The 55,431-nt window shown below is 71.8% G+C and carries 52 protein-coding genes and 1 pseudogene (2 of these 53 running past the window's edge); 24 read left to right on the top strand and 29 right to left on the bottom strand.

Features of this window, described 5'->3' with window-relative positions:
- Positions 1-225: the 3' portion of a hemerythrin domain-containing protein gene (locus tag ACHBTE_RS26820; RefSeq protein ID WP_394726670.1), read on the top strand. It extends 342 nt beyond the left edge of the window; the window shows 225 of its 567 coding nt (coding positions 343-567); its start codon lies beyond the left edge, outside the window; it ends in the stop codon at positions 223-225.
- Positions 226-321: 96 nt separating this feature from the next.
- Here ACHBTE_RS26820 and ACHBTE_RS26815 read toward each other — a convergent pair whose 3' ends face one another.
- From ACHBTE_RS26815 to ACHBTE_RS26790, 6 genes are all read right to left on the bottom strand, one after another.
- The gene (locus ACHBTE_RS26815) at positions 322-852 is read right to left on the bottom strand and encodes a hypothetical protein (RefSeq protein ID WP_394726669.1); all 531 of its coding nucleotides are present in this window, start codon (positions 850-852) and stop codon (positions 322-324) included.
- 208 nt (positions 853-1,060) lie between these two features.
- Positions 1,061-1,828 (bottom strand): metallophosphoesterase, encoded by a 768-nt coding sequence (locus ACHBTE_RS26810; protein ID WP_394726668.1) that lies wholly within the window; start codon positions 1,826-1,828, stop codon positions 1,061-1,063.
- Positions 1,825-2,112: a BON domain-containing protein gene (locus ACHBTE_RS26805; RefSeq protein WP_394726667.1), complete on the bottom strand. Its 288-nt coding sequence runs from the start codon at positions 2,110-2,112 to the stop codon at positions 1,825-1,827. The genes ACHBTE_RS26810 and ACHBTE_RS26805 overlap by 4 nt, the downstream gene beginning before the upstream one ends.
- A complete protein-coding gene (locus ACHBTE_RS26800) occupies positions 2,109-2,804 on the bottom strand; it encodes a hypothetical protein (protein ID WP_394726666.1) in 696 nt (231 codons plus the stop codon). The genes ACHBTE_RS26805 and ACHBTE_RS26800 overlap by 4 nt, the downstream gene beginning before the upstream one ends.
- A 267-nt stretch (positions 2,805-3,071) precedes the next feature.
- Positions 3,072-5,285, bottom strand: a complete 2,214-nt coding sequence (gene katG / locus ACHBTE_RS26795) for a catalase/peroxidase HPI (protein ID WP_394726665.1) — start codon at positions 5,283-5,285, stop codon at positions 3,072-3,074.
- Positions 5,286-5,336: 51 nt separating this feature from the next.
- Entirely contained in the window at positions 5,337-5,774 is a 438-nt protein-coding gene (locus ACHBTE_RS26790) for a Fur family transcriptional regulator (RefSeq protein WP_394726664.1), read from the bottom strand.
- A 245-nt stretch (positions 5,775-6,019) separates the two neighbouring features.
- Between ACHBTE_RS26790 and ACHBTE_RS26785 the strand changes: the two genes are divergently transcribed.
- Positions 6,020-7,393: an alpha-lytic protease prodomain-containing protein gene (locus ACHBTE_RS26785; RefSeq protein ID WP_394726663.1), complete on the top strand. Its 1,374-nt coding sequence runs from the start codon at positions 6,020-6,022 to the stop codon at positions 7,391-7,393.
- A gap of 99 nt (positions 7,394-7,492) precedes the next feature.
- On the opposite strand, the gene ACHBTE_RS26780 is transcribed toward ACHBTE_RS26785, so the two are convergent.
- The 5 genes from ACHBTE_RS26780 to ACHBTE_RS26760 all read right to left on the bottom strand — a co-directional run bounded on the left by ACHBTE_RS26780 (position 7,493) and on the right by ACHBTE_RS26760 (position 11,683).
- On the bottom strand, positions 7,493-8,485 hold the full coding sequence (locus ACHBTE_RS26780; protein WP_394726681.1) for a serine hydrolase domain-containing protein: 993 nt from the start codon (positions 8,483-8,485) through the stop codon (positions 7,493-7,495).
- A gap of 341 nt (positions 8,486-8,826) precedes the next feature.
- Positions 8,827-9,750: a DUF6895 family protein gene (locus ACHBTE_RS26775; protein WP_394726662.1), complete on the bottom strand. Its 924-nt coding sequence runs from the start codon at positions 9,748-9,750 to the stop codon at positions 8,827-8,829.
- Positions 9,747-10,766: a DUF6895 family protein gene (locus ACHBTE_RS26770; RefSeq protein ID WP_394726661.1), complete on the bottom strand. Its 1,020-nt coding sequence runs from the start codon at positions 10,764-10,766 to the stop codon at positions 9,747-9,749. Before ACHBTE_RS26770 ends, ACHBTE_RS26775 begins: the two co-directional genes overlap by 4 nt.
- On the bottom strand, positions 10,763-11,476 hold the full coding sequence (locus ACHBTE_RS26765; protein ID WP_394726660.1) for a hypothetical protein: 714 nt from the start codon (positions 11,474-11,476) through the stop codon (positions 10,763-10,765). Before ACHBTE_RS26765 ends, ACHBTE_RS26770 begins: the two co-directional genes overlap by 4 nt.
- Before the next feature lie 21 nt (positions 11,477-11,497).
- Positions 11,498-11,683: a hypothetical protein gene (locus tag ACHBTE_RS26760; protein ID WP_394726659.1), complete on the bottom strand. Its 186-nt coding sequence runs from the start codon at positions 11,681-11,683 to the stop codon at positions 11,498-11,500.
- Positions 11,684-12,090: 407 nt separating this feature from the next.
- On the opposite strand from ACHBTE_RS26760, the gene ACHBTE_RS26755 reads away from it, so the two are divergent.
- Positions 12,091-13,515 (top strand): amidase, encoded by a 1,425-nt coding sequence (locus ACHBTE_RS26755; protein WP_394726658.1) that lies wholly within the window; start codon positions 12,091-12,093, stop codon positions 13,513-13,515.
- An 82-nt stretch (positions 13,516-13,597) separates the two neighbouring features.
- Positions 13,598-14,044: a type II toxin-antitoxin system PemK/MazF family toxin gene (locus tag ACHBTE_RS26750; protein WP_394726657.1), complete on the top strand. Its 447-nt coding sequence runs from the start codon at positions 13,598-13,600 to the stop codon at positions 14,042-14,044.
- A gap of 21 nt (positions 14,045-14,065) precedes the next feature.
- Here ACHBTE_RS26750 and ACHBTE_RS26745 read toward each other — a convergent pair whose 3' ends face one another.
- Positions 14,066-14,896 (bottom strand): TIGR02452 family protein, encoded by an 831-nt coding sequence (locus ACHBTE_RS26745; RefSeq protein WP_394726656.1) that lies wholly within the window; start codon positions 14,894-14,896, stop codon positions 14,066-14,068.
- Between the two features lie 307 nt (positions 14,897-15,203).
- Between ACHBTE_RS26745 and egtA the strand changes: the two genes are divergently transcribed.
- The 5 genes from egtA (at position 15,204) to ACHBTE_RS26720 (ending at position 19,850) form a co-directional block, all read left to right on the top strand.
- A complete protein-coding gene (egtA, locus tag ACHBTE_RS26740) occupies positions 15,204-16,508 on the top strand; it encodes an ergothioneine biosynthesis glutamate--cysteine ligase EgtA (RefSeq protein ID WP_394726655.1) in 1,305 nt (434 codons plus the stop codon).
- Entirely contained in the window at positions 16,505-17,821 is a 1,317-nt protein-coding gene (egtB, locus tag ACHBTE_RS26735) for an ergothioneine biosynthesis protein EgtB (RefSeq protein WP_394726654.1), read from the top strand. Before egtA ends, egtB begins: the two co-directional genes overlap by 4 nt.
- Positions 17,821-18,609, top strand: coding sequence for an ergothioneine biosynthesis protein EgtC (egtC, locus tag ACHBTE_RS26730; protein WP_394726653.1), 789 nt, complete (start codon positions 17,821-17,823; stop codon positions 18,607-18,609). The genes egtB and egtC overlap by 1 nt, the downstream gene beginning before the upstream one ends.
- Positions 18,606-19,568 (top strand): L-histidine N(alpha)-methyltransferase, encoded by a 963-nt coding sequence (gene egtD, locus ACHBTE_RS26725; RefSeq protein ID WP_394726652.1) that lies wholly within the window; start codon positions 18,606-18,608, stop codon positions 19,566-19,568. Before egtC ends, egtD begins: the two co-directional genes overlap by 4 nt.
- A 66-nt stretch (positions 19,569-19,634) precedes the next feature.
- A complete protein-coding gene (locus ACHBTE_RS26720; RefSeq protein ID WP_394726651.1) occupies positions 19,635-19,850 on the top strand; it encodes a dodecin in 216 nt (71 codons plus the stop codon).
- 34 nt (positions 19,851-19,884) lie between these two features.
- On the opposite strand, the gene ACHBTE_RS26715 is transcribed toward ACHBTE_RS26720, so the two are convergent.
- Positions 19,885-20,376: a hypothetical protein gene (locus tag ACHBTE_RS26715; protein WP_394726650.1), complete on the bottom strand. Its 492-nt coding sequence runs from the start codon at positions 20,374-20,376 to the stop codon at positions 19,885-19,887.
- Positions 20,377-20,532: 156 nt separating this feature from the next.
- Between ACHBTE_RS26715 and ACHBTE_RS26710 the strand changes: the two genes are divergently transcribed.
- Positions 20,533-21,534: an LLM class flavin-dependent oxidoreductase gene (locus ACHBTE_RS26710; RefSeq protein ID WP_394726649.1), complete on the top strand. Its 1,002-nt coding sequence runs from the start codon at positions 20,533-20,535 to the stop codon at positions 21,532-21,534.
- Positions 21,535-21,573: 39 nt separating this feature from the next.
- Here the strand turns inward: ACHBTE_RS26710 and ACHBTE_RS26705 are convergent, their stop codons facing one another.
- The gene (locus ACHBTE_RS26705) at positions 21,574-22,890 is read right to left on the bottom strand and encodes a phytase (RefSeq protein ID WP_394726648.1); all 1,317 of its coding nucleotides are present in this window, start codon (positions 22,888-22,890) and stop codon (positions 21,574-21,576) included.
- A 243-nt stretch (positions 22,891-23,133) separates the two neighbouring features.
- Here ACHBTE_RS26705 and ACHBTE_RS26700 point away from each other — a divergent pair, with 243 nt between their 5' ends.
- Both ACHBTE_RS26700 and ACHBTE_RS26695 read left to right on the top strand, forming a co-directional pair.
- Positions 23,134-25,467 carry an ABC transporter gene (locus ACHBTE_RS26700; protein WP_394726647.1) on the top strand — a complete coding sequence of 778 codons (2,334 nt, stop codon included), beginning with the start codon at positions 23,134-23,136 and terminating at the stop codon, positions 25,465-25,467.
- Positions 25,468-25,646: 179 nt separating this feature from the next.
- Positions 25,647-26,384, top strand: coding sequence for a hypothetical protein (locus ACHBTE_RS26695; protein ID WP_394726680.1), 738 nt, complete (start codon positions 25,647-25,649; stop codon positions 26,382-26,384).
- Here ACHBTE_RS26695 and ACHBTE_RS26690 read toward each other — a convergent pair.
- From ACHBTE_RS26690 to ACHBTE_RS26670, 5 genes and pseudogenes are all read right to left on the bottom strand, one after another.
- Positions 26,385-27,221, bottom strand: a pseudogene (locus tag ACHBTE_RS26690) (lysophospholipid acyltransferase family protein); the annotation flags it as partial. It abuts the gene before it with no gap.
- A 53-nt stretch (positions 27,222-27,274) separates the two neighbouring features.
- Positions 27,275-28,045 (bottom strand): GNAT family N-acetyltransferase, encoded by a 771-nt coding sequence (locus tag ACHBTE_RS26685; protein WP_394726646.1) that lies wholly within the window; start codon positions 28,043-28,045, stop codon positions 27,275-27,277.
- Positions 28,046-28,417: 372 nt separating this feature from the next.
- Positions 28,418-29,164, bottom strand: coding sequence for a succinate dehydrogenase/fumarate reductase iron-sulfur subunit (locus ACHBTE_RS26680; protein WP_394726645.1), 747 nt, complete (start codon positions 29,162-29,164; stop codon positions 28,418-28,420).
- Positions 29,161-31,110 (bottom strand): fumarate reductase/succinate dehydrogenase flavoprotein subunit, encoded by a 1,950-nt coding sequence (locus ACHBTE_RS26675; protein WP_394726644.1) that lies wholly within the window; start codon positions 31,108-31,110, stop codon positions 29,161-29,163. The genes ACHBTE_RS26680 and ACHBTE_RS26675 overlap by 4 nt, the downstream gene beginning before the upstream one ends.
- Before the next feature lies 1 nt (position 31,111).
- Positions 31,112-31,783 (bottom strand): succinate dehydrogenase, encoded by a 672-nt coding sequence (locus ACHBTE_RS26670; RefSeq protein WP_394726679.1) that lies wholly within the window; start codon positions 31,781-31,783, stop codon positions 31,112-31,114.
- Between the two features lie 119 nt (positions 31,784-31,902).
- On the opposite strand from ACHBTE_RS26670, the gene ACHBTE_RS26665 reads away from it, so the two are divergent.
- Positions 31,903-32,787 (top strand): LysR family transcriptional regulator, encoded by an 885-nt coding sequence (locus tag ACHBTE_RS26665; protein WP_394726643.1) that lies wholly within the window; start codon positions 31,903-31,905, stop codon positions 32,785-32,787.
- Between the two features lie 315 nt (positions 32,788-33,102).
- On the opposite strand, the gene ACHBTE_RS26660 is transcribed toward ACHBTE_RS26665, so the two are convergent.
- From ACHBTE_RS26660 to ACHBTE_RS26650, 3 genes are all read right to left on the bottom strand, one after another.
- Positions 33,103-35,238 carry a putative bifunctional diguanylate cyclase/phosphodiesterase gene (locus ACHBTE_RS26660; RefSeq protein ID WP_394726642.1) on the bottom strand — a complete coding sequence of 712 codons (2,136 nt, stop codon included), beginning with the start codon at positions 35,236-35,238 and terminating at the stop codon, positions 33,103-33,105.
- Positions 35,235-36,047 carry an SAM-dependent methyltransferase gene (locus tag ACHBTE_RS26655; protein ID WP_394726641.1) on the bottom strand — a complete coding sequence of 271 codons (813 nt, stop codon included), beginning with the start codon at positions 36,045-36,047 and terminating at the stop codon, positions 35,235-35,237. Before ACHBTE_RS26655 ends, ACHBTE_RS26660 begins: the two co-directional genes overlap by 4 nt.
- A 371-nt stretch (positions 36,048-36,418) precedes the next feature.
- On the bottom strand, positions 36,419-37,402 hold the full coding sequence (locus ACHBTE_RS26650; protein WP_394726640.1) for an SCO0930 family lipoprotein: 984 nt from the start codon (positions 37,400-37,402) through the stop codon (positions 36,419-36,421).
- Between the two features lie 336 nt (positions 37,403-37,738).
- On the opposite strand from ACHBTE_RS26650, the gene ACHBTE_RS26645 reads away from it, so the two are divergent.
- The 3 genes from ACHBTE_RS26645 (at position 37,739) to ACHBTE_RS26635 (ending at position 39,840) form a co-directional block, all read left to right on the top strand.
- A complete protein-coding gene (locus tag ACHBTE_RS26645) occupies positions 37,739-38,302 on the top strand; it encodes a hypothetical protein (RefSeq protein WP_394726639.1) in 564 nt (187 codons plus the stop codon).
- 15 nt (positions 38,303-38,317) lie between these two features.
- Positions 38,318-39,082 carry a hypothetical protein gene (locus ACHBTE_RS26640; RefSeq protein ID WP_394726638.1) on the top strand — a complete coding sequence of 255 codons (765 nt, stop codon included), beginning with the start codon at positions 38,318-38,320 and terminating at the stop codon, positions 39,080-39,082.
- Between the two features lie 248 nt (positions 39,083-39,330).
- Positions 39,331-39,840, top strand: coding sequence for a hypothetical protein (locus ACHBTE_RS26635; protein WP_394726637.1), 510 nt, complete (start codon positions 39,331-39,333; stop codon positions 39,838-39,840).
- A 124-nt stretch (positions 39,841-39,964) separates the two neighbouring features.
- Here the strand turns inward: ACHBTE_RS26635 and ACHBTE_RS26630 are convergent, their stop codons facing one another.
- A complete protein-coding gene (locus tag ACHBTE_RS26630) occupies positions 39,965-40,462 on the bottom strand; it encodes a hypothetical protein (protein ID WP_394726636.1) in 498 nt (165 codons plus the stop codon).
- 332 nt (positions 40,463-40,794) lie between these two features.
- On the opposite strand from ACHBTE_RS26630, the gene ACHBTE_RS26625 reads away from it, so the two are divergent.
- Positions 40,795-41,454, top strand: coding sequence for a class F sortase (locus ACHBTE_RS26625; RefSeq protein ID WP_394726635.1), 660 nt, complete (start codon positions 40,795-40,797; stop codon positions 41,452-41,454).
- A gap of 48 nt (positions 41,455-41,502) precedes the next feature.
- On the opposite strand, the gene ACHBTE_RS26620 is transcribed toward ACHBTE_RS26625, so the two are convergent.
- Complete coding sequence (locus ACHBTE_RS26620; protein WP_394726634.1) at positions 41,503-42,354, bottom strand: polysaccharide deacetylase family protein; 852 nt, start codon at positions 42,352-42,354, stop codon at positions 41,503-41,505.
- Positions 42,355-42,462: 108 nt separating this feature from the next.
- Positions 42,463-45,744 (bottom strand): bifunctional lysylphosphatidylglycerol synthetase/lysine--tRNA ligase LysX, encoded by a 3,282-nt coding sequence (gene lysX, locus ACHBTE_RS26615; RefSeq protein WP_394726633.1) that lies wholly within the window; start codon positions 45,742-45,744, stop codon positions 42,463-42,465.
- Positions 45,745-45,832: 88 nt separating this feature from the next.
- On the opposite strand from lysX, the gene ACHBTE_RS26610 reads away from it, so the two are divergent.
- Positions 45,833-46,294, top strand: a complete 462-nt coding sequence (locus tag ACHBTE_RS26610; protein WP_394726632.1) for a universal stress protein — start codon at positions 45,833-45,835, stop codon at positions 46,292-46,294.
- A 138-nt stretch (positions 46,295-46,432) separates the two neighbouring features.
- Here the strand turns inward: ACHBTE_RS26610 and ACHBTE_RS26605 are convergent, their stop codons facing one another.
- Positions 46,433-47,245: an alpha/beta fold hydrolase gene (locus tag ACHBTE_RS26605; RefSeq protein WP_394726631.1), complete on the bottom strand. Its 813-nt coding sequence runs from the start codon at positions 47,243-47,245 to the stop codon at positions 46,433-46,435.
- Between the two features lie 58 nt (positions 47,246-47,303).
- On the opposite strand from ACHBTE_RS26605, the gene ACHBTE_RS26600 reads away from it, so the two are divergent.
- Entirely contained in the window at positions 47,304-47,777 is a 474-nt protein-coding gene (locus ACHBTE_RS26600; RefSeq protein WP_394726630.1) for a MarR family winged helix-turn-helix transcriptional regulator, read from the top strand.
- 14 nt (positions 47,778-47,791) lie between these two features.
- Here the strand turns inward: ACHBTE_RS26600 and ACHBTE_RS26595 are convergent, their stop codons facing one another.
- Complete coding sequence (locus ACHBTE_RS26595; RefSeq protein ID WP_394726629.1) at positions 47,792-48,934, bottom strand: CapA family protein; 1,143 nt, start codon at positions 48,932-48,934, stop codon at positions 47,792-47,794.
- A 244-nt stretch (positions 48,935-49,178) separates the two neighbouring features.
- Here ACHBTE_RS26595 and ACHBTE_RS26590 point away from each other — a divergent pair, with 244 nt between their 5' ends.
- The 3 genes from ACHBTE_RS26590 (at position 49,179) to ACHBTE_RS26580 (ending at position 51,195) form a co-directional block, all read left to right on the top strand.
- Positions 49,179-49,727 carry a sigma-70 family RNA polymerase sigma factor gene (locus tag ACHBTE_RS26590; RefSeq protein ID WP_394726628.1) on the top strand — a complete coding sequence of 183 codons (549 nt, stop codon included), beginning with the start codon at positions 49,179-49,181 and terminating at the stop codon, positions 49,725-49,727.
- Positions 49,728-49,874: 147 nt separating this feature from the next.
- Positions 49,875-50,390: a hypothetical protein gene (locus ACHBTE_RS26585; protein ID WP_394726627.1), complete on the top strand. Its 516-nt coding sequence runs from the start codon at positions 49,875-49,877 to the stop codon at positions 50,388-50,390.
- Positions 50,391-50,541: 151 nt separating this feature from the next.
- Positions 50,542-51,195: a zf-HC2 domain-containing protein gene (locus ACHBTE_RS26580; protein ID WP_394726626.1), complete on the top strand. Its 654-nt coding sequence runs from the start codon at positions 50,542-50,544 to the stop codon at positions 51,193-51,195.
- 64 nt (positions 51,196-51,259) lie between these two features.
- Here ACHBTE_RS26580 and ACHBTE_RS26575 read toward each other — a convergent pair whose 3' ends face one another.
- On the bottom strand, positions 51,260-52,318 hold the full coding sequence (locus ACHBTE_RS26575; protein ID WP_394726625.1) for a M12 family metallopeptidase: 1,059 nt from the start codon (positions 52,316-52,318) through the stop codon (positions 51,260-51,262).
- 268 nt (positions 52,319-52,586) lie between these two features.
- Between ACHBTE_RS26575 and ACHBTE_RS26570 the strand changes: the two genes are divergently transcribed.
- On the top strand, positions 52,587-52,979 hold the full coding sequence (locus ACHBTE_RS26570; protein ID WP_394726624.1) for a hypothetical protein: 393 nt from the start codon (positions 52,587-52,589) through the stop codon (positions 52,977-52,979).
- The gene (locus tag ACHBTE_RS26565; RefSeq protein WP_394726623.1) at positions 52,976-54,961 is read left to right on the top strand and encodes a caspase family protein; all 1,986 of its coding nucleotides are present in this window, start codon (positions 52,976-52,978) and stop codon (positions 54,959-54,961) included. The genes ACHBTE_RS26570 and ACHBTE_RS26565 overlap by 4 nt, the downstream gene beginning before the upstream one ends.
- A gap of 30 nt (positions 54,962-54,991) precedes the next feature.
- Here the strand turns inward: ACHBTE_RS26565 and ACHBTE_RS26560 are convergent, their stop codons facing one another.
- Positions 54,992-55,431, bottom strand: the 3' portion of a protein-coding gene (locus ACHBTE_RS26560; RefSeq protein WP_394726621.1) for an Fpg/Nei family DNA glycosylase. It continues 424 nt past the right edge of the window; 440 of the gene's 864 nt are visible here — the last part of the coding sequence; its start codon lies off the right edge, out of view; its stop codon occupies positions 54,992-54,994.

The raw sequence follows: 55,431 nt of genomic DNA, 5'->3' as shown, positions 1-55,431 counted from the left end.
GCCGACGAGGAGCAGAACCTCTTCCCCAAGCTGCGCGCGGCGTGTCCGCCTCAAGCGCTGGACGACCTGGGCGACAAGGTGCGGATGGCCAAGAAGATGGCCCCGACCCGCCCGCATCCGTCCGCCCCGGACAAGCCGCCGGCCAACAAGCTGCTGGCCCCGGGAGCGGGCCTGGTGGACCGTATGCGTGATGCGCTGAGCGGTCGCGGCAAGAAGAAGGACTGACGGGACGGGCCCATTCGGGTCACCGCCCACGGTTTGATCACCGGCTCGGCTCGACTCAGCTTGGCTCGGCTCGGCCCGGTCCAGGTGCTCGGACGCTCAGGCGACCAGCGCCCGGCCCGGGCCGAGGCGTTCCTGGAGGCCGGCGCGGTGGAGGGCGGCCACCGGGGCGACGAGGTCGGGGTGGCGCAGCAGGGCGGCTGCTGCGCGGTCGTGGGCGTCGGGTGAGATCAGACGCCGGAACTCGGGAGGCACGCCGGTCGCGTGCTCGCCGACGGCGATCGCGGCGACCGCCTGCCGGGCCAGGTCGTCGTCGGTGAGCAGACAGGCCGCCCAGCTGGCGACGACCTCGTCGACCCAGGTGCGCCAGGCGAAGTCGTCCGCCTCGTCGTCGTACGCGGCGGCGTCCGCGCCGGTGAGCCAGTCCAGGGCACCCGAGCCGCCCGGGCCCGCCATCCCGACGAGGGCGGCGTCCGTCGGCGTCGGGTACCGCAGCCACGCCGCGACCGTCACGGCCTGGCGGGCCTGCACCTCGCCGAGGGCAGCGGCCAGTGCGCCGCCGCACGCGGGGTAGGAACGTGTCAGCCATTGGGTGGTCGCCGCGATGAGCGGGGAGAGATCTGCGAGCACTGCCGGGCCGTCCGAGGGGTCCGAGGGTACGGGCGATCGACGGGGAATCCATCTGATCAACGGGAGCCCCGCAACGGTAGCCCGGCGCTCCGGCCGCTGGACATGCCTGAACACCGATCAGCGACGTGGCTTCCCCCACACCGCGGGCCCACAACGCGGGCGCACACCGGCGGCCCGCTCCGCTCACCGGCCCTGACCAGCCCCCGCGTCAGCCCCGTATCCGGCCGGCCGAGGCTCCCGCCGTCGCGTGGTCGTGGCGGGACAGGTGGTAGACGTGGAAGGCGCGGCCGATCACCGGCTGGGCCACGTTGCGCACCTTCACCCCGCCGCTCGTCATGCCGTGCTCGCTGCCGAGGTGTGCGTGGCCGTGCACCGCGAGATCCGCGCCCGCCGTGTCGATCGCCTCGGCCAGCAGATAGCTGCCCAGGAACGGGTAGATCTCGGGCGGTTCCCCGGCGAGTGTGTCCGGCACGGGGGAGAAGTGGGTGAGTGCGATGCGTACGTCGCAGTCCTGCCCTGCCAGCTCCTGGAGGGACTCCCGCAGGGTGTCGGCGCGGTGGCGCGAGTATCTGACGAACTCCTTCATGATCGGCTCACCGAACTCACCGGCGCAGCGCCCCACGAACCCGCCGCCGAACCCCTTGGTGCCGGCCACGCCGATGCGTGCGTCCCCGTTGCCCACCACGGTCGACTCTCCTTCCAGGACCCGCGCGCCCGCGTCCTCCAGCACGGCGGCGACCTCCTCGGGACAGTCGGAGTGGTGGTCGTGGTTGCCCAGCACGGCGACGACCGGGACCGCCAGGCCCTCGATCTCGTGTGCCACCACCCGGGCCTCCTCCGGGGTGCCGTGGCGGGTGAGGTCGCCGGCGAGCAGCAGCACGTCGGCGCATTCGGGCAGCGTCTCGAAGGAGGGGCGGAGCCGGCCCTTGCTGTCGGGCCCCATGTGGATGTCCCCGACGGCCGCTATCCGGATCATTCGACCTCCTCGGCGTGGTCGGGCGCGGAGGAGTCCGCGACCACGATGTCGCTGTGGACGGCGATGCCCGACAGCTCCTCGCGCGCCATGCGCAGTACGTCGTCGCGGCACTGCGCGGAAGGCACGGTGCCGGTCAGCGAAACCGCCTCGCCGCGGAGCTCGATCCGCACCCCGAGCTCGCCGAGGTCCCCTGCGGCCAGGTGGTCGGCGAGATGGGCCACGCGGTAGTCCAGACCCTGGGTCGCTCCGGCGCCGGAAGCGGTGGGGGCGCCGTATCCGCTCATCGGGGCTCCTCTTGTGGGGCGATGACGTTCAGACGTTCGAGAAGAAAGAAGAACGCGGCGGGCATCGGTTCGTCACCGGAGGAGGCGCGAACGTCCTCCCAGTCGACCTTCTCGCGCAGGGCGCGGGCCGCGGCGAGCACCGGGCCGAAGTCGCAGTAGTGCTCCGAGAACGCCTCGACGAGCCCTCGCATGAGGTCGGTCGGCGCGAGGACGGGCATGCGCACGGAGTCGACCGGGAGCTCCTGCGCGCGGGCCAGCAGCTCCGTGGAGACCGGCCGGTGGGCCAGCTCGAAGAGGAGGTCGACCTCCTGGCCGAAGCAGGAGGTCTTGATCAGCCAGTCCTCCGGGGGCGTACGCACCGTGAGCCCGGCCTCGGTCAGCGTCTGCGTGACGTCCTGGGCGTCGAAACGGCGTATGCAGAAGTCGGCGTCGTGCTGGAGGTGACGGCTGCCCCCGTGGGCGTAGACAGCCACGCTGCCGGCCAGGGCGAATCCATGGCCCTTGGCTTTGAGCAGCGCGCCGATCTGCTTGGCCGCCTCCAGGATCGCCTGACTGCGGTCGAGGGGCGGTTCCTGCTCGTCGAGCGCGCCTGGTTCCCGCGACGACGGCTGCGCCGGGCCCTCCTCGACCGGGAGCAGTTCCGGAAATCCTGGTCGCCGGGCGGGCGTCGTGCTCTCCCGGTTCTGCGTCATGACGTCTCCGTTCGAAGCACGCCGGTCCTGTACGGGCCCGCTGCCCGGAGGCGGGGCGGGCCCGGTCCGGTCCCGGGTACCCGGCACGCCCGGTTCGATACGGGCTCCCGGCGCCCGTCGGTCCGTGCGGTGCCCGCGTCGCGCGCAGCCGCCGCCGACCACGACTTCGCCGAAGGCAGGACAGGGGCGCACACGAAGACGTCCAGGCCGGCCCCGGAGGGCCGGCCTGGACGTCTTATGTGGGACGGAGCAGGCGGAGCCGACAGGTCAGACCAGGTCGAACCGGTCAAGGTCCATGACCTTGGCCCAGGCCGCGACGAAGTCCTTCACGAACTTCTCCTTGGCGTCGTCGCTCGCGTACACCTCGGCGAGCGCGCGGAGCTCGGAGTTCGACCCGAAGACCAGGTCGGCACGGGTGCCGGTCCACTTGACCGAGCCCGAGGCGTCACGGCCCTCGAAGGTGGTCTGGTCCGAGGACGTCGACTTCCACGTGGTGCCCAGGTCGAGCAGGTTGACGAAGAAGTCGTTCGTCAGCTTGCCGGGGGTGTCGGTGAAGACGCCGTGCGACGAGCCGCCCTGGTTGGCGCCGAGGACGCGCAGGCCGCCGACGAGGACGGTCAGCTCGGGGGCGCTCAGGGTGAGCAGGTTGGCGCGGTCGAGCAGCAGGTACTCGGCCGGCAGCCGGTTGCCCTTGCCCAGGTAGTTGCGGAAGCCGTCCGAGGTCGGCTCCAGCGCGGCGAAGGACTCCGCGTCGGTGTGCTCCTCGGTCGCGTCGACACGGCCCGGAGTGAAGGGGACCGTCACGTCGACGCCGGCGTCCTTGGCGGCCTTCTCCACCGCGGCGGAACCGCCGAGGACGATCAGGTCGGCCAGGGAGACCTTCTTGGCGCCGGAGTTGAACTCGGCCTGGACGCCCTCGAGGACGCGCAGGACCTGGGCCAGCTCGTCCGGGTCGTTGACCTCCCAGCCGCGCTGCGGCTCCAGACGGATGCGGGCGCCGTTGGCACCGCCGCGCTTGTCGCTGCCGCGGAACGTCGAGGCCGACGCCCACGCGGTGGAGACCAGCTGGGAGACGGTCAGGCCCGAGTCGAGGAGCTTGGCCTTCAGGGCCGCGGCGTCGGCGGCGTCGATGGCCTCGCCCTCGGCCTGCGGCAGCGGGTCCTGCCACAGCAGCGTCTCCGCTGGGACCTCCGGGCCGAGGTACAGGGACTTCGGGCCCAGGTCACGGTGGGTCAGCTTGTACCAGGCGCGGGCGAAGGCGTCGGCGAACTCGGCCGGGTTCTCGTGGAAGCGCTTGGAGATCGGCCCGTAGATCGGGTCGAAGCGCAGCGAGAGGTCGGTGGTGAGCATCGTCGGCAGCTTCTTCGAGCCGCCGTGGGCGTCGGGGATGATCGCCTCGGCGTCCTTGGCCACCCACTGGTTGGCGCCGGCGGGGCTCTGGGTCAGCTCCCACTCGTAGCCGAAGAGGATGTCGAAGAAGTCGTTGCTCCACTGGGTGGGCTTGGTGGTCCAGGTGACCTCGAGACCGGAGGTGATGGCGTCGCCGGCCTTGCCGGAGCCGTAGGTGGACTTCCAGCCCAGGCCCTGCTCCTCCATGGAGGCGGCCTCGGGGTCGTCGCCCACGTGGTCGGCCGGGCCGGCGCCGTGGGTCTTGCCGAAGGTGTGGCCACCGGCGATGAGGGCGACGGTCTCCTCGTCGTTCATCGCCATGCGGCGGAACGTCTCGCGGATGTCGCGGGCCGCGGCGATCGGGTCCGGGTTGCCGTTCGGGCCCTCGGGGTTGACGTAGATGAGGCCCATCTGGACGGCGCCGAGCGGGTTCTCCAGCTCACGGTCGCCCGTGTAGCGCTGGTCGTCGAGCCAGGTGGTCTCGGGACCCCAGTACACGTCCTCGTCGGCCTCCCAGACGTCGGCGCGGCCACCGCCGAAGCCGAAGGTCTCGAAGCCCATCTGCTCCAGGGCGACGTTACCGGTGAGGATCATGAGGTCGGCCCAGGAGATGGACTGGCCGTACTTCTTCTTGACCGGCCACAGCAGACGGCGGGCCTTGTCCAGGTTGCCGTTGTCCGGCCAGCTGTTGAGCGGCGCGAAGCGCTGCTGGCCGCGACCGCCACCGCCGCGGCCGTCGCTGATGCGGTAGGTGCCGGCGCTGTGCCACGCCATACGGACCATCAGCGGGCCGTAGTTGCCGAAGTCGGCCGGCCACCAGTCCTGCGAGGTGGTCAGCACCTCGGCGATGTCCCGTTTCACGGCCGCCAGGTCGAGGGCCTGGAACGCCTCGGCGTAGTCGAACTCCGCACCGAGCGGGTTCGCCACGACGGGGTCCTTGGCGAGGATCTTCAGGTTGAGGCGCTCGGGCCACCACTGACGGTTGCCGCCGCCCTGCGTCGGGTGCGCGGCGCGGCCGTGCGCGACGGGGCAGCCACCGCCCGTCTCCTCCGGCTTGGGGTCGGTGACGATCGCGTCGTGGTTCTCAGTCATGGAAATCCTTCCGGACGGGGTGGATCACGGTGCGCGGGTGGATCGACGTGTTCAGGAACTGCGGGCGGCTGAGCAGTCGGGGCACAGGCCCCAGTAGATGACCTCGGCCTCGTCGACGGCGAAGCCACGGTCGTCGGACGCGGTCAGGCACGGCGCGTGACCGACCGCGCAGTCGACGTCGGCGACGGTGCCGCAGGACCGGCAGACGAGGTGGTGGTGGTTGTCGCCGACCCGTCCCTCGTAGAGGGCCGGGCTGCCCGGTGGTTCGAGGCGGCGAATGAGCCCTGCCGCGGCGAGTGCGTGCAAGCCCTCGTACACGGCTTGCAGGGAGACATGTCCCACTCGATCACGCACCCCGGAGGCGATGGCCTCGACACCGAGGTGGTCACCGGCACGGACGGCCTCGAGCAGGGCGACACGCGCGGCGGTCACCCGCAGGCCGACAACGCGCAGCTCCTCGGCGGGGGTCGGGGTCTGGGATGCGGTCATGGGGCCACGCTACCCCGCTAAACACGAATGATTCAAGAAAACGAACGATGAAACTTTGACGCCCCGCCGACGACCCGCCGACGACCGCGCCCCCGCCCCGCCCCCATTGCGTCCGCTGGCGCACATGGCACCCCGCAACGCCCCCCAAAGCGCGAAAAAACATCACTTTCTGCATCGGCGCGTCGCTTTCCGTAAAGGTCTTCAGCTGTTCCACATCACCTCGGACCCCCATGGAGGTACATCGCATGCTCGGCAGACATGGCGCCGCTCGGCGCCGCGCCGCCCTCACCGCTCTCGCCACCCTCGTCCTCACCGGCGTCACCACCGCCGCCTCGGCCGAGCCGCCGCCCGCGCCCGCGTCCGGCGCGGCCAAGACCCTCGGTGCCGACCGCGCGCCCGCGGCGGTGCTGCGCGCGCTGGAGCGGGACCTCAAGCTGAAGCCGGGGCAGGCCGCCGAGCGGCTGGTCAACGAGGCCGAGGCGGGCGCCCGCGCCGGCCGCCTGCGCAACGCCCTGGGCACGCACTTCGCGGGCGCCTGGGTGCGGGGCACGACATCCGCCGAGCTCACCGTCGCCACCACGCACGCCGCCGATGTGTCGGCCATCGAGGCCCAGGGCGCCAAGGCCGCCGTCGTCAAGCGGCCGTTGACCGAGCTCCGGGACGTCAAGAAGCGGCTGGACTCGGCCGCCGACCGCATCAAGACGCGCGACACACCGGTCTGGTACGTCGACGTACCGACCAACCGCGTGATGGTCCAGGCGACCAAGCGCTCGGCCGCCCGCGCCTTCATCAAGGCGGCCGACGTCCGGGGCAAGGGCGTCGGCATCCGCGTGTCGAAGGAACGGCCGCGGCTGCTGGCGGACCTCGTGGGCGGTCAGGCCTACTACATCGAGAGCACCGCTCGCTGTTCCATCGGGTTCTCCGTGACCAAGGACCAGCAGCAGGGCTTCGCCTCGGCGGGCCACTGCGGTGAGCCGGGCGACTCGACCGCCGGCGCCAACCGGGCCGCGCAGGGCACGTTCCAGTCGTCCACGTTCCCCGGCAAGGACATGTCCTGGGTCGGCGTCAACAGCGACTGGACCGCCACGCCCGACGTGCAGGGAGAGGGCGGCCAGCGCACCCAGGTCACCGGCTCCGTCCAGGCGCTCGTCGGGGCGTCGATCTGCCGCTCCGGCTCCACCACCGGATGGCACTGCGGCACCATCCAGCAGCACGACACGAGCGTCAGCTACTCCGAGGGCACCGTCGACGGAGTCACCCAGACCACCGTGTGCGCCGAGCCGGGAGACTCCGGCGGCCCGTACGTCTCCGGCTCCCAGGCACAGGGTGTGACCTCCGGCGGCTCGGGTGACTGCACGAACGGCGGGACCACCTTCTACCAGCCGATCAACCCGATCCTGAGCGACTTCGGCCTGGTCCTGACGACCGCTCCCGCCGGGTCGGGGGCGTCCGCGCCGCAGGACAACGGGACGGTGGGCACCTGGGCCTCGGGCCGGGTCTACGAGGCCGGCACGACCGTCACCCACGCCGGGGTGCGCTACCAGTGCCTGCAGTCCCACCAGGCCCAGGGCGCATGGTCGCCGGTCGCCACGCCGGCGCTGTGGCAGCGGGTGCAGTAGCCGTACGAAGCAGCCGGTGCGGAGCTCCGCTCCGCACCGGCTGCTTCCTTCGCCTGTTCCCTGCCCCCGCCCTCCTGTTCCCCGCCCCCGCCGTGGCCCCTACTCCTCCGCGAGGATCCCGTAAGCCGTGCTGACAAAGGGGTCGTGGGCGCGGAAGCGGCGGGTGCACAGGGCGACCAGGGCCGTGCCCGTGTCGGGCCTGAAGCCGAGGAACGCCTGCTGGCCGAGGGTCGCCCCGCTGTGGAAGTACATCGGGCCGCCGTCGGTGGGGTGCCGGAACCAGGCCATCGTGTGGACGTGCCGGTGCCCGAGACCTCGGCGGAGCACGGGCGTGCGTACGGCCAGCAGCGCGTCGCTCAACGGGGCACCGGCCGGGTCGAGATGGGCTTCGAGAAACGTCAGCAGGTCGTGCGGGGTGGCGCGCAGGGCGCCCGCCGCCTGGAAGCCGCCGGCGTCGAAGGCGAGGGCGGGCGTGTGGCCGTCCTTGCCGTGGCCGACGGCGTCGGTCTGGGGGCCCTGTGCTGCCAGGGCGGTGCCGCGCAGGCCGAGGGGACGCAGGACGTGGGCGGCGAGCAGCTCCTCCCATGCCGTGCCGGTGGCCGCGGCGACGGCGTGGCCGAGTACGGCGACGCCGAAGTTGGAGTACTGCCACCGGGTCCCGGGCCGGTGCCGGGGCCGGCGGCGCAGGAAGGCGTCGACGACCCGCTCGGCCGGGTAGCGGCCGTAGGGGTTGGTGCGCCAGGCGGGCAGCGCCCGTGGGTAGAAGTCGGCGGGCAGGGCGGGCAGTCCGGCCGTGTGGGTGATGAGGTGGGCGAGCGTCACCGGGTCCGCGTCCGTCCGCCGGGCGGGATCCAGACAGGCCGCGGCCGGCTCGCCCCCGGTCAAAGCGCCGTGCTGGATGAGCCGGGCCAGCAGCAGCCCGGTGAACGTCTTCGTGGCCGAACCGATCTCGTAACGCAGCTCCCGCCGGCCGCCGGACGGGGAGGCGGCGGTGCCGCCGCAGCACAGGACCCGGCGACCGCCCCGGGACGCGGCGAACACCACGTCCGGCGCCTCCACGGCCTCGACGGCCCGCTCCAGGCGCGCCGACAGCCCCTCGTCACTCGCGAGACCGCCACCGACGCGGTGCCGCTCCGCGGCAACGCCCCCCGGTTCACTGCCGTCGGCGGCGCCGTGCGCCAGGAGACGGGCGTCGACACCGTCCTGGAGAACCTCGCCACCCCGCAGCCCCCGACCGTCACCGCCACCCCGCACCGCCGATCCCGCACCCCCCGCCGGAAATTCAGCCGCGCCCGAAGCACCCCCCGAGCCCCTGCCCTCCGGGCCGCCCCCCGTCCCCGCGGTCTCGGGGTCTCCTCGCAACCCGCCGACGAGCACCCCACCCGCCGACTCCCCCGCGTCGGCCACCCCGGGCCACGGCACGCCCCGTTCGCTCATGACGTCGCGGCGTGGGTCAGTTCCGTCAGGGACCGGGACGTGGCCAGTACCGAGGCGAACGCGGCGACCAGGGTGGGGTGGTAGACGACGTCGAAGACCTCGTCGTGGGCGCCCTCGGGCATGTCGCGGACGGCCGGCATCGCGCCGTCGGCTTGCTGTGCGGCGGCGAAGCCCTCCCAGGCCCGCTCGTCCAGGGTGGGGCGGGGCAGACAGGCGTCGACGACGAGGAGTTCGCCGAGCAGGTCCCAGCGCTTGAGGTCCAGCCAGTCGTCGATCCAGACCGGCAGCCACATGGCGAGGTAGTCGGCGATGTCCGGCGGCAGGGCCTCGGGGTGCTCTCCCCAGTCGGTGAGATGGAACACCGTGTGGGTGACGTCGTAGGCGATGTGCCCGCTGACCGTCCAGGGTTCGGGCGTCCGGGCCAGCCAGGTGGAGCCGACGAGGTCCGCCTCGGGGGTGCGGGGCGTGAGGCCGAAACGGCGCTGGAACGCGGCGAGTCCGAGGCGTCGGGTCGGGTCCAGTTCTAGGGCGTCCCAGCTGTCGAGCCGGTGATAGAGGACGGTTGCCCGCTCCACCTCGGGTTCGCTGTAGCCGAGTTCCTTGTACGGGAGGTACACCTCGAACGGGATGGGCGAGAGCGGTTCGATGCGCTGTCCGCGCACCAGCATGCGACCGCCGTCCAGGCTCTCCCGCCAGGTGTGGTCCAGGAGCCGGCGTGCCAGCTCCGCCTGGCGCGAGCCGGCGACCCCTTCGCGGAACAACACCCGGCAGATCAGGGCCAGTTCACCGACCGGCTTGAAGCGCTCCAGGAAGCCGATCTCCGGATCGACGTCGGGTTCCAGGCGGAATCCGTCACGGTGGGCCCACAGCCACTCCAGGGCGCGCACGCCGACGGTGTGCATCAGACGGGTGTCGGTCATCCTGGCACTCCTTGTCCCCCGTAGCGGTTGTGCACGCCGCCCGCCCGCGCCGCGAATGCGTCCTCAGGTCCGCCGCCGTCGTCCCCGCTGCCGTCGCCGGTCAGGCATGTGGCGGTCTGCACCGCCGCGAACGCGGCCATCAGCGTGGAGTGGTAGCAGCGCAGGAAGTCCGGCTCCCGGTCCGGTCCGGCGTCGGCGGCGGGACGTTGCTCGGGGAGCGCGCCGGAGTCGAGCTGTTCGCGTGCGATGCGGGTCCAGGCGTCCTGGAGGGTCGCGGGGTCGGGCGGGCCGGGGAGGCTCGCGGCCACGACCAGCAACTCGCAGCTCAGGTCCCACATCCCGGCGTCCAGACAGGTGTCGAGCCAGGACGGCAGCCAGTGTGACAGGTAGTCGGCCAGGTCCTCGGGCACGCCCGCGGGGACGCGGCCCCAGTCGGTCAGGTGGAAGACGACGTGGGTGAGCGCGTATCCGCTGGAGCGCTCGAAGGTCCAGGGTTCCGGCAGTGCGCCCAGCCAGGTCTGCCGCAGCACCTGGGAGACCTGCTCCGGCCGGTGGATGCCGCTGCGCCGTTCGGCCTTCAACACGCCGAGCCGCCGCGTCGGTTCCTGTTCGGTGAGCCGCCAGCCGCGGGTGCGGGCGGTGATCGCGGCGGCGGCCTCGTACCCGGGATGGCGGAGCCCGGCCGAGGCGAACACGGAGTAGATCTCCAGGGGATAGGTCGCGAAGGGCTCCATCCGCTGCAGGCGCAGGAAGAGTTCGCCTCGGCCGGTCTGCTGCCAGGCGAACCGCAGCAGATCCGCCGCGCACAGATGCAGCGGATCGGACGGCGGGGTGTGCGAACGGATGCTCGCACACGTCTGGGCCAGCTCGCCGAGCGGCTTCCAGGTGGCGTCCACGTGGCCGTCCTCGGTGAGCGCGTCCTCGCCCAGCGCGAACTCGCCCCGGTGCGCGGACAGCCACGCCAGAGCGGCGGCGCCCACCTCCCGGATCTCCGGGACGCCCATGGTGGCCGTCATACGAGTGCTCCGGCCACCCGCATGACCCGTGCCGCCTGCACCTGGAGGGCGACGCGGGGATCGCCGCCGCCCATCAGCTCCACGAAATCCAGCCCGGCCTCGAGGCCGAGCGTGTCGGGAACCCCGTCGAGCAGGGTCAGCCAGCGCCCGGCGCCCGCCGCCTGCTGCCAGTCCCTGCGGCGCACGGCGCGTACGAAGCCGCGGGCCACGTCCACCGGCCGGCGCCGGGCCGCCAGGGTCACGGCGCAGTCCTCACCGGGCACCGCGAGCGGGGCCAGGACCGCGAGTTGATGGGTGAGCACCTGCCAGCTCGCCGCGTCGAGCCAGCCGGCGTCGGGTTGCGGGACGGTGTCGTCCCCGTCGGCCGCGCCGTCCGGGTGCGGGTCGAGGCGTCGCAGGGTGCGGGTCATGGCCCAGTGGCTCCACCTGACGGTGGGCGCCGCGTCCGGGCGCGGCGGGAACGCCTCCACCGTCCTCGAAAAGACGGTGAGTGCCTCTGGTGCCGGGGGTGTGGGGAAGAGGACGTGCGGCAGCAGCAGGTCTGCTCCCAACACGCGTACGGCCGCGAGGGTGAGGCTTCCCTCGGGGTCGTCGACCGTTTCCGTGCCGGACATGCGCACGTGGTCTCCACCCCGCAGGGCGGAGACCACGTCGGACGCAAGGTCCTGCACCGCGCCCTGCAAGAGGGCCGAAGTGCCTGACTGCTCCATTCAGCGGCTCCCGTCGTCCACTCAGCCCTTCTTGGGGCGAGGGGTCGGCGGGGACAGCAGCAGCTTGGTGTCTGCCGAGAGCAGCGCCAGGGCGGCGCATTCCCGGCTGTCGCGGAAGACTCCGTCGGGCTCGGTGGGGTCGAGCGCCGCTTCGAGGTCGGTCCGGACGCCGGTCGTTTCCTTGATCGCCTTGTCAACGGAAGGCATAACACCATCTCCTCTGGGGTCAGCCATAGCCTCCACAACCAAGGTCACCACACCGCCACAAAGCGCGCATCTTTTCCCAGAAGGCTTATTACGTCACTCTTTCAACATCCCGGGCTCCCACCCCGGCCGACTGCCGTACGGCGGGAACAGGCCCTCGCGGTCGGCCCGTTCAGCCGGCGGGCGACGGCCGAGCCACCCGGACTCCGCGAGTCATCCGAACTCCGTTATTCCGGCGCGGAGTTGACAGTCCGCGAGGACACGACGGGGCGCGGCCGGCGCATGTGTGAGGATGCGGGCCGTACGGGGAACCTTGGAGGAACCCGCGAGCCGCGCGCCGCCGAAGCGTTCCGCCACCGCCCGCGGGACGTTACCGTTCAGTAGACAACGTCGTCCCGGAGGTGCCCCGTATGACACCCGACCGTGCCGTAGGCCTCGCCGAGTCCGCCCGTGCGCTGGCCGACGGGGAGGTGACGTCGGCGGCGCTGGTCGCCCGGGCGCTGGCGCGGATCGAGGCGACCCAGGGGACGCTGAACGCCTTCCGGGTGGTCCGGGCCGAGGCCGCTCTCGCCGAGGCCGAGGCCGCGGATGCCGAACTGGCCGCCGGGGGACGCCGGCCGCTGCTCGGGGTGCCGGTCGCGGTAAAGGACGACATGGACGTGGCGGGCGAGCCGACCGCCTTCGGATGCGGCGGGGAGTTCCCGCCGGTCGCCGAGGACGGCGAGGCGGTACGGCGGTTGCGCGCGGCCGGGGCCGTCATCGTCGGCAAGACCAACACCTGTGAGCTGGGGCAGTGGCCGTTCACCGAGGGGCCCGCCTTCGGCGCCACCCGCAATCCGTGGAGCCCGGAGCACACCCCCGGTGGCTCCTCCGGCGGTTCGGCCGCGGCCGTGGCCGCCGGGCTCGTGCCCGCCGCGCTCGGTTCGGACGGCGCCGGCTCGGTGCGCATCCCCGCCTCCTGGACCCATCTGATCGGCATCAAGCCGCAGCGGGGCCGTATCTCCACCTGGCCGAAGGGCGAGTCGTTCCAGGGCATCACCGTCAACGGCACCCTCGCCCGTACGGTGGCCGACGCGGCCCTGCTGCTGGACGCGGCGGCCGGCAACCACGACCTCGACCCGCACCGCCCGCCGGCGGTCGACGCCCGGGAGGCGGTGGGCCGGGAGCCGGGCCGGCTGCGCATCGCGCTCTCCCTCAAGCCGCCGTTCACCGCTCTGCCGGCCCGGCTGCACCCCGAGGTGCGGGCCAGGGTCGTCGAACTCGCCGAAAAATTGAGCGCGTTGGGGCACTTCGTCGAGGAGGCCGATCCGCCGTACGGCCAGATCGGGCTGACCTTCGTCCCGCGCGCCACGGCCGGGATCGCCGAGTGGGCCAGCGAGGTGCCCTTCCCCGCGCTGCTCGACCCGCGCACCCGCAGCGCCGTCCGGCTGGGCCGGCTGCTCGGCGGCGCCCCGCTGCGCGCGGCCCGGCGCGCGGAGGCGGTCCTGCACCGCCGTATCGGCAGGTTCTACGAGTCGTACGACGTCGTCCTCGCGCCCACAACCGCCGCTCCCCCGCCCCGGATCGGCGCGATGCTTCAGCTCGGCGGGTTCGCCACCGACCGGGCGATGATCGCCGCCTGCCCCTACGCCTGGCCGTGGAACGTGCTGGGCTGGCCCGGTGTCAACGTCCCCGCGGGATTCGTGGGCGGTCTGCCCGTCGGCGCCCAGTTGCTCGGGCCCGCGAACAGCGAACCCCTGCTGGTCTCGCTGGCCGCGCAGTTGGAGGCGGACCTGCGCTGGCACGAGCTGTGGCCGCCGCAGCAGGACGAGACGGCACCGACCGCCGTCGTCTGAGCGGCGGCGGCGCCGAGGGTGCCCACGGAGGGGACGTGATCCCGTCGGCCGTACGCGCGAAGGCACCCCCTAAGGTGCCCCCGTGAGCACCTCCACCGAAGAGAACGTCCCGGGCCGCCGCGGCCGCACCGCGACCACCGAAGCCGACCCGCGCGCCATCGGGCCGGTACGCACCGAGTACTCCCCCGCCCATGACGGCGACCCCGATCCCGGGGAGATCGTCTGGACCTGGGTCCCGTTCGAGGAGAACGACGGTCGGGGCAAGGACCGCCCGGTGCTGGTGGTGGCCCGGGAGGCCGCCGGCACCTTTCTGGCCGTGCAGCTCTCCAGCAAGCGGCACGACGGGGACCGTGAGTGGGTGGCGATCGGCAGCGGGCCGTGGGACCGGTCCGGGCGCGATTCGTGGGTGGACGTGGACCGGGTTCTGCGCCTGCACGAGGAGGGGATGCGCCGGGAGGCGTGCGCCTTGGACCGGGGCCGGTTCAATCGGGTCCGTCACCGGCTGCACGAGCGCTACGGCTGGACCTGAGGGCGCCGGCGCGAAGGCGCGCTACGGCTGGAGGCGAGGGGCCGGGAAGGCCCGGTCGAACGCGGCTCGGACCGGGCTGTCCGACGCGCGGTCCAGGATCCCGAACACCACGTGCCCGAAGGCCCCGGCGAACCGTCCGCCGGGCCGGAGCAGCTTCTGGAAGGCGCCCGCGACCTGCGCCGGGTCGTTCCGGAACACGCCGCAGCCCCATGCGCCCAGCACCAGCCGCCGGTAGCCGTGGGCCGCGGCCGTCTCCAGCACCCGTTCGGCCCGTGCCGCGAGCGCGTGCGGCAGTTCGGCCTCGCGCTGTGGTGCCGTGCGCCGGACGACTCCCGCGTTCGGTGCGGCGGCGGTGAGGAAGCCGGCGGTGTACGGCTCGTCGAGGAGTCGGCCGCGGTCGTCCCGGAAGACGGGGACCCCGGGTGAGTGGACGACCCTGTCCGTATAGAACGGGTCGCGGTGGGCGCGGTGGTGGTCGTAGAACTCGCGGGCCATGAGCAGGCAGGTGTACAGCGCCGAGGCACGGCACAGGGCCTCTTCCTGGGCCTGCGCGCCGTTCAGATAGCCGCCGCCGGGGTTGCGGGCGGAGGCGAAGTTCAGCACGGCCGTCCCGTCGCCGAGCCGGCGGGCCGCCTCCAGGCTGCTCTCGCCTGTGACCTCGAAGAACGTCTCGGCCAGGCGGACTTCCGGCACCGGCACCGGCACCGGGTCCGGACCATACATCCGTGTGCCGTCGCGTGCGGCCCTCAGTGCCGCCGCCAGGGACACCTCGTGGCCGTCCGGTGCGCGGTACGCCCCCGCCGCCACGATCTGTTCCGTCTCTCGCGCGATGCCGCGCAGCCGCGCGCTCATGGCGCCACCCCCGTGTGCGCCATGACCACGCGACCGCGCCGGCCGCTCGCGATCTCCCCCGTCGTGCTCACCCAGGCATCCTGAGCGATGCTGGTGATGCGGTGCAACAGAGTTTCCCGGCCCCGCCGCCGGTCGAGAACGGCCGGGAAACGCCCTGCTGACGGACCGGAGAGCGGAGGTGACCGACCCGGAACGTGGCGGTACGCACCCTTGTGCGAAGCGGCGCGAGGGTCTTGGGTGGGACGAGTGTGCCGTCCCACCCACAAGATCCGGGACGGTGCCACCGTGGACACTCAGGAGGATCCCCATGTCCGATTCGGTGAGTGACTGTACGGCGCAGCCGCGCCCCGCAGTCACCGAAGCCGAGGTGGAGGCCCTGGTCAGGGGCATCTGCTTCAAGACCGGCCCGCCCCGCGCGCTCGGGGTCGAAGTGGAATGGCTCGTCCATGAGCTGCGCGCACCGCAGCTCCCCGTGACACCCGAACGACTCGAAGCGGCCTACGCCGCACTGCGTACCGCGCCCCTGAGGTCGGCGTTCACCGTCGAACCCGGCGGTCAGCTGGAGCTGAGCTCGCCGCCCGCCGCCTCGCTGATGGAGTGCATCGGTACCGTCTCCGCCGACCTCGAGATCGCCCGCGCGGTCCTGCGCCGGCACGGTCTCGGCCTGGTCGGCATCGGCAACGACCCCTGGCGCCCGCCCCGCCGCTTCCTGCGCGAGCCGCGCTACGACGCCATGGAGGCCTGCCTGGACCGCATGGGCCCGGCCGGCCGCGCCATGATGTGCACCTCGGCGTCCGTGCAGGTGTGTCTGGACGCCGGACACGAGGAACCGGGCCCGCTCGGGCACGGGCGGCGCTGGTGGCTGGCCCACCAGCTGGGCGCGGTTCTGGTGGCCGCCTTCGCCAACTCGCCGCTGGCCGGCCGCGAGCCCACCGGCTGGCAGTCCACCCGGCAGCTGCTGTGGATGGAGATCGGCGCCGGCCGCGCGGGCGCGCCCCCGCTGGACGGCGACCCGCGGGCCGCCTGGGCGCGGCACGTCCTGGACGCGCCGGTGATGTGCGTACGCCGGGACGGCGGGCCGTGGGACGTCCCGGACGGGCTGACCTTCCGGGAATGGACCAGGTCCGGGGCGCCCAGACCACCTACGCGGGAGGACCTCGACTACCACTTGACGACCCTGTTCCCGCCGGTCAGGCCGCGTGGCCACCTGGAACTGCGCATGATCGACGCCCAGCCCGGCGAGGACGGCTGGATCGTTCCGCTCGCCGTGACCACCGCGCTCTTCGACGACCCCGAGGCCGCGGAGACCGCCTATCGCGCGGTGAAGCCGCTGGCCGAGCGCGGCCTGTCGCTGCCCGCGCCGCACAATCCGCTGTGGATCGACGCGGCTCGCAGCGGGCTCGGCGATCGGGAACTGCGGGAGGTGGCCGACACCTGTTTCACGGCGGCGCTGGAGGCGCTGCCCCGGCTCGGGGCCACCAGTGAGGTCACGGCCGCCGTGGCCGCGTACCACGACCGCCATGTCAGCCGGGGCCGCTGCCCCGCCGACGATCTGCTGGACGAGTACTACGGCACGGACCGCACCTTGCACGGGAAGGACCTGCGCACATGACCGACCCCGCCCTCGAAGCCGACACCCTCCGCGAGCGGGCGCTGACCACCCTGACCACCGCCCGTGCCCGGACCACCCTGCTCACCAGCTGCGTCGACGACCCCGACCTCACCGCCCAGCACTCACCGCTGATGTCCCCCCTGGTCTGGGACCTCGCGCACATCGGCAACCAGGAGGAGCAGTGGCTCCTGCGGGCGGTCGCCGGACGGGAGGCGATACGGCCCGAGATCGACGGCCTCTACGACGCCTTCGAGCATCCGCGCGCGGCACGCCCCTCGCTGCCCCTGCTGCCGCCCGCCGAGGCCCGCGGCTACGCCGCCGAGGTGCGCGGCCGGGTGCTGGACATCCTGGAGAGCACCGCGTTCCACGGGACGCGGCTGACCGAGGCGGGCTTCGCCTTCGGGATGATCGCCCAGCATGAGCAGCAGCACGACGAGACCATGCTGATCACGCATCAGCTCCGCACGGGCCCGCAGGCCCTGACCGCCCCTGACCCCGACCCGGCGCCCCTGTTCACGGGTCCGTCCGAAGTCCTGGTCCCCGGGGGCCCGTTCACGATGGGCACCTCCACCGAGCCCTGGGCGCTGGACAACGAACGCCCGGCGCACCGGCGCGAGGTGCCGTCGTTCTACATCGACACCACGCCGGTGACGAACGCCGCGTACCGGGCGTTCATCGAGGACGGCGGCTACGACACCGAGCGCTGGTGGACGCCGGAGGGCTGGGCGCACATCCGGCAGTACTCGATCCATGCCCCGCTGTTCTGGTACCGCGACGGCAAGCAGTGGCTCCGCCGCCGCTTCGGCGTCACCGAGGCCGTGCCGCCCGACGAGCCGGTGGTGCACGTGTGCTGGTACGAGGCCGACGCGTTCGCCCGCTGGGCCGGGCGCCGGCTGCCCACCGAGGCCGAGTGGGAGAAGGCCGCCCGGCACGACCCGGCCGGCGACCGGTCGATGCGCTACCCGTGGGGGGACGGCGATCCCGCGCCGGAGCACGCCAATCTCGGCCAGCGGCATCTGCGCCCGGCACCCGCGGGCAGCTATCCGGAGGGTGAGTCGCCGCTCGGTGTGCGGCAGTTGATCGGTGACGTGTGGGAGTGGACGGCGAGCGACTTCCTGCCCTACCCGGGTTTCCGGGCCTTCCCGTACAAGGAGTACTCCGAGGTGTTCTTCGGGCCCGAGTACAAGGTGCTGCGCGGCGGTTCGTTCGCCGTGGACGCGGTGGCCTGCCGGGGCACCTTCCGCAACTGGGACCATCCGATCCGGCGGCAGATCTTCTCCGGGTTCCGCACGGCCCGTTCGGAGGCCGTCTGATGTGCCGTCACCTTGCCTATGTGGGCCCTGAAGAACCGCTCGGCCGACTCCTCGTGGAGCCCGCGCACGGTCTGTACCGCCAGTCGTGGGCGCCCCGTCGGCAGCGGTACGGGACCGTCAACGCCGATGGCTTCGGCGTCGGCTGGTACGCCGAGGGGGACCCGGTGCCGGCGCGGTACCGGCGGGCCGGGCCCATCTGGGCGGATCCGTCCTTCGCCGACCTCGCCCGGGTCGTACGCAGCACCGCGCTGCTCGCCGCCGTACGGGACGCGACCGTGCCCGGCGCCGACCAGGAGGCAGCGGCGGCGCCGTTCGCCACGGGCTGCTGGCTGTTCAGCCACAACGGCGCCGTCAAGGGCTGGCCGGGGTCGCTGACCCCGCTGGTCGCGGGCCTGCCCGCCGAGGACCTGCTGCGGATGGAGGCCCGCAACGACTCGGCGTTCGTGTGGGCACTGGTCCTCGCACGGCTGCGCGGCGGCGACGACGAGGCGCAGGCTCTGGCCGACACGGTCGCCGAGGTCGCCGAGGCGGCCCCCGCGTCCCGGCTCAACCTGCTGCTCACCAACGGCGAGACCATCACCGCGACCGCCTGGGGCGACACCCTGTGGTATCTGGCCCGGCCCGGCGGCGGCACCGTCGTGGCCTCCGAGCCCTACGACGACGACCCGCACTGGCAGGAGGTCCCCGACCGGACCCTCCTCGCCGCGAGCGGCACCGATGTGCTGCTCACCCCGCTCAAGGAACCGAACGACGCCCTGGCACCACCATCGAAGGAGCCCCGCACGTGAGTCCGTTCCTTCTCACCCGCACCCTGCCCGAGGACGCCACCGACGCCGCGCTGCGCGCCGATGTCCTCAAGGGCCTGACGAGCACGCCCAAGACGCTGCCGCCGAAGTGGTTCTACGACGCCAAGGGCAGCGAACTCTTCGAGCAGATCACCGAGCTGCCCGAGTACTACCCGACGCGCGCCGAGCGCGAGATCCTCGTCGACCGGGCCCACGAGATCGCCGCGGTCACCGGCGCCCGCACCCTGGTGGAGCTGGGCTCCGGCTCCTCCGAGAAGACGCGGTACGTCATCGAGGCGCTCACCCGGCTGCACACCTACGTCCCCGTGGACGTCAGCGAGAGCGCGCTCGCGCAGGCCGGGCACGCGCTCGTCGAGGAGCGGCCCGAGCTGGCGGTGCACGCGCTGATCGCCGACTTCACGGGCGGGCTGGCCCTGCCGGACACGCCGGGGCCGCGGCTGCTGGCGTTCCTCGGCGGCACGATCGGCAACCTCCTCCCTGAGGAGCGGGCCGCGTTCCTGACCTCGGTGCGGGCCCTGCTCTCCCCCGGGGACGCGCTGCTGCTCGGCACGGACCTGGTGAAGGACGAACGGGTCCTGGTCCAGGCGTACGACGACGCGGCCGGGGTGACGGCCGCCTTCAACAAGAACGTCATGGCCGTCATCAACCGCGAGCTGGGCGCCGACTTCGCTCTCGACGCCTTCGACCACGTGGCACTGTGGGACGCGGACCGCGAGTGGGTCGAGATGCGGTTGCGGTCCCGCAGGGCGCAGACGGTGAAAGTGCCCGCGCTGGGTCTCGCGGTGGAGTTCGCGGCGGGCGAGGAGCTGCGCACCGAGGTGTCGGCGAAGTTCCGCAGGGACGGGGTACGCGCCGAACTCGCGGCGGCCGGACTGGAGCTGGCGCACTGGTGGACCGACTCCGAGGAGCGTTTCGCGCTGTCCCTGAGCGTGGTGCGGTGACGGACGGCTCGCGCGATGCCCCGCCGTGGGGCACCGTGGAGTGACGCGTGTGAGAGGAGCACCCACATGTCGAACCACACCTACCGGGTCACGGACATCGTCGGCACCTCGCCGGAGGGCGTGGACCAGGCGATCCGCAACGGCATCGCGCGCGCCTCGCAGACCCTGCGCAATCTGGACTGGTTCGAGGTGACCGAGGTGCGCGGCCAGCTCGACAACGGGCAGATCGCGCACTGGCAGGTGACCATGAAGGTCGGCTTCCGCCTGGAGGAGTCCGAGTAGACGATCCGAGTGGACGAGCAGACGGTTCCTGCCGTCAGGTCCGCCCCTCCCGCTCCTGCGCCACCTTCAGCGCGGCGGAGGGGGCGGTCCAGCGGGCCCGTACGACCGTGAAACCGGCCCGTTCGGCGTCCTCGCAGACCAGTTCGTCGTCGTCCACCAGCATCCGGATCTCCTGGGTGCGGGCGAGGCGGTTCAGGATCTCGAGCTTGGTGCGCCGGGCGGGCCGCCGGTCGTCGTTGCGCCGCATGTACACACGTCCTTCGGGCAGGCCCTGCGCGGCGAGCCAGTCGAGGGTGTCGCGCCGGCAGCGTTCGGGCCGTCCGGTCAGATAGCGGATCTCGCACTCCTGCGCGCTCTGCAGCACCAGCGCGATGCCCTCCTCGATCGGCGGGTCCTGCGGGGCCGCCGCGAAGAAGGCGTCCCAGTCGCGCGGCTTGCGCTCCAGGAAGTGCTGCCGGTGTGCGGTGTCGGCGAGGGTGTTGTCCAGGTCGAACACGGCGAGCGGGCGATTGCTGCGATCGGTCACGCCGCTCAGCCTAGACGGCGCGGACCGCTTGCGGCGCGGCCTGCCGACGGAGTACCCCAGCACCTGCTCAGCGCGTACGAGCGCGGTCTGCTGAGCCCCGAAAGGGCTGATCACACGAGTGAGGAATCCTGCGCGCTGCAGGGTGTTGAACCCTGTATGAGCTCCGTGATCGCCTCGACCCGCTTCTCCGTCCTCGACCGCTCCCGCACCCGCGAGGGCCATCCGGTCGGCGAAGCGCTGCGTGACACCGTGCGGCTGGCGCAGGAGACCGAGGCGCTGGGCTACCACCGCTTCTGGGTCTCGGAACACCACGGTGTACCCGGCGTCGCGGGTTCGGCGCCGACGGTGCTGGCCGCCGCCGTGGCCGGCGCGACGCGGACCATCCGGGTAGGCACGGGCGGGGTCATGCTGCCCAACCACCGACCGCTGGTCGTGGCCGAGCAGTTCGGGGTGCTGGAGTCGCTGTTCCCCGGCCGTATCGACATGGGGCTCGGGCGTTCGGTCGGCTTCACCGACGGCGTGCGCAAGGCGCTCGGGCGGGACAAGGAGGACGCGGAGGACTTCGCGGCGCAGATCCAGGAGTTGCTCGGCTGGTTCAGCGGGACCTCCCCGACGGGCGTGCGGGCGCGGCCCGCCGAGGGCCTGACGGTGCCGCCGTTCGTGCTGGCCATGGGCGAAGGCGCGGACCTCGCGGCCCGCGCGGGGCTGCCGATGGTCATCGGCGACCTCAGGAACCGGGAGAAGATGCGGCGCGGGATCGATCACTACCGCGCCCACTTCCGCCCCTCCCCCTGGGCCGCCGAGCCGTACGTCATGATCTCCGGCACCGTCGCGGTGGCCGCCACGCCGGAGGAGGCCCGGCGGCTGCTCGTCCCCGAGGCCTGGTCGATGGCCCACTCGCGCACCCATGGCACCTTCCCGCCACTGCCCCCCGCCGAGCGCGTCGACGCGCTGACGATGACGGCCAAGGAGCGCGGCTTCTACGAGAGCGGACTCGCCGGGCATGTCGCGGGCACGCAGGAGCAGGTCGCGCATGAGCTGGAGACGCTGCTGAAGGAGACGGGGGCCCAGGAACTGCTGGTCACGACCAGTACGTACGACCGTGCCGCGCTGCTCGACTCGTATCGGCGGCTCGCCCGGATCGTCGACGACGCCTGATCCGGGCGAGCCGTCGGCCGCGAAGAGTGGGCGGGCGGGTCAGTCCGTGTCGCGCGGGTCGAACGACCTGGTGTCGATGGTGAGCGGCTTCGGGAAGGCGCCGGCCACCGACTCCCAGCCCGTGAACTTGAAGTTCGTGCCCTCCCGTTCCCCTTCCCCGGGTGTCTCCTCGCCGTCGTGGGTCACCAGCAGGCCCTCGGGGAAGGACCGGCCCAGCGGGACGTTGACCACGGCGGCCCCGTCGGAGTGCTGCACCCCGTCGGTGGCGGCGCCGTCCGTGACGGCGAAGGAGCCGAGGTAGGCGTTGCGGCCCTGGCGCTCGTACACGGCGAAGGTGTTGTCGCCCTGGCTGGAGGCGAGCAGATATCCCTTGCCGTCGGCGGCGTGGTAGATCGTGGCGCCCTCGGCGTCGGCGCTCAGGTGTTCACCGCCGAAGCCCGGGTCGTTCGCGGTGTCGAGCACGCACTCCTCCTCCTGCGCGTCGTACGTCCACGGCGTGCCGTACTCACGGACCCGGTCGATCAGCTTCGGCCGTTCGAACTCCTCGTCGTCGAGAGCGATCCGCCACAGCCCGACGTCCTCCTGTGCGGCGTACAGCACGTGCTTCTCCTGGTCGACGACCATGCCCTCGACCTGGGCGTGGTCGCCGGGGTCGGCGCACGGCGTCCAGCTCCCGCCGTTCGGCAGGGTGAAGGAGCCGGGCAGGTCGAGGGTGTCCTCGGTGCGGTACCCGACGCGCCCGCCCCGGTCCTCCAGACGCAGCAGCCGTACCCGGGTCTCCGAGCGGCGGGACACCACGGCGTACGTGTGGTCGTCGTCGCTGAAGGCGGCCAGTCCGTAGACGGTGCGCTGGTCGTCCACGTCGGTCTCGCTCGCGGAGAAGACCGGCGCGGCGTTCGCCGCCGTCACGTCCTTCAGCGGGGGCCTGCCCGCCGCGACGGCGGCCGGGTCGATCGCATAGGCCCGCACCCGGTCCCGGCCGCGGTCGGTGACCAGGGCGAGGTCGGTCTTCCTGCCGCCCAGTTCGAAGCCGTAGACGACGTCGACGTTGTTGAAGCGGCCCGGGGCCGCGTCCGCACCGGGCCCGGCGGGCGCGGCGATGTGCTGGAGGCGACCGCCGTCGAGGCCGTGGACGTCGAGGCCGGCCTCCTTGAGGGTGGCGATGACGAGGCTGCGGTTCGGATCGCGGGGGTCGACCCAGACGGCCGGGTCGTCGGCGTCGGCGTGGCCGCCCGCCGCGTCGTCGTACACGACGGGGGTCTCCACGCGCGCGGAGACGGGGGCCGGCTGCGGGGCGGACGTGCCCGTGATCATCAGCAGCGCGGCGGTGAGAGTGCTCAGAGCAGAGGCGCTCACGATACTCCTCGATGGGAAGAGAGACTGGCGAGAAGCTAAAGGCGGCCGGTGTGGGTGAGCCGACGGCACCGTGAACAGCAGGTGACTGATGTGGGCGGCACGTCTGGTTCACATACAATCGCGGGGTTTGCCCACCCCCGACGCCCCCCACACACGGCCTTCTCCACCCACCGCCCTCTCCACACACCACCCCCTCCCCCACGCCCGCCGCGCCCTCCCGACACACCCCCGGAGCCCCTTCCCATGCACTCCCCGCACGACCCGTACGTCCGTGTCCGCGGCGCCCGAGAGCACAACCTCAAGGGCGTGGACGTCGACATTCCGCGCGACGTGCTGACGGTGTTCACGGGGGTGTCCGGTTCCGGGAAGTCGTCGCTCGCCTTCGGCACGGTCTACGCCGAGGCCCAGCGCCGCTACTTCGAGTCGGTCGCGCCGTACGCCCGCAGGCTGATCCACCAGGTCGGCGCGCCGAAGGTCGGGGAGATCACCGGGCTGCCCCCCGCCGTCTCCCTCCAGCAGCGCCGCTCGGCCCCGACCTCCCGCTCCTCCGTCGGCACGGTCACCAACCTCTCCAACTCCCTGCGGATGCTGTACTCCCGGGCAGGCGACTACCCTCCGGGCGCCGAGCGGCTCGACTCGGACTCCTTCTCTCCCAACACGGCGGCGGGGGCGTGCCCGGAGTGCCACGGGCTCGGGCAGGTGCACCGTACGACCGAGGAGTTGCTGGTCCCTGACCCCACGCTGTCGATCCGGGACGGCGCGATCGCCGCGTGGCCGGGTGCCTGGCAGGGCAAGAACCTGCGGGACATCCTCGACGCGCTGGGGTACGACGTCGGCCGGCCGTGGCGGGACCTGCCGGCCGAGCAGCGGCAGTGGATCCTGTTCACCGACGAGCAGCCGGTCGTCACGGTCCACCCGGTGCGCGACGCCGACCGCATCCAACGGCCCTACCAGGGCACGTACATGAGCGCCCGACGGTACGTCATGAAGACGTTCGCCGACTCCAAGAGCCCGACGCTCAGGGCCAAGGCGGAGCGCTTCCTGGCCGCCGCGCCCTGCCCGGGGTGCGGTGGCAGCAGGCTGCGCCCACAGGCGCTGGCGGTGACCTTCGCCGGCCGGACGATCGCCGAGCTGGCCGCGCTGCCGCTCGTCGAGCTCGCGGACCTGCTGGACGGGGGCGCCTCGGAGACGGCCCGGGTGCTGACGGGAGACCTCACATCGCGTATCGCGCCCGTCGTCGAGCTGGGCCTCGGCTATCTCAGCCTCGACCGCGCCACACCGACGCTTTCAGCGGGCGAACTGCAACGCCTGCGCCTGGCGACGCAGTTGCGGTCCGGGCTGTTCGGCGTCGTCTACGTCCTGGACGAGCCGTCGGCGGGACTGCACCCCGCGGACACGGAGGCGCTGCTGAGGGTGCTGGCCCGGCTGAAGGCCGCCGGGAACACGGTGTTCGTGGTGGAGCACCACCTCGATGTCATGCGAGGCGCCGACTGGCTGGTCGATGTGGGGCCAAGGGCGGGTGAGCACGGCGGGGAGGTGCTGCACAGCGGGCCGGTGGCTCAGCTGGCGTCGGTCGCGGAGTCGGCCACGGCCCGCTTCCTGTTCGACGACACCCCCGCCGCCGTACGGCAAGTGCGCCCACCCCGAAGGCAGTTGGTGGTCGGCCCGGTCACCCGGCACAACCTGCGCGGGGTGACCGCGCGGTTCCCGCTGGGTGTCTTCACGGCCGTCACCGGTGTCTCGGGGTCGGGCAAGTCGACGCTCATCGGCGAGATCACCGAGGACCTCCCGGGCGTGGGGCGCCTGGTCTCGGTGGACCAGAAGCCGATCGGCCGCACCCCGCGTTCCAACCTCGCCACGTACACGGGCCTGTTCGACGTCGTGCGCAAGGCGTTCGCGGCGACCGACGAGGCCCGGGCGCTGGGCTACGGGGTCGGACGGTTCTCCTTCAACGTCGCGGGCGGGCGCTGCGAGACCTGTCAGGGCGAGGGGTTCGTCAGCGTCGAGCTGCTGTTCCTGCCGAGCACCTACGCGCCCTGCCCGGACTGCGGCGGGGCGCGCTACAACCCCGAGACGCTTCAGGTGACTTACCGGGGACTCGACATCGCACAGATCCTGGACCTGACGGTCGAGTCCGCCGCGGATTTCTTCGCCGACCTCCCCGCCGTGGCCCGCAGCCTCGGCGCGCTGCTCGACGTCGGCCTCGGCTACCTCCGCCTCGGCCAGCCGGCCACCGAGCTGTCCGGCGGCGAGGCCCAGCGCATCAAACTGGCGAGCGAGCTCCAGCGCGGCCGTCGCGGCCACACCCTCTATCTCCTCGACGAACCGACGACCGGACTCCACCCGGCCGACGTCGAGGTCCTGATGCGCCGGCTGCACGACCTCGTCGACGCCGGGCACACCGTGGTCGTGGTCGAGCACGACATGTCCGTCGTCGCCGGCGCGGACTGGGTCCTCGACCTGGGCCCGGGCGGCGGCGACGCGGGCGGACGCATCGTGGCGACGGGTCCGCCGGCGGAGGTGGCACGCGCGAAGGGGAGCGCCACGGCGCCGTATCTCGCCCGTGCGATGCCCTGATCGGACCGGCGCGGTGCCCCGAAAAGCCCTTGGGGTCTGGGCAGTTGGAGCCCCATAGAATCGCGGTGTGCGTTGATCCTCCGCGCGGCGGCACGTGCCGTCGCGAACCGTGTGGGCGCCCGGATGTTTCCGTGGCCGCCCCGGCAGGCACACCCGTCACCGCCCCACGGAGATCACGCATGGCCGCGCAGCCCTCCCTCACCTACGACGCTTTCCTCGCACTCGCCACGGCCGACCCCGCTGTCGTCGGACTCGTCCTGAAGGGCTCGCGAGCCCACGACGGCATGGCCACCGAGAACTCCGACCACGATCTGTACGTCGTCCTCGCGGATGGTTCCACGACGGAGCTACGGCGCCTCGCCGGCCACCGCACGGCCCGGCTGGATCTCGTGATCGTGTCTCTCGCCGAGTTCCGGGCCGCTGGAATGCCGGGGTTCGAACGCTACGCCCTCGCCCGGGCGCGGGTCGTGCTCGACCGGCTGGCCGGCGGCATCGGGGAGATCATCGCCGCGAAGGCGCGGCTCGGCGCCGACGAGGCGTTCCGGGCGGCCGGCGGATGGCTCGACGCGTACGCCAACTCCCTCTACCGCTCGGTCAAGAACGACCGTGACGGCGACCCGCTCGCCGCCCGGCTCGACGCCACCGACAGCGTGGGCCACCTGCTGGAGCTGCTCTTCGCCCTGCACCGGCGGCCTCGCCCGTACAACAAGTACCTGAGCTGGGAGCTCGCCCGCCATCCGCTGCCCGGCTGGGACGGCGCCGCCCTGCTGCGGGACGTGGACCGCATCGCCGCGAGCGGCGATGCGGCGGTCCAGCGGCGGCTGTTCGCCCGGGTGGAGGCCGCGGCTCGCCGGGCGGGGCACAGGGCGGTGCTGGACGGCTGGGGCGAGGATCTGCGGCTGCTGCGACCCGGGTAGCACGGAGCGTTCGGCGGCTCGGGCGAGGCCGGGGCGGTCGGAGTGCCGGTCCGGCGCGATGGCGTCGCACACCTCGACGTCGGCGACGAGCTCGCGGGCCCGCAGGACCCGCCACACCGAGGTGAGCAGAGCGTCCTGGCCGACGAAGGCGGCCGTCGTGGCCTCGGATCCCCCGGCGAGCCGGTAGCGCAGGCGTATCGGCTGGACGGGAGTGCCCGCGTCGAGGGCGGCCTGGAACGCGGCACGGCGGAAGCGGCCCTGGGCGCGTCCGCACCAGGTGCTGCCCTCGGGGAAGACGGCCACCGCCTCGCCCGCCCGTAGCGCCTCGGCGATCCGGGCCACCGTGCCGGGCAGTGCGCGGATCCGGTCCCGGTCGATGAACAGGGCGCCGCTACGGGCGGTCAGCCACCCGGCGACGGGCCAGTCACGGATCTCCGACTTGGCGAGCATCCGGGCGGGGCGGACGGCGGCCAGCAGCGGGATGTCCAGCCAGGAGACGTGGTTGGCGACGAGCAGCATCCCCGTGCCGGGTGCGGCACGGCCGTCGAGCCGGATGCGCACGCCCGCTGCCCGGACCACCCAGCGGCACCAGCGGCGGACCAGTCCCGGCGGGACCCGGCCGCCCGGTGGGCGCAGCAGGTTCACCAGCAGTCCGGCGATGAGGAGGAGCAGGACGGCGGTCATCCGCAGGACGGCCAGGGGCAGGGCCCGGGTCCTGCCGGTGCCCTCGACACAGGTCTGCGGCGTGCATGGGGCGCTGGGCCGCCAGAGCGTTCCGGTGTCAGGCGCGTGATCCGTGGGGCCGGCGAGCGCCGCGCGGGCCGTGGGGGCGGTCACCGTGAGGAGGTCCACGGCTCGGAGGGAGGTCGTGCTCATGGCCGCCCCGTCCGTCACGCCGGGACGAGGGAGAGGAAGTGCCGCAGATAGCGCGGGTCGATCCGGCGCATCGACAGCAGCACATACAGGTCGGCGACGCCGAACTCCGGGTCGTGGGCCGGCTCGCCGCACACCCGGGCGCCGAGCCGGAGGTAGCCGCGCAGCAGGGCGGGCAGTTCGACGCGTGTGGCGGGGACGGGGGCGGTCGGCTGCCAGGGGCGCAGCGGTCGTACGCGGTGCTCCCGCGGGGCGAGGTGCTTGGCCTGCACGCGGTCCCAGGTCGCGGCGGCGAGTGTGCCGCCGTCGGCCAGCGGGATCGAGCAGCAGCCCGCCAGCCACTCGTGGCCGCGGTCGATCATGTAGCGGGCGATGCCGGCCCAGATGAGGCTGATCACGGCGCCGTCGCGGTGGTCGGGGTGGACGCAGGAGCGGCCGACCTCCACCAGGTCCGGACGCAGGGAGTCGATCCCGGTGAGGTCGAACTCGCCCTCGGAGTACAGTCGGCCGGCGACGGCGGCGCGCTCCGGGGGCAGCAGCCGGTAGGTGCCCACGACCTGACCGGATGTCTCCTCGCGGACGAGCAGATGGTCGCAGTACGCGTCGAAGGCGTCGATGTCGTGACCCGGTTGCGGGGAGGACAGCAGGGCCCCCATCTCACCGGCGAAGACGTCGTGCCGCAGCCGCTGGGCGGCGCGCACGTCCTCCTCGTCGCGGGCGAGTCCCACGGTGTAGCGGGTGGGTGCGGTGGGCTGCGGGGGACGGTCGACGGTCAGTACGCCGGTCATGGCTTACTCCTGGTCACGGGCCGGGGACGGCAGGCGGGGCAGATGCGAGCGGTGCGGGGTGCCGCCCCTGTTCTTCCTATGCCGGTTGGCGTACGCGTGACCTGTGCCAGGAGCGCGGATGTGCGGATGCTGAACGGCGCGAACCGGTACCGGTCGTCCACATTCCGGTGCCCGGCCGGTCAGCCGGAAGGTCCGGGGCCGTTCACCTGGCGGGCGCGCAAACGCCGAGACGGGGCCGGAGAGCACCACTCCGACCCCGCCCGTCCGCACTCGACGGCGAACGTCCACTGCAACGCCCCACAGGGGCGCGGGGAACCGCGCGACAAGCCACGACGAGCCCGCCCCCGCCGAACCGCCGTCCCCGCCAAGGCGCTACCGCTTCACCTTCCGGGTAGCCCGCAGCCACTCCTTGTTCATGCTCGTGATGGACATCAACGGGATGCCCTTCGGGCAGGCCGTGGCGCACTCGCCGGCGAGTGTGCACCCGCCGAAGCCCTCCTCGTCCATCTGCGCCACCATGTCCAGCACCCGCGTCTCCCGCTCGGGAGCCCCCTGCGGCAGCACGTTCAGGTGGTTGATCTTGGCGGAGGTGAACAGCATCGCCGCCCCGTTCGGGCAGGCCGCCACGCACGCCCCGCACCCGATGCACTCGGCGTGCTCGAAGGCGAAGTCGGCGTCCGGCTTGGGCACCGGCGTGGCATGCGCCTCGGGAGCCGCGCCGGTCGGAGCGGTGATGTAGCCGCCGGACTGAATGATCCGGTCGAAGGCCGAGCGGTCGACGACGAGGTCCTTGATCACCGGGAAGGCGGCGGCACGCCACGGCTCGATGTCGATCGTGTCGCCGTCCTGGAAGGACCGCATGTGCAGCTGACAGGTCGTCGTCCGCTCGGGCCCGTGCGCGTCGCCGTTGATGACGAGGGAGCAGGCGCCGCAGATGCCCTCGCGGCAGTCGTGGTCGAAGGCGACGGGGTCCTCGCCCTTGAGGATGAGCTCCTCGTTGAGGGTGTCGAGCATCTCCAGGAAGGACATGTCGGAGGAGATGCCGTCCACCTCGTACGTGGACATGGCGCCGTCGGCGTCGGCGTTCTTCTGCCGCCAGACGCGCAGGGTGAGCCTCATGCGTAGCTCCGCTGGGTGGGGTGGACGTACTCGAAGACCAGGTCTTCCTTGTGCAGCACGGGAGCGGTGCCCGTGTCGGTGAACTCCCAGGCCGCCGCGTAGCCGAACTCGTCGTCCCGGCGGGCCGCCTCGCCGTCCGGGGTCTGCGACTCCTCGCGGAAGTGGCCGCCGCAGGACTCGCTGCGGTGCAGGGCGTCGAGACACATCAGCTCGGCGAGCTCCAGGTAGTCGACGACCCGGTTGGCCTTCTCCAGGGACTGGTTGAACTCCTCGCCGGTGCCGGGGACCTTGATGCGGCGCCAGAACTCCTCGCGGATCTGCGGGATGCGCTCCAGGGCCTTGCGCAGCCCGGAGTCCGTGCGGGCCATGCCGCAGAACTCCCACATCAGTTCGCCGACCTCGCGGTGGAAGGAGTCCGGGGTGCGGTCCCCGTCCACGGCGAGCAGCAGGTTGAGCCGGTCCTCGGTCTCGGCCAGCACCTCCTGGACGACGGGGTGTTCGTCGGTGACCCGCTCGTGGTGAGGGTTGCGGGCGAGGTAGTCGTTGATGGTGGCCGGCAGCACGAAGTAGCCGTCGGCGAGGCCCTGCATCAGCGCGGACGCGCCGAGCCGGTTGGCCCCGTGGTCGGAGAAGTTGGCCTCCCCGATGGCGAACAGGCCGGGGACGGTGGTCTGGAGGTCATAGTCGACCCACAGGCCGCCCATCGTGTAGTGCACGGCCGGGTAGATCCGCATCGGCACCTCGTACGGATCCTCGTCGGTGATCCGCTGGTACATGTCGAAGAGGTTGCCGTATTTGGCCTCGACGGCCTTGCGGCCCATCCGGGCGATGGCGTCGGCGAAGTCCAGGTAGACGCCCTGGCCGCCGGGGCCCACTCCCCTGCCCTCGTCGCAGACGTTCTTCGCGGCGCGGGAGGCGATGTCGCGGGGCACCAGGTTGCCGAAGGACGGGTAGATGCGCTCCAGGTAGTAGTCGCGCTCGTCCTCGGGGATCTTGTTCGCGGGGCGGTCGTCGCCCTTGGCCTTGGGCACCCAGATCCTGCCGTCGTTGCGCAGCGACTCGCTCATCAGGGTGAGCTTGGACTGGTGGTCGCCGGTGCGCGGGATGCAGGTGGGGTGGATCTGGGTGAAACAGGGGTTGGCGAACCAGGCACCGCGGCGGTGTGCCCGCCATACGGCCGTTGCATTGGAGTTCATGGCGTTCGTCGACAGGTAGAAGACGTTGCCGTAGCCGCCGGACGCGAGGACGACGGCGTCCGCGAAGTACGTGTCGATCTTCCCGGTGATCAGGTCCCGGGCGACGATGCCGCGCGCCCGCCCGTCGACGACGATCAGGTCGAGCATCTCGGTACGGGGGTGCATCTCGACGTTGCCCGCCGCGATCTGCCGGCTGAGCGCCTGGTAGGCGCCGAGCAGGAGCTGCTGGCCCGTCTGGCCGCGGGCGTAGAAGGTCCGGGAGACCTGGACGCCGCCGAAGGAGCGGGTGTCGAGCAGGCCGCCGTACTCGCGGGCGAAGGGCACGCCCTGTGCCACGCACTGGTCGATGATCTCGACCGAGATCTGCGCGAGGCGGTGCACATTGGACTCGCGGGCCCGGAAGTCGCCGCCCTTGACGGTGTCGTAGAAGAGTCGGTGGATGGAGTCGCCGTCGTTGCGGTAGTTCTTCGCGGCGTTGATGCCGCCCTGGGCGGCGATGGAGTGGGCGCGCCGCGGGGAGTCCTGGTAGCAGAACTGGACGACGTGGTAGCCCTGTTCGGCGAGGGTGGCGCCGGCGGAGCCGCCGGCCAGTCCCGTGCCCACCACGATCACGGTGTGCTTGCGCCGGTTGGCGGGGTTGACGAGCTTGGCCTCGAAGCGGCGCTTGTCCCAGCGTTCGCTCACGGGCCCGGCGGGGGCTTTGGTGTCGACGACAGGTTCGCCGGTCGTGTACTCGGCGTAGGTAGACATGTCAGCTCACCAATCCGGTCATGACGCCCACGGGTACGGCGATGAAACCGACCGTGAGCAGCAGGGCGAGGACGTTGGCCGCGGCCTTCAGGACACGGTCGCGGGTGCGGCTGCCGGCTCCGAGGGTCTGGGCGGCGCTCCAAAAGCCGTGCCGGATGTGCAGGCCGAGGGCGAGCATCGCGACGATGTAGATCACGTTGCCGTACCAGGTGGAGAAGGTGTCCACGACGTTCTGGTACGGGCGGCCCTCCTCAAAGCCGCCGGTGTGCACGGTGCCGGTCGTCAGGTCGAGGACGTGCCAGACGATGAACAGGCCGAGGATGATCCCGCCCCAGCGCATGGTGCGCGTGGCATAGGAGGCTCGCGGCTTCTTGTGCACGTACTTGGTGGGGCGCGCCCTGATGTCGCGGCGGCTGAGCTGGTACGCCGACGTGGCGTGCGCGACGACGGCGACGACCAGCACGACGCGGATCAGCCAGAGCGTCCACTCGTAGTGCATGAACGGCTCGCCGACCGTGCGCAGCCAGTGGCCGTACTCGTTGAACTCGCCCGCGCCGAAGTAGATCTTGAGGTTGCCGATCATGTGGGCCACCAGGTACAGCAGCATGACCAGCCCGCTGACCGCCATCACCGACTTCTTGCCGACGGTGGAGTCCCACACCGTGCGTGCCATGGACGGCCGTCGATCCGTCCGCGTTGCCAGAGCCATGGGGATGACGCTAGGGCCGAACGGTCCCATCGGTCCAAGACATGGTCCAGCTCGTTTCGATAGCCCAGGCCTATGCTGGCTCCATGCAGTTCCAGCAGCTCCAGTACTTCGTGGCGGTCGCCGAGACCCGGCACTTCACCCGGGCCGCCGACCAGGTGCATGTCGCGCAGCCCTCGCTGTCGCAGCAGATCAAGGCGCTGGAGCGGGAGTTGGGCGCCGACCTGTTCCTGCGGGCCCGCGGCAACATCACACTGACGGACGCCGGTGAGGCGCTGCTGCCGCTGGCCCGGCGCATCCTGGCCGACGCCGACACCGCCCGGCACGAGGTGCAGGAGCTGGTGCAGCTACGCCGGGGCCGGGTCCGGCTCGGCGCGACCCCGAGCCTGTGCACGGGCCTGCTCCCGGACGTGCTGCGCGCCTTCCACGACCGCTATCCCGGCATCCAGCTGCTGATCGAGGAGGGCGGTTCGCACGACCTGGTACGAGGGCTGGCGCGCGGCGCCCTCGACCTCGCCCTGGTGGTCCTGCCGCTGCCGACCCCCTCCCCTGCCCTGACCACGGTGGAGCTGCTGCGCGAGGACCTGGTGGTCGTCTCCTCGCCCGAGGCTCCCCGGCCCGGCGGCGGCCGGCGCACCGTGCGCATCGCCGACCTGGAGGGCGAACGCCTTGTGATGTTCCGGCACGGCTACGACCTGCGGGAACTGACAGTGGCCGCGTGCCGTGCCGAGGGCTTCGAACCGGACTTCGCGGTCGAGGGCGGGGAGATGGACGCGGTGCTGGGGTTCGTACGGGCGGGGCTGGGCCTGGCGGTCGTACCGCGCATGGTGGCCGCCCGGTCGGGGCGGGGGCTGCGGGTGACCCCGCTGGCCCGGCCCGGGCTGCACCGGACGATCGCGCTGGCCCACCGCAGCGATGTGGCGCCGCCGCGCGCCGCGCGGGAGTTGCAGCGGATGCTGCTGGAGCGGTGAGCTTCAGCCGCCAGGGGGAGCGGTGAGCGTCAGCGGCGGGGGCTGGAGCGGGTGAGCTTCAGTCGCAAGGGGGCAGCAGGCGGCATGCCGATGCCGCCGACCGCCATGCGATGCTGTGCCGCCCCCGGCAGAGTTCACACTACGTCACGGGCGCCCCTCCCGGCGCTGCCCGCCTGGCGCTGGGACCCGGCGCTGGGACCCGGCGCCGGGCGCCGGGCCGGGGCGGACGTGTGACACGGGGCGTCGGCGGCGGCCGTCCCGTGCGTGCCGTACGGGAGCCCGGCCGCGGTCCTACGTACGTACGGGCCGCGCGGGTCAGCCCGTCGCGTCCACCAGCGCCAGTTCGAGCAGCCGCTCCGGTGGGCCCGGGCGGGCGTAGTACCAGCCCTGGGCCGTGTCGCAGCCCAGTATCCGCAGCTGTTCGGCCTGGGCACCGGTCTCCACGCCCTCCACCGTCACCGCGAGGTTCAGGCTGTGGGCGAGGGAGACGATCCCCTCGACGATCTTCAGGTCGACGGGGTCGGCCGGAAAGCGCTGCATGCTCTGGGTGAAGGAGCGGTCCAGCTTGAGCACGCTCACCGGCAGGCGGCGCAGGTTGGCGAGGTTGGAGTAGCCGGTGCCGAAGTCGTCCAGGGCGATGTCGACGCCCATCTCGGCCAGTCGGCGAAGCGGCTTGAGCAGGGCGTCGTCGGCTCCGATCAGGGCCGACTCCGTGACCTCCAGGCAGAGGGCGTCCGGTGCCATGCCCGCGCGCTCCAGGATGTCGACGGTGTCCTGGACCAGCCCGGGATGAGTGAGCTGGCACGGCGAGAGGTTGACGTTGATGCGGAACGGACCGGCGTCGTCGTGACGTTCTCGCCATTCGCGTGCCTGACGCACCGACTGCTCCAGCACCCAGCGGCCGAGCGGCACGATGAGGCCGGTGTGCTCGGCGAGCGGGATGAACCGGTCCGGGCCGAGGATGCCGTGCTGCGGATGCAGCCAGCGAACCAGGGCCTCCGCGCCGCGCACACTGCCGTCGCCGAGGTGCACCAGCGGCTGGTACTCGATGAAGAACTCGCCCCGGTCCAGCGCGGTCGGCAGCGCGGTGGTCAGCCCGTGCCGGGTGATGGCGCGGGCGTCGGCCTCCGGGTCGGCCAGTTCGAACCGGTTGCCGCCCGCCGACTTGGCCCGGTACATCGTGATGTCGGCGCTGCGCAGCACCTCCGCCGGGCCGCGCTCCCCGGCCGGCCCCTCGACGATGCCGATGCTGCCGCGCACCGTCAGCTCACGGCCGTCGACGCTGATCGGCGCGACCAGCGCGTTCATGATCCGGGCGGCCAGCTCGTCGACCTCGCGCTCGGTGTCGGGGCCGGTGGTCAGCGCCACGAACTCGTCGCCGCCGAGCCGCGCGACCATCTCGCCGGGGGCGGTGGCGCAGGACTGGAGGCGGTCGGCGACCTCGACGAGCAGCCGGTCGCCGGCCGCGTGGCCGAGGCTGTCGTTGACGGTCTTGAAGCCGTCCAGGTCGAGATAGCACAGGCCGAACCGCTGTCCTTCTCCGGCGCCCAGCGCCTTCTCCAAGCGTTCGAAGAAGAACGTACGGTTGGGCAGGCCCGTGAGGGCGTCGTGCGTGGCCTCGTAGCGCAGCCGCAGATTGAGCAGTCGCCGCTCGGTGGTGTCCTCCATCAAGGCCAGCTGGTACTGCGGTTCGCCGTCGGCGTCGCGCAGCAGGGAGACCGTGAGGTTGGTCCACAGGACCGTTCCGTCCGGGCGGTAGAAGGCCTTCTCGACGTGGTAGTGCTCGCGCTCGCCGGTCACGAGTTCGTCGTAGAGCTTCCAGGTCTGCGGGGCGTCCTCGGGGTGGGTCCAGTCCTTGACGTTACGGCTGCGGATCGCCTGTTCCGAGACGCCGAACATACGCAGCAACGCGCCGTTGACCTGCAGTATGTTGCCGTCGAGGTCGGCGATGCCGATTCCTATGGCGGCTCCCTCGAAGACCGCGCGGAAGCGGGCCTCGGTGGCGTGCAGCGCCTGCGCCACCACGCCCTGCGCCTTCAGGGCCGCGCTGGAGATCGCCTCCTGCTCGGCCAGCGTCCGCTCGCGCAGCGCCAGGGCGTACCCGGCGGCCATGGCGTGCTGGAGCCGTGCCGATCGTGCGCGCATGTCCTCCTGGTCGCCGTCCGCACCGCAGTAGAGGACCAGATAGGCGTCCACGCAGTCCAGCGAGCGGCTCAGCGCCTCGGGGTCGGTGCAGTGCGCGGCGACCAGCGCGGCGCCGACCGCCCTGCCCGCGTCCGGCGCGAACGTCCTCGCCCTGAGCGCCTCGCTCAACCGCCGGGCCAGCGGCAGCAGTTGCTCCTCGAACTCCGGCCGGGTCGACGACGTCGAGGTCACCGGGAAGACGGCCCGGCTCCAGATCGTCGCGAACCGGCGCAGTCTGTCCTCCGGCCCGTCCGGCCCCGCGCTCACGCCGTACGCCCCACGCCGGCGAAACCGGAGAAGGCATACGGGTCCTCGTCCTCCGGTGCGGTGTCCGGCCGCCAGAGCGGCATCGGCACCAGTCCGGGTTCCACCATGCTGTACCCCTCGAAGAACCGCGCGATCTTCTCGCGCGAGCGCATGATCAGCGGGTTGCGAATGTCCTTGTATACGTCGACCGTGCCCTTGGCCCGCTCCTCGGGCAGCGGGATTCCCTCGTACGAGGCATGCGTGAGCACGAGCATGCTGCCGGGCGCGAGCGCGTCACGCAGTTCGGCCACCGCCGCATACGGGTCGTCCTCGTCCTCCACGAAGTGAAGTATGGCAACGAGCAGCAACGCCACTGGCCGGTTCAGGTCGATGAGGCGCTCGACCTGGGAACTGGTCAGGATCTCCTTGGGCTTGCGCAGGTCCGCGGCGACGACGTCGGTGCGGTCGTCGCCCGCCAGGACGGCCTGGCTGTGTGCGACGGCGACCGGGTCGTGGTCGACGTAGACCACGTGGGCGTCGGGACTGGCCCGCTGGGCCACCTCGTGGACGTTGCCGAAGGTGGGGATGCCGGAGCCTATGTCCAGGAACTGGGTGATGCCCTCGTCGGTCGCGAAACGCACGGCGCGGCGCATGAACGCCCGGTTGGCCTGCATGATCTTGGGCAGCCCCGGCATGAACTCCATGGCCTTGCGGGCCGCTTCCCGGTCGACCTCGAAGTTGTGCGAACCGCCCAGGTAGTAGTCGTAGATCCGCGAGACACTGGGCACCGAGATGTCGATGCCCCGTGGGGCCCAGGCGGGACGCTCCATGTATCTCTCCAAGACTCAGGCGATCCGGTGTTCGAGCAGAGGCTACTGATCGCCCGCCAAAGGAGCGAGCGGAAACGGAAATTGACCATCCGTTCCCGGTCACTGCCAGCGGCACGTGCCGTATTGATGCCCCGTGCACCCTGCGTGAAAAGCATCCGGAGTCTTCCACGGAGTTCGGAAGCATCGTGAAAGAGGGCGAAGAATACCGGTGAATGACGGCAAACCGGTCCGCCCCCTGCTCTTGGAGTGGCAGGGAGCGGACCGGTGGGTCGGGCGCGCCGTCCGTTCGTCCGGCACTCGCTGTGTCGCGTCCCTCTTCCGCGGTCAGTGATCGATGGGGTGAGGCGATCAACCCTGGGGAGGTGTGATCTCTACTTCTCCGACGCGCCGACCGGCTTGCCGTCGGGGCGGATGGCGTACCAAGTGCCGCCCACGCCCTGACCGTTGGTGTCGCCGGGCTTCTTGTCGCCCGCGAAGGTGTAGATCGGTACGCAGTCGATGGTCTGCTGCTTCAGTCCGTCGGGCCGGTCGAAGACGACATAGCCCTGACCCCGGGGACCGGACCCCTTGAGATCGATGCCCTCTGTGTCCTCGGCGTCGACCGGCTCGATGACCGGCCACTTCTCCAGGCACTCGCCGGTGCACGCCGTCTTCATCGGCCAGGGCGAGTCCTTCATGAAGCGGTAGACCGTCATGCCGTTCTTGTCGATGACGATCTCGCCGAGCTTGGGGTCCTTGCGGGTGGACAGACCGGGCTGTCCGGCCGCCCCCGCGCCGTCCTTGGCCTTCTTGCCGTCGGGGGCGAGCGCGTACCAAGTGCCGCCCACACCCTGGCCGTTGACATCGCCGGCGTTGGTGTCCTTGGCGAAGCGGTAGGCGGGCCAGCCGTCGATGGTCAACTGCTTGGAGCCGTCGGACCGGGTGACCGAGCCGAGCAGCTCGTCGTCGATGCCGGCGCCGGCGGTGACGTCGTCGGCGGGGACCGGCGGCCACTTCTTCGCGCAGTCGCCGTCACAGCTGGACTTGGGCGGCTCCGCGGTGTCCTTGTCGAAGCGGTAGAGGGTCAGTCCGGCGCTGTCGGTCAGCACCTTGCCGAGTTCCTGGTTGGTGGAGACGGACAGCTCACCGGGCTTGGCGCCCTGCTTGCCGGCGCTCTCCTGACCTGCGGCGCCGGCGCCGGTCCCGGTGCCGTTGCCGAGGCCGGTGCCGGCGCTCGCGTAGCCACCGGCCGGGGCCGTGGCACCCACGTTCTGGCTGCTCGCCGGCGGGGCGGTTTCCTGCCCACAGGCCGTCGTCAGCGCCAGCACCGCCACGGCGCTCACCACGAGCGAGGCGCTCCGCCACGAGGTCTTCATCGTCAACTCCCCAAACTCACAAGGGTGTTGCAGCGCCCTGCTGCGCCGCCGCACGACAATGGGTACGCATGGGAGACCGGTCCGTGTTCAATCGGCGCACAAATTTCTTTCCGAAAGCCGTCTCACGGGGATGAAACACCGCACGTAGCGTCGCACAGGTGTGTACTTCGCGCGTCAGGCGCGCGCCCGCCGGGCAAACCTTTCGGGGGCCTTCCGTCGCCCGTTCGGGGCAATCCACCCGATCTTCGGCGCGAGCGAGCACACACCGGCCTCAAGATCTTCGTCGTGCATGCACTCGAACCGACCCAATCCACCCTGACGGCAAGGGTGTTGACGGTGGTGACGCTGACCTGGCTGCTGGTCGCGGCACCGGCCGGCGTGGCGGTGGCCGACGCCTGCGCGTACGCCGACACCGGCCCGGACGGCGCGCAGGCGGTGGCGATCGCCGGCAGCCGCACCTGGCCCACTCCCCCGCAGTGCCCGGTGCCGACGCCCACGCCGACACCTACGCCGACACCCACCCCGACTCCGGAGCCGACGCCCACGCCGGACCCCGCGCCCACGCCACCACCACCGCCGAAACCCACGACCACCCCGAAGCCCGAGCCACCCTCGCCCCCGCCTCCGCCACCCCCGGCGACACCGGCCCCGCGGCCCGCACCGCCCCGCCCGCGGCCGACACCGCCGCCCCCGCCGGCGCCACCGCCCGCCCCGGCCGCCCCCGCGCCGAAGCCGTCGGTCGAGCCCACACCGAGTCCGACCGCGACGCCTGTGCACTACCCGCCCTATCGCGCCGCCCCGCACCGGCGCCAGGCGCACGACGCCCCGTCGCCGCTCACCTTCGTCCTGCTCATCGCGGCCCCGGCGATCGCCGCCGTCGCCGCACTGCGTCCGCGCTGACCCTGGAGGCTTCCGTTGCCGGAATGGCTTGTTCTCACCCTCGCGATGCTGGCCGCCTGCGCCGTGGTGGTCATCATCACCCTCGTCCGGCACCGCACCGCTCCCGAGGACGAGGATCCCTCCGAGACCCCTGACGTCATCGAGTACATGACGATGTGGATCGGTGTGGTGTACGCGATCGTCCTGGGCCTGGCCATCGCCGGTGTGTGGGAGGGGCGCAGCGCGGCCGAGGACCATGTGCGGGCGGAGGCTGTGGCGCTGCACGAGGTCTCGGAACGCGTCCGTGTCTATCCGCCCGAGATCCGCGACCGTATTCGGGACGATGTCAACGCCTATGTCGGACACGTCGTCACCACCGAGTGGAAGGCGATGTCGGAGGACGGCCGGGTCACCGAGCGCGGCGCGCAGCTCCTTCAGCGCCTGCGCGAGGACGTCACCGACTACGAGCCGAGGACGGACTTCGAGGCGCAGGTCTACCAGCCGTTGGTGGACCAGGTGACCGCCGCCGACCAGGCGCGCAACGCCCGGGCGAGCTCGACCGGGGAGACCATGCCGGGCGTGGTGTGGTTCGGGCTGATCGCGGGCGGCGTCGTCACCATCGGCATGATCTTCGCCCTCCAGATCCGGCGCACGCCCCGCGAACTGGTCCTCGCCGGACTGTTCTCGGCGCTGATCGCCTTCCTGCTCTTCCTCATCTGGGACTTCGACGCGCCGTACAGCCGTGGTGTCACGGCATCGGCGGAGCCGTTCCTGGACCTCTTCCCGGACCTCAAGGACTGACAGGCGTGCGCCCGACGCGGCACCGGGGGGCGCGAGGCGGGGCGGCGCCCGACGCGCGGGCCGCCACACCGTCGCCGTCCCCCGGTCGCGGGAACGGCGTCCCCTGAGCGGCCCACACACCTGACCCATTCGTACGACACCGATCGCGCGGGTGTGCGGGTCTTCCTAGCGTTCGGAGCATCGAGGTGCATTTCCGGCACAAGCGGAACAAGGTCCGCAGCTGCTCCTCGGGACCCGGAGGAAACACCATGCGCGCGATACGCGTTGCTTCGGCCGCACTGCTGGGCGTCGGCGCCCTCGTCATGACCGCCCCCGCCGCCCAGGCGAACGGCGAGTCCGAGGCTTTCCGAGTCCGTGTCCTGCCCTCCACCGTCGCGCCCGGCGGGGAGGTCACGCTGCGCGCCACCGGCTGTGAGAAGAGCGTGAGCGTGTCGTCGGGCGTCTTCGACACGATCATCATTCCCCGGGGGTACACGACGGCCAGGGCCAAGGTCGACTGGGACGCCAAGCCGGGTGCCGTGTACGAAGTGTCGTTCCACTGCGGCACGTTCTGGCAGGACGTCGACCTCACCATCGCCGGCGGCCGGCATGTCCGCCCGGTGCCCGACTACCGGCAGCACGGTGTGCAGGCGGGCGAGGGCGGCAGTCTGGCCGACCTGAACCTGAAGCAGATCGGCCTCGGCGCCGGCCTCATCGCCGCCGCGCTGGGGACGGCCCACCACCTCTCCCGGCGCCGCGAAGGCGAGGACGCCGGCTGACCCCGGCGCCGCCCCGGACATGCCTTCGCCCCGGATCCCCTCTCAAGGGGGCCGGGGCGAAGGCATGTGATGAACGTGCGACCTGTCCGTCTCTCAAGGGCCGGCGTGTCGGAAGGCCTGGCGCTCAGATCCGCTTCTCCGCGCGCCGCCGCATCCAGAACACACCGCCACCGACCAGGGCCACGGCGATGAGCCCGGCTCCGATGGCCATGTCGGTCGGCGTCGCACCCGTCGAGGTGCTGCCGCCGATGCCGCCCTGGACACCGCCGATGACGGTGAAGGCGTTGGGGTGCGTCAGGGGCCGGCCGGCGCCGTCGCAGTGGACCGTGATGCTGTGCGCACCCGGCCGCGCGCGGTTGTCGATCGTCGCCGTGCCCTTGGACGTGCTGCCGTGGACCGGGCTGAGCCGGGTGGGGCGGAACGCGTCCGAGGTGGCTGTGCCGCCCTTCGGGCAGCCGTCGACGGTGATGGTGAGTTGCCCGCCGCGCGCGATGACGCTGGGCAGGGCGACGATGTTGCTCGGGCCGACGGGCATGCCGTCCCGCGCTGTCGCCGCCGGGGCGGCGAGACCGAGAGCGGCGACCGCGGTGGCAGCGGTCGCCAGGGCACGAGTAGTACGCATGTGATCCTCCGCGGAAGGCGCCCCGGGAACCGTCCCCGGTCGATCGGCGAGAAAGCACCTCCCAGAAAGACCCTCAGATGCCCTGCGCGAGGCCGCATTTCGGCGATGGTCCGTCCTGGTGAGAGGACACGCCGACCGATGAGCCCACAATCCGATATTGCCGCAGGTCACGGACCGTCAGAATTTTCCTGCCGGTGGCAACTCGGATGGCGCACCGGCTCAGGTGGGGGCCACCCGTTCGCATCCGCCCCGTCGCCGGTTCCGCGTGCGGGACTTAGCGTTTTCGTATGCGCGATTGACGTGGCGACGGCCATGTCGAGAGGGGAATTGGAATGTATGGGTCCGAGCAGGCCGAAGAGGAGGAGCGGCGGAAGAAGCACGCTCCTTGGGGTGTGATAGCGCTTGTTCTGCTGACCGGTCTCGCCCTCATTCGCAATGGCTCGGGGGAGTTCGACACGGGACCGCCGCAGCCCGCCTCGGCCGCCGCCGCGGACACCCGGGTGCCGGGCGGTGTCTACGCCGCCGCACGGCCGTTGCCGTACTCCATGCCGCAACGGGTCAGGATTCCGGGGATCCAGGTCGACGCACCGATGATCCCGGTCGGCCTGGACGTGGACGGCTGGATCGGCGCGCCGCCGCCGGAGGACCCGAACCTCGCGGGCTGGTTCACCGGTTCCGTGACGCCCGGCGAGAAGGGCACCGCGGTGGTGGTCGGCCATGTCGACAACGCCCAGGGCCCGGCCGTCTTCTACGGTCTTGGTTCCCTGAAGCAGGGGAACCGTGTCGAAATCGTCCGGCAGGACGGAAAGACGGCCGTTTTCGAGATCTACGGCGTCGAGGTGTTCGAGAAGAACGACTTCCCGGGCGACCGGGTCTATGCGTCGAAGGGGAACGCCGAATTGCGGGTCATCACCTGTGGCGGCGGTTTCTCGCAGCAGAACGGCTATGACGGGAATGTCGTCGCTTTCGCCGGCCTGGTCGAGGTCCGCTGAGAGTTCCGCACCGGGCCGGTGAAAGCCGGCCCGGTGTAAGCCGGCCCGTCAGTGCCGCTCGGGAACGGTGACGAAATATCCGGCGTCCAGCAGCTGCGGCAGATAGGAACGCAGCGCCCGGACGCTCTGGGAGCGGTCGCCCCCGGCGTCGTGCGAGAGCACCACGACGCCGGGGGCGGCGCCCCGCTCGACCCGGTCGACGATCGTGCGGGTGCCCGGGGCGGTCCAGTCGAGGGTGTCGACGGTCCAGGCCAGGGGTTCCATGCCGAGTTCGGCGCCGAGTTGGAAGGTGGCGCGGTTCCAGGCGCCGTAGGGGGCGCGGAACCAGACGGGGCGGTCGCCGTACGTCTCTTCGACGATGTCGCTGGTGCGCTCCATCTCCGCGCGGATCCGGGCGCGGCTGAGCCGGGTGAGCAGCGGATGGGACCAGGTGTGGTTGCCGACGACATGGCCCTCGTCGGCCATGCGCGCCAGAAGGTCCCGGTTGTCGGCGACCATCTCGCCGCACACGAAGAACATGGCGCGCACGTCGTACTCGCGCAGGGTGTCCAGGATGTACGGGGTGTAGCGGGCGTCCGGTCCGTCGTCGAAGGTCAGCACCATGGTGCGACCGCGTCCGGACACGCGCAGGAACGGCCGGCGCCGCACCAGGGCGCGGTGGTGTGCCGTACGGGGCGGCCCGTATCCCGTCAGGGGCTGGAGCCGGTAGGCGGACGGCTTGAGCGCCCGGCGTGCCTGCGGGCCCGCGGCGGGGGCGGCCGGAGCGGCGGGCCGGATCGGCTCCTCGCCCGCGATCGTCGTGAACACTCCGGCGGTGCCGGCGGCTCCGACGGCGGCGGCACCGGCGAGCAGCGCGCGGCGTCGCGTGAGCGCACGTGTGAGCGACTGATCCTTCGTCATGCATCATCAGTCGCCCGGGGAACGGTGGACCCACCCCGGCGGCACTGGGACGGCGGCAGGAAAACGCCCGACCGGCCCAGCTCCGGTGGCGGGCCCGGCGAAGGCGTGTCAGCGGCGCCGGACCAGTGGGAACGGCAGGGTCTCGCGGATGGTCAGACCGGTGAGGAACATGACCAGCCGGTCGACGCCGATGCCGAGTCCGCCGGTGGGTGGCATGGCGTACTCGAGGGCGTCGAGGAACTCCTCGTCGAGCTCCATCGCCTCGGGGTCGCCGCCCGCGGCGAGGAGGGACTGGGCGGTGAGCCGGCGGCGCTGTTCGACGGGGTCGGTGAGCTCGGAGTAGGCGGTGCCGAGTTCGGTGCCGAAGGCGACGAGGTCCCAGCGTTCCGCGAGCCGCGGGTCCCTGCGGTGCTGGCGGGTGAGCGGGGAGACGTCGGTGGGGAAGTCCTTGTAGAAGGTGGGCAGCTCGGTCTTCTCCTCGACGAGCCGCTCGTACATCTCGAGGACCACGTCGCCGTGGCCGTCGTCGGCGGTGTAGGGCACGCCCACGCGGTCGCAGTGCCGGTGCAGCCGGAGCAGTTCGGTGTCGGGGTCGATCTCCTCCCCCAGCACCTCGGAGATGGCGCCGTACACCGTCTTGACCGGCCACTGCCCGGAGATGTCGTACTCCTTGCCGTCCTTGCGGGCGATCTGCGAGCCGAACGCAGCGGTCGCGCAGCCCTGGATCAGTTCGCGGACGAGGTCGAGCATCACGTCGTAGTCGGCGTACGCCTGGTAGGCCTCCAGAATGGTGAACTCGGGGTTGTGCTTGTAGTCGACGCCCTCGTTGCGGAAGGTACGGCCCATCTCGAAGACCTTCTCCACTCCGCCGACGCACAGCCGCTTGAGGTACAGCTCGGGGGCGATGCGCAGATAGAGGTCGAGGTCGTAGGCGTTGATGTGGGTGGTGAAGGGGCGGGCGTTGGCACCGCCGTGGATCTGCTGGAGCACCGGCGTCTCGACTTCGAGGTAGCCGCGCTCCAGCAGTCCCTGGCGCAGGGCCTGGACGGCGGTGGAGCGGGCGCGGACGACGTCGCGTGCGGCGGGGCTGGAGACCAGGTCGAGATAGCGCATGCGGACCTTGGCCTCGGGGTCGGCGAGGCCGCGGCGTTTGTCGGGCAGCGGGCGCAGGCACTTGCCGATGAGCTGCCAGGAGGTGACGAAGACGGTGGGTTCGCCTTTGTCGCTGACGCCCGCCAGGCCGGTGGCGGAGATGAGGTCGCCGATGTCGCTGTCGGCGGTGAAGCGGTCCAGCGCGGCGCCGGAGTCCTTGCGGGTGAGCGCGAGTTGGTGATCGCCGGACCAGTCGCGCAGTACGACGAAGACGATGCCGCCGAAGTCGCGTACGAGCATCATGCGGCCGGCGACGGTGACCTGGTCGCCGGTCCGGACGTCGGCCAGCGCATGGGTGCGGGCCGGGATGCCGACCGGGTAGGGGTCGAGGCCGGACGCGCGCAGCCGGTCGAGGGTGCGGTGCCGGATGCGGACCTGTTCGGGCAGGCCCGCATCCGGCCCGGCGGCCCCGGCCTCGTCCCCTCCTTCGAGGCCGAGCGCCGCCAGCGAGGGCAGTCCCTGGGTGGTGGCGGGGCGTGGCCCGTTCCTCGGGTGCCCTTTTCTGCGGAGTTTGCGCAGCGACGGCACGGAGACGAAGCCCTCGGCGATGGCGGAGGCGAGGCCGATGCGGGCGAGGGAGGCGGCCTCGCCGTAGCAGATGAAGCGGGGGTACCACTGCGGCTGGTACTTGGCGTTGGAGCGGTAGAGGGCCTCCAGTTGCCACCATCTGGAGAGGAACAGCAGAAGCCGCCGCCACAGTCGCAGCACGGGTCCGGCGCCGATGCGGGCACCCTCCTCGAAGACCGAGCGGAACACGGCGAAGTTCAGGGAGATCCTGCGGATGCCGAGCTTCGGTGCGGCGGCGCACAGTTCGGCGACCATGAACTCCATGACGCCGTTGGGGGCGCGGCGTCGATCACGGCGCATCAGGTCCAGGGAGACGCCCTCCCGGCCCCAGGGCACGAAGGAGAGCAGCGCGATCAGCTCGCCGTCCTCGTCGAGGGCCTCCACGAGGAGGCAGTCGCCGTCGGCGAGGTCGCCGAGGCGGTCCAGGGCCATGGAGAAGCCGCGTTCGGTCTCGGTGTCCCGCCAGGCGTCGGCCTTGCCGGTGATCTCCTCCATCTCCGCCTCGCTGAGGGTGGAGTGACGGCGGATGCGGCAGTGGGCGCCGGTGCGGCGCACGCGGTGGACGGCCTGCCGGGTCACCCGCATGTCGCGGCCGTCGAGGTCGAAGTCCGTTACCCGCAGGACCGCCTCGTCACCGAGCTGTAGGGCGCCGAGTCCGGCGCGGGCGTAGGCGGTGGCCCCGTCCTCGGAGGCGCCCATGGCGGCGGGCGCCCAGGCGTAGCGGCGGGCCAGTTCGAGCCAGGCGGCGATGGCGTGCGGCCATGCCTCCCGGTCGCCCACCGGGTCACCGCTGGCGAGGCAGACACCGGCCTCGACGCGGTAGGTGACGGCGGCCTTGCCGCTGGGTGAGAAGACGGCGGCCTTGTCGCGCCGGGTGGCGAAGTAGCCGAGGGAGTCCTGGGTGCCGTACGCCCTGAGGAGGGCGCGGATGCGGGTCTCCTCGTCGTCGTGCAGGGCGGCCTCCATGCGCTGTGAGCGGAAGAGGGTCGCGGCGGCGTTGAGGAGGGCTAGCGCACCGAACAGGCCGAGCACGAAGTACAGGGGGCGGGGCGGCCGTCCGTCGTAGGTGGTGCCGGAGACGAGGCCGCCGCAGACCCGGTCGGCGGCCCAGAGCAGCCGCTGGCTCTGCGGAAGGGTGCCGGGGAACAGCTCGACCAGCCCCCAGCCGATCAGGATGCCGATGACGAGTCCGAGGACGAGGACGCCGAGGGCGCGGCGTACGGCGGCGCGGCGGGAGGCGGCGTAGAACTCCTTGCGGGCGACGATGAGCAGGGCCAGCGCGAGGGCGCAGACGATCAGGGACGCGACGGAGTCGGCGTAGTCGCCGACGACCGTGCCGATGATGTCGCTCAGGACCAGCAGGGCCAGATAGATGACGACCAGCCACCACGCGACCTTCTTGCGGGCCGCTGTCGCTGCGGCGAGCAGGAAGAGGAAGACGGCGTAGGCCAGGTTGGCGCTCACCGGGACGATGATCTGGTCGAGGGCGCGCACGACCGGGGCGAGCGCGGTGCGCAGCGGCGGGATCAGGGCCAGCAGCACACAGAACAGTCCGAGGGCGGCGAAGAAGGTCGCGAACCCCTGCGGCACCTTGCTGAGCAGGCCCTTCCCGGGCGGCCGTATCCGGCCCGTGGTGTCCTTCGCCGGGGCGGCCTCCACGGTGGCACTCATGTTCCGACTGTAGGAACCCCCCGGCCTTCGCGCCCGTCGAGCGCCCTGCCCGGCGGCGGGACCTGCGGCTTCCGATAGCCTCCGTGCCGTGACGGAACAGCACTCGCACCGGTTCGAGCGGGGCACGGACGGGCCCAAGGTCATCGTGGTCGGGGTGGACGGCTCCGATTCCTCGCTGCGCGCGGCGGCCTACGCCGGAGGTCTGGCCCGACGGCAGCGTGCCCTGCTGGCCGTCGTGTACGTGCAGCCGGTGCTGGCGGCGGGCGCCGCCCTCGGGGTGCCGGTCGCGGAGACGACCGATGAGATCGCCGAGGATCTGATCGCGCAGATCCGGGAGGCGACCGAACGGGTCAAGGGGATATTCGATGTGCGCTGGGAGTTCCACACCTTCCCCGGCGACCCCTACAACGGCCTGGTGAAGGCGGCGGACGACCTCAAGGCGGACGCCGTGGTGGTGGGCGCCTCGGAACAGGCGGGGCACCGGATCGTGGGGTCGGTGGCGGTGCGGTTGGTGAAGGCGGGGCGGTGGCCGGTGACTGTGGTGCCGTAGCGCTACAGGGCTCAGCGCTCCGGTAGGGCTGCGGCGTCGCGGGGCACTGCTCGGTGGCCGGGGCCGCCGGCGCCCCGGAGGGGGCCGGCGTCGCTCAAGCGTCTCGGCAGCCGCGTCGAGAGCCGTACCGGCTGTGTGTCAGAGGGTGCGCAGGAAGTCCAGCACGATCTCGTTGAACTCCGCCGGCTTCTCCATGTTCGGGTAGTGCCCCACGCCGTCGATGGTGACCGAGCGCCCGTCCGGCACGGTACGGGCGACGCGTTCGGCCATCGCGATGCTGTCGGGGGCGTCGAGCGCGCCGTGGAGGGCGAGCACGGGGACGTCGATCTTCGGCAGGCGCGACCAGGTGTCCGTCAGGGGCACGTGCCAGTCCTTCTCTCCCGGCGAGTGCTTGGCGAGGGTGTGAGCGACCATCTCGCGCAGTCGGCGCAGGACTGCGGGATCCACCTCCTCCACCGCGCGGTGCGGGCCCGCCACGCCGCGGGCGAAGTGGTCGAGCCATCCGGCCACGTCCGCGGCGCCCAGCAGCCGGGCCCCCTCGGCGATGTGCTCCAGGGTGTGCGGGTCGGTGAATTCGAACTCGCTGGCGCCGGCTCCGCAGACGACCAGTGCGCGCACCAGTTCGGGATGCTCCAGCGCGGTGTCGGTCGCCACCGCCGCGCCCATGCACAGGCCGACCAGGGCCGCGGGGCCGATGTCGAGGTGGCGCAGCAGGTCGGCGAGGTCGTCGGCCCAGCGGAACGGGCGGCTCGCGTTGGCGGAGAAGCCGTGGCCGCGCACGTCGGGCGCGATCACCCGGTGGTGGGCGGCGAGGGCCGCCATCTGGTCTTCGAAGACACGGTGGTCGGCGTAGCCGGAGTGCAGCAGCACCACGGGGTCGCCGGTGCCGAGGTCGCGGTAGGCCAGGTCCCCGTCGGCCGATGCGAAGAAGTTCACTTCGATGGTCGTCATGACAACCAAGGTGTCATCTTCGAGCCTATTTTGGCAACCCAGGTGTCATGATGGGCCGGTGACCGACACCGAGAAGCCACTGCCGCCCGACGAACTCGGCCGACGCCTCACCGAGGTGTTCGACCTGGTGGGCCCCCTCTACCGGACCGCGGCGCGCAAGGTGGAGCTGGGCGAAGCCGTCGAGGGGGCGTCCGCCGGAGTACGAGCCGTCCTCAACCTGCTGCGCCAGAACGGGCCCATGACCGTGCCCCAGATGGGCCGCGCCCAGGCGCTGAGCCGGCAGTTCGTGCAGCGCATGGTCAACGACGCGGCCGGCCGGGGCTGGGTGGAGACCATCCCCAACCCGGCACATCAGCGCTCGTCGCTGATCCGGCTCACCGAGGCCGGCCGGGCGACCATCACGGCCGTACTCGCCCGTGAGCACACCCTCAACCGGCAGGTCGGCGGCGGGCTGACCGACGCCGAGGTGCGGGCGTGCGTGCGGGTGCTGACCGAGATGGTGCGGACCTTCGACCACGTCGACCTCGGCTGACCCGGCCCGCGGGACTACTCCCCCATCACCAGCCCGTCCTCCGCCGCGCCCCGGCTGAGCACCACGTCCCGGATCCGGTCCCGCACGCCGGTCAGTTCCGCGCCCTTGGCGATCGCACGGTTGAGGTCGAGGACGCGGCCGGCGTCGATGTCGAACAGCTGGGGGATGAACTCGGCCCGGGTCACCTCCCAGCGCTCACCCGCCCGCTCGGGCGGGGCGAAGGTGAAGCGGCCGAGGGTGGACTGGTTGCCGCGCGGATCCTGCACGCCCTGGTGGTTGTACATCGCGCCGGCGACCTGGTCGCCCATGCCGTAGATCACCCAGGTGCCGTTGACCTTCTCGTACGCCTGCGGCACATGGGCGTGGGTGCCGAGGATCAGGTCGATGTCGGGGCGCTCGCCGCTGCGGGAGCCGGTGAGCGAGCGGGCCAGGGTCAACTGCTGGTCGTCGGGCTCGTCCTGCCATTCGGTGCCCCAGTGCAGTGAGACGACGACCACGTCGGCGCCCCCTTTCCGGGCGGCGCGGGCGTCGGCCACGATCTTGTCCTCGTCGATGAGGTTGACCGCCCAGGGCTGGCCCGCCGGCATCGGGAAGCCGTTGACGCCGTAGGTGTACGCGAGATGCGCCACCTTGGCCCGGCCCGCGCGCAGCACCGTCACGGCACGGGACTCACCCTCGGTGCGGGCCGTTCCCGCGTGCCGTACGCGCGCCTTGTCGAGGGCGTTCAGGGTGCGCAGGATGCCGGCGGCGCCGTCGTCGAGGCTGTGGTTGGAGGCGGTGGAGCAGCCGTCGTAGCCGGTGGCGGCGACGGCTCGGGCCACCTCCGGCGGGGACTTGAAGGTGGGGTAGCCGGTGTACTCGCCCTCCGCGCCGTAGACCGTCTCCATGTGACACAGCGCCAGATCGGCGCGGGAGACCACGGGTTTCACGCCGGCCAGCATCGGGCGGAAGTCGTAGCCGGAGCCGCCCGCGTCGAATCGCGCACGGTCGATGACCGAGGTGTGCGGGAGGATGTCGCCGGAGGCGACGAGCGTGAAGCCGCGGGGGTCGGCGGAGGCGCCCGGGTTTCCCGGACTGTTCTGGTTGGCCTGGCAGGCGGCGCCTGCGGCGAGGGCGGCCGTCAGAGCGAGGGCCGCAAGTCGACTGCGTGCAATCATCAACTCACCCCGGGTGGTCTTATTTACCCACCAATAGGTATGAATCTGGACTTGCTCGCAAACAATCCGGCCACTTCTGTTAGCCCGTCCGCGCACTGCCCTCAGGGCGGAACGGTGTCGTTCACCCCACCGCCACAGACGGAACGGACCGTTCGTCGAACCGTTCGTCGACGCGATCGACCGTCCGCCGCAGACCCGTGTCCATGGCCTGTCCCACGACAGCCGCCTGCGATGCCATACGGCCATGACGGCCGGAACCACCCTCACCGACGCGACGACTACCGCCGAGCACGAGCTCGCCGCTCTCCAGCGCGAGCACGGCCGGCCCCTCTTCGCGCTCCTGCTCCGGCTCTGCGACGGCGACCGACAGCGCGCCGAGGACCTCGTGCAGGAGACGCTGGTGCGCGCCTGGCAGCACCCCGAGGCGCTGCGCGCGGCCGGCTTCGAATCCGTACGCCCCTGGCTCATGACCGTCGGCCGGCGGCTCGCGATCGACGCGCGGCGGGCCCGGCAGGCGCGGCCCGCGGAGGTCGGGGACGCGATCCTGGAGAACGCCCGCGTGATCGGTGACCATGCCGAGCGGGCCGCGGAGATGCTCGATGTGCGCGAGGCTGTGAAGACACTCACTCCCGAGCACCGTGAAGTCCTGGTGCTCGTGTACTTCCAAGAGGCGAGTGTTGCGGAAGCCGCGAAAACCCTCGGCATTCCGCCCGGTACCGTGAAGTCCCGCGCTTACTATGCGCTGCGCGCCCTGCGCAGGGTGCTTCCGGGATACGCGGCCGACCTGCGGTGAAACCAATGGCTGAGTCAAACCTCCGTAAAGCGCCTTGCTGAGGACACCGGTTGAGTAATCGGCTGTCCTCATCCGTGTTCCGGATCGGGCCGAAGGGCCCATGGGCCCGGATCGGGCGACGCACTCACCGGAGGAAGGCAGGAAGGGATGCTGCACAGAGGTCAAGAGAGCACGGACGGCACCGGCGGCGGTGAACTGACCGTCCCCATGGCGTGGTTGTACGCCGAGTACATCGCCGACGAGCTGCTGCGCACCGGCGATCTCATGCCGCCGACGTCCTTCGAGTTCCGCGCCGGGCGCGACGCCCTGGCGCTGACCATCTTCCTGTCCGACACCGACGGCGAGCTCTCCGGCATCCGGGTCGTCACCCAGCTGGAGACCTGGCTGTCGCTGACGGCCTACGACATGCCGTGGCAGGACTGGGTGCGCGAGCGCATGGCCGGGCTCGCGGTGGCGGCGGGCGAGGCGGGCGGGCCCGCACCCGATCTGGAGCTGGCGGAGGCGGCATGGCGCTGGCTGGAGGAGACCGAGCTGCTCGCACCCGATCTGAACGCGGTGCCGGGCGGTGGTGCGCCCGGCGGTGAGGACGAGGGGCCGAAGGTGTGGACGCCGGCGTGGCAGCTCGGTCTGCCGCTCGGGCACCTCGCCATCCACCTTTTTTGAGTTCTTCTCGACTCGGACCAATCCTCGGCCCCGACGGCTCCGAATCCTTTGGTTGCGATTCGGTACGTGTCTTGAGTGATTCGACTGTCTGGTGCGTACCAGTGGGTGCAAGGAGTAACCCACCCCGCACCCAACGGCACGAGGATTCGGCATGAGGTCCCTGGAGAGGCATCGCGACGTCGCCGCGTACGCGCTCGGCGTGCTGAACGAGGCGGAGGCGTTCCGCTTCGAGGACCACCTCATGGAGTGCCCGCAGTGCGCGGCACACGTGACCGAGTTCGGGCCCATCACCCGCCAGTTGATGCTGTACCGGCGGGCCACGCCCCGGTTCGTGCACCCCATGACCCAGCCGGGTCCCCAGCTGCTGAACCGGCTGCTGGACTCGGTGGCGTCCCGCAGGCGCGCCCAGCGCCGGCGCACGCTGTACGCGGTGGCCGCCTCGGTGGTCATCGCGTTCGCCGGGCCCACGGCCGCGATCATGGCGAGCGGTGAGGAGGGCACCGCCCAGGTGGTCCAGGCGACCGATGCCCGCTCGGGTGTGTGGGCGCAGGTCAGCACCGAGGACGAGGCCTACGGCAGCCAGGTCCGGCTGAAGGTGAAGGACGGTGCGGGGCCGCGGGCCTGTCATCTGATCGCGATCGGCCGGGACGGCTCGGAGGAGACCGTGACCAGCTGGCACGCCGCCGACCACGACGCCCGCGAAAACACCATGAGGGGCGCCTCGGCGATGCACACCGACGAGATCGCGCGCTATGAGGTGCGGACGTCGGGCGGGGAACACCTGGTGACGCTGCAACCCCGGTGACGGCGGTCCGTCCCCTCCTCACCTGCACGTCGGCGCGCTCCCGGCCGGCGCTCGAGCGCCTCCCTCACCAGTACATGAGCGCCGCGCCGCCGCTGCCCCAGGACGAGTACAGCCGGGCCCGTGCCACATACCGGCGCCCCTTCACCAGCTTGACCGACAGGGTGCCGTTGCCGTCCTCGCCGCTGTCGTCCACGGCGGAGACGTAGCGCAGCTCGCCGTCGCGTTCCTCGAACAGCACGAGCACGACATCGGTCGAGCCGAAGGTGCCGATCTTGTAGTCGCGGGTCTCCGGCGGATCGATCTCGAAGTCCGCCTGTCCTCCGGAGGACAGGCTCAGCGGCGTCGACCGGAAAGGCTCGATCCGCGCGGGGCGGGCGCTGATCGCCGGGTACCACCGCAGGACGTTCTCCTTGTCGTGGGCGGACAGGACGAGCGGCTCGGGGATGCCGTCGCGGTACTCCTGCGGCTTCAGGATCAGCCCGGCGGGGAAGCCGTACTCCATGATCGACTCGGGGTCCCAGGTGGAGCCGGTGACCTCGTTGCGGGAGAGCTTGCGCAGGATGTTGTGGAACGTGACCTCGCGCGGCCACTCGTTGGGCGGCCGTCCGAGCTCCTCGTAGACCTCCTCCTCGTCCCAGACGATGCCGGCGAACGGGTTCTGGTGCTCGTGCGCGAAGCCGATCGCGTGCCCGATCTCATGGAGCGCCGTGGCCCTGCCGGATCTGCTGTTCAGCTTCCAGCCGAAGAACATGGTGGGTTCGTCGGTGCCGATGTCGAGGGCCTCGGTGCCGACGTAGGACGCGGAGCCCTCCCGGGTGTCGAAGACGATGCGGATCTCGGACTCGGCCCGGTCACCCACTTCCTCGAACTCCAGGCCGATCCCCAGGTCCTTCCACTTCTGGAAGCCGTTGCGCACCTCCTCCAGCTGCTCCCCTCCTCCGACGTCTCCGCCCTCGTCGAGGAAGGTGTAGTGCAGGACGGTGCCGTTGACCCACTTCGCGTGGACCAGCTGGATCGCCCGGGCGCGATGCGGGCTGAGGCCCGGGCGCAACACGGGCTGCTTCTGCGGGGGTTGGGCGCAATACGGAGGTACGCGCGTCTCCTGCGCGGCTTGCGCGTTCATGCCGGCTTTCCCTTCGCAACGAGATGGCGCGAGGCACGGCAAGGACGAGCCGAGAGGATGCTTCCAGCTTCCGCCCGCCGACGCCGGCACGCAAATCAGACCCGCGCCGCGCCTGGTTGAACCGTGAAATTCCGTCAGGAGGTGGGCGACGTCAACGGAGTTGCCACGCCGCTGTGAGCAGCACAAACTGGAGATGATGACGTGGAGCCACCACCGAAGGTCCGACTCTGCGCCGCCCCTACGGACACACAACTAGGGGGCTGACCCGGTGGACAGCACATTGCACATTCTCGTCAGGGAAGAGGGGGCGGATGCCGAGCGCCTGGAGGATCTGACCCGTTATCTGCGCGAGGAGCTGCGCCGGCTCGATGTGGACGACGTGCGTGCCGCACCCGGTCCGCCGGCACCGCCCGGCGCACGCGTCGTGGATGTCGCGCAGATCGGCGCCCTGCTGGTCAGCCTCGGTGCCTCCGTCACGGCCCTCAACCAGGTGATGACGGTCCTGCGCGACTGGCTCGGCCGGTTCCGGACCGGACGTCCCACCCTGAAAGTGACCATGGGCGACGACGTCCTGGAGATCTCCGAGGCGTCGGACGAGCAGGTCGCGCAGGCGTTCGCGCTCTTCGTCCAGCGCCATGCCCCGTCGGAGGCCCAGCCATGACGGACACCCGGCATGCGCTGATCATTGCCAACGACCATTACGACGACCGGGCACTGAAGAAGCTGAAGGCGCCCGGGCACGACGCCTCCGCGCTCGCCACGGTCCTGCACGATCCCCAGATCGGCGACTTCGAGGTCGACGTGGTGCGCAACCAGCCCGCCCATGTGCTGCGCCGGCGGGTCGAGCACTTCTTCGCCGACCGCCGACGCGACGACACCCTGGTGCTGCACTTCTCCTGCCACGGGATCAAGAGCGAGTCCGGTGAGCTGTACTTCGCCGCCAGCGACACCGAGCCCCTGCTGCTGGAGGCCACGGCGGTCCCGGCCCAGTTCGTCCGCCGGTGCATGTCCCGCAGCCGGGCGGGCAGCACCGTGCTGTTCCTCGACTGCTGCTACGGCGGGGCCTTCTCCCGGGGCTCGTCCGGTGTCCGCGCCACCGGGGAGGTCGACGTCCTCGACTCGTTCACGGCGGAGAAACCGGCCGGCGGCCGGGGCTGGGCCGTCATCACCGCGTCGAGTTCCATGGAGTACGCCGTGGAGGGCGGCGACCTCACCGAGAACGCCGATCCACGGCCGTCGGTGTTCACCGGCGCGGTGGTGCGGGGCCTGGAGACCGGCGAGGCGGATCTCGACGCCGACGGCGAGGTCTCCCTGGACGACCTGTACGACTACGTCTACGACCAGGTCCGGGAGCAGAACCCCCATCAGACGCCTGGCAAGACGGTGGAGATGCAGGGTGAGCTGCATCTGGCGCACAGCACTCGCCGGCGCATCTGCATCGTGCCCGAGGAGCTGCCGGCGTCCTGGCGGACCGCGCTCAACAGCAAGAACCACTTCACCCGCCTCGGGGCCGTCGCGGAGCTGCGCCTCCGGCTGGAGAGCGAGACCCTGCCCCGGGCCGAAGGGGCGCGGCTGGCCCTGGAGGACATGGCGCGCAACGACATCCGCCAGGTCGCCGACGCCGCCTCGGCCGCCCTGCGCGAGGTGCGCCTTCAGCCCTCCACCGTGCACCTGGACTTCGGCAGGCTGCCCCGGCGCTCACCCGAGCCGCAACAGAGCGTGACCCTCGGCGGTCTGCCCCTGGCCCGCGTATGCGTACCCAGGACCACGGAGCCGTGGATCAGGGTCTCGGAGTCCGCCGACCGTCTGGACGTCAGCGTCGACACCTCGACGGCCGAGGGGCGTCTCAGCGGCGAGATCGTGCTGAAGGGGATCACCGACGACGCCGTGATCCGGGTCGAGGCCGAGGTGGCGTCGCGGGACGAGGTCGAGCAACAGGAGCGGGAGCCGGATCGGGCCGAGGCGGAGGACCAGCGCGAACGGACCGAGGCCGAAGGGCAGCGTGACAAGACCGAAGGGCAGCGTCACGGGACCGAGGAACAGCGAGGTCGAGAGGCCGGCACACGGGTCGCACCGGCCGACCGGACGCGCACTCAGGTCACGATTCCGTCGCCTCCGCCGAGGCCGCCCGAGGCGCCGCCCGCCACCGAGCCGCAACCGGCCGTCGCCGCCCCTTCGCCGCAGCCTGAGCCGTCCGCACAGGAACCTGCGCCCTCCCCACAGCAGCCTGCGCCCTGCCCACAGCAACCTGCGCCGTCCAGGTCGCGCCTCGCACCCGGTCTCGCCACGGCCGCGCTGGCGACGGCGGCGGCCTCGGTGATCACGCTGATCCTGGCAGTCGTCGACGCGGTGGAAGCCGCGCTGGAAAGGGGCCGGGCGGGACCGGGGGCGGAGTTGGAGGATTTCGTCGCCGCGCGGGGAATGATCACGCCCCTCGTCATCTCCCTGATCACGGCGGCAGTCGCGCTCGCCCTCAGCGCTCTGGCGCGGCACGAGGCCAAGGCCCGGCAGGAGCGCTACACGAACGCGGCGAGAGGTCTCACCACGACCGTGGCTCTCACGGCGAAGTACCTGGCCGTCCCCGTCCTGATCCTGGCCGCGCTGCTGGGTGTCACCTACCTCGTGGCCCGCAACTACTGGTGAGGACCGGCTCGTTGTCCGAGCGATCCCGGCCTATTTGAGCAGCCGCGACAGCCTCCGGTCGGCCAGGGGCTTGCCGCCCGTCTGGCACGTCGGGCAGTACTGGAGGGAGGAGTCGCTGAAGGAGACCTCGCGGATGGTGTCACCGCACACCGGACACGCCTCGCCGGTACGGCCGTGCACGCGCAGGCCGCTCTTCTTCTCCGCCTTCAGGCGCCCGGCCGCCAGCCCGCGCGAGCGCTCCACCGCCTCGGTCAGCGTCGTCCGCAGGGCCTCGTACAGTCTCGTCGTCTCCTCGGGTGTCAGTGACGACGCCAGCTTGAACGGGGACGTCCTCGCCGCGTGCAGGATCTCGTCGCTGTAGGCGTTGCCCACCCCGGCGATGAGACTCTGGTCGCGGAGGGCGCCCTTGATCTGGCGGCGCTCATCCTTCAGCAGGGCCGAAAAGCGCGCCTCGTCGAAGTCGTCGGCGA

The sequence above is a fragment of the Streptomyces sp. M41 genome (assembly GCF_043673425.1).
Classification (GTDB): domain Bacteria; phylum Actinomycetota; class Actinomycetes; order Streptomycetales; family Streptomycetaceae; genus Streptomyces.
This window is presented reverse-complemented; position numbering and strand designations above follow the sequence as displayed.

Excerpts from the sequence above, each read along its gene's own strand:
- ACHBTE_RS26650 (WP_394726640.1), bottom strand. The coding sequence starts at position 37,402 with ATGAAGACCTCGTGGCGGAGCGCCTCGCTCGTGGTGAGCGCCGTGGCG.
- ACHBTE_RS26575 (WP_394726625.1), bottom strand. The coding sequence starts at position 52,318 with ATGAACGCGCAAGCCGCGCAGGAGACGCGCGTACCTCCGTATTGCGCC.
- ACHBTE_RS26585 (WP_394726627.1), top strand. The coding sequence starts at position 49,875 with ATGCTGCACAGAGGTCAAGAGAGCACGGACGGCACCGGCGGCGGTGAA.
- ACHBTE_RS26685 (WP_394726646.1), bottom strand. The coding sequence starts at position 28,045 with ATGACCGGCGTACTGACCGTCGACCGTCCCCCGCAGCCCACCGCACCC.
- ACHBTE_RS26765 (WP_394726660.1), bottom strand. The coding sequence starts at position 11,476 with ATGGAGCAGTCAGGCACTTCGGCCCTCTTGCAGGGCGCGGTGCAGGAC.
- ACHBTE_RS26695 (WP_394726680.1), top strand. The coding sequence starts at position 25,647 with ATGGCCGCGCAGCCCTCCCTCACCTACGACGCTTTCCTCGCACTCGCC.
- ACHBTE_RS26805 (WP_394726667.1), bottom strand. The coding sequence starts at position 2,112 with ATGAGCGGATACGGCGCCCCCACCGCTTCCGGCGCCGGAGCGACCCAG.
- ACHBTE_RS26785 (WP_394726663.1), top strand. The coding sequence starts at position 6,020 with ATGCTCGGCAGACATGGCGCCGCTCGGCGCCGCGCCGCCCTCACCGCT.
- ACHBTE_RS26720 (WP_394726651.1), top strand. The coding sequence starts at position 19,635 with ATGTCGAACCACACCTACCGGGTCACGGACATCGTCGGCACCTCGCCG.
- ACHBTE_RS26665 (WP_394726643.1), top strand. The coding sequence starts at position 31,903 with ATGCAGTTCCAGCAGCTCCAGTACTTCGTGGCGGTCGCCGAGACCCGG.
- ACHBTE_RS26655 (WP_394726641.1), bottom strand. The coding sequence starts at position 36,047 with ATGGAGCGTCCCGCCTGGGCCCCACGGGGCATCGACATCTCGGTGCCC.
- ACHBTE_RS26770 (WP_394726661.1), bottom strand. The coding sequence starts at position 10,766 with ATGACGGCCACCATGGGCGTCCCGGAGATCCGGGAGGTGGGCGCCGCC.
- egtB (WP_394726654.1), top strand. The coding sequence starts at position 16,505 with ATGACCGACCCCGCCCTCGAAGCCGACACCCTCCGCGAGCGGGCGCTG.
- ACHBTE_RS26580 (WP_394726626.1), top strand. The coding sequence starts at position 50,542 with ATGAGGTCCCTGGAGAGGCATCGCGACGTCGCCGCGTACGCGCTCGGC.
- katG (WP_394726665.1), bottom strand. The coding sequence starts at position 5,285 with ATGACTGAGAACCACGACGCGATCGTCACCGACCCCAAGCCGGAGGAG.
- ACHBTE_RS26775 (WP_394726662.1), bottom strand. The coding sequence starts at position 9,750 with ATGACCGACACCCGTCTGATGCACACCGTCGGCGTGCGCGCCCTGGAG.
- ACHBTE_RS26670 (WP_394726679.1), bottom strand. The coding sequence starts at position 31,783 with ATGGCACGCACGGTGTGGGACTCCACCGTCGGCAAGAAGTCGGTGATG.
- ACHBTE_RS26595 (WP_394726629.1), bottom strand. The coding sequence starts at position 48,934 with ATGATTGCACGCAGTCGACTTGCGGCCCTCGCTCTGACGGCCGCCCTC.
- ACHBTE_RS26755 (WP_394726658.1), top strand. The coding sequence starts at position 12,091 with ATGACACCCGACCGTGCCGTAGGCCTCGCCGAGTCCGCCCGTGCGCTG.
- ACHBTE_RS26710 (WP_394726649.1), top strand. The coding sequence starts at position 20,533 with ATGAGCTCCGTGATCGCCTCGACCCGCTTCTCCGTCCTCGACCGCTCC.
- ACHBTE_RS26760 (WP_394726659.1), bottom strand. The coding sequence starts at position 11,683 with ATGCCTTCCGTTGACAAGGCGATCAAGGAAACGACCGGCGTCCGGACC.
- ACHBTE_RS26680 (WP_394726645.1), bottom strand. The coding sequence starts at position 29,164 with ATGAGGCTCACCCTGCGCGTCTGGCGGCAGAAGAACGCCGACGCCGAC.
- egtC (WP_394726653.1), top strand. The coding sequence starts at position 17,821 with ATGTGCCGTCACCTTGCCTATGTGGGCCCTGAAGAACCGCTCGGCCGA.
- ACHBTE_RS26790 (WP_394726664.1), bottom strand. The coding sequence starts at position 5,774 with ATGACCGCATCCCAGACCCCGACCCCCGCCGAGGAGCTGCGCGTTGTC.
- ACHBTE_RS26675 (WP_394726644.1), bottom strand. The coding sequence starts at position 31,110 with ATGTCTACCTACGCCGAGTACACGACCGGCGAACCTGTCGTCGACACC.
- ACHBTE_RS26635 (WP_394726637.1), top strand. The coding sequence starts at position 39,331 with ATGCGCGCGATACGCGTTGCTTCGGCCGCACTGCTGGGCGTCGGCGCC.
- ACHBTE_RS26810 (WP_394726668.1), bottom strand. The coding sequence starts at position 1,828 with ATGATCCGGATAGCGGCCGTCGGGGACATCCACATGGGGCCCGACAGC.
- ACHBTE_RS26620 (WP_394726634.1), bottom strand. The coding sequence starts at position 42,354 with ATGACGAAGGATCAGTCGCTCACACGTGCGCTCACGCGACGCCGCGCG.
- ACHBTE_RS26630 (WP_394726636.1), bottom strand. The coding sequence starts at position 40,462 with ATGCGTACTACTCGTGCCCTGGCGACCGCTGCCACCGCGGTCGCCGCT.
- ACHBTE_RS26700 (WP_394726647.1), top strand. The coding sequence starts at position 23,134 with ATGCACTCCCCGCACGACCCGTACGTCCGTGTCCGCGGCGCCCGAGAG.
- egtA (WP_394726655.1), top strand. The coding sequence starts at position 15,204 with ATGTCCGATTCGGTGAGTGACTGTACGGCGCAGCCGCGCCCCGCAGTC.
- ACHBTE_RS26800 (WP_394726666.1), bottom strand. The coding sequence starts at position 2,804 with ATGACGCAGAACCGGGAGAGCACGACGCCCGCCCGGCGACCAGGATTT.
- ACHBTE_RS26625 (WP_394726635.1), top strand. The coding sequence starts at position 40,795 with ATGTATGGGTCCGAGCAGGCCGAAGAGGAGGAGCGGCGGAAGAAGCAC.
- ACHBTE_RS26565 (WP_394726623.1), top strand. The coding sequence starts at position 52,976 with ATGACGGACACCCGGCATGCGCTGATCATTGCCAACGACCATTACGAC.
- ACHBTE_RS26590 (WP_394726628.1), top strand. The coding sequence starts at position 49,179 with ATGACGGCCGGAACCACCCTCACCGACGCGACGACTACCGCCGAGCAC.
- lysX (WP_394726633.1), bottom strand. The coding sequence starts at position 45,744 with ATGAGTGCCACCGTGGAGGCCGCCCCGGCGAAGGACACCACGGGCCGG.
- ACHBTE_RS26605 (WP_394726631.1), bottom strand. The coding sequence starts at position 47,245 with ATGACGACCATCGAAGTGAACTTCTTCGCATCGGCCGACGGGGACCTG.
- ACHBTE_RS26745 (WP_394726656.1), bottom strand. The coding sequence starts at position 14,896 with ATGAGCGCGCGGCTGCGCGGCATCGCGCGAGAGACGGAACAGATCGTG.